Below are 56904 nucleotides of genomic sequence, written 5' to 3'. Positions count from 1 at the left end.
AATGATTCTAACGCAGAAATTAATGACTTAACCATTTCTACCAATGAACCATTAGTTAAACAACAGATCATTCTTTTAGCCAAACTTTGCGAAAGTACTCCATTAAATACATCGCTTATATCTTCTGGCGGCAAAATTGTTATAGAGTTCTGGTAATTAAAGCCCTTTCCTCAACTATACAACCTATAACCGTTTAAATTAAAGCTTTTGAATTGTTGTTCAATTAGCTCCAAGCCTAAACAAAACTTCTCTCAAACGTTTAGGTTAGGAGCTATTTTAGTTTACGCCATGTAAATTTGAAAATCATCTTATACTTAAGACTAAATTGGGAATTATAATAGCATAAAAAAAGTCTGCTTAAAAGCAGACTTTTTTTTGGTGGGCGCGAAGGGATTCGAACCCCTGACCCCTTGGGTGTAAACCAAGTGCTCTGAACCAACTGAGCTACGCGCCCTAATGTTATACAATCGTTATGTGTGATTGCGGGTGCAAATATAACCTAGTTTTTAATTCTGCAAAAACTTTTTTAAAAAAATTTTAAATTATTTCTGCAACTACAAAAGTACTACCGCCTATAAAAACAAAATCGTTTACCGATGAATTATCTAAAGCGGCTTTATAGGCTTCATTTACAGAATTGTATACATCCCCTTTTAAATTATGCCCCTCAAAATAGGCTTTTAGCGCCTCGGCAGGTAATGCTCTAGAAATTTTTGCATTACAGAAATAATAAACTGCCTTTTTTGGAAATAAGTCTATTATTGAGTCCAAATCTTTGTCGTTAACTACTCCCAAAACTATATGTAGATTGTCAAAACCTTCTTTTAATAACTGCTCCATAACATAAGTTAAGCCTTCTTTGTTATGTCCAGTATCACAAACCACCTTTGGATGTTGTCTCAAAATCTGCCAACGTCCTAAAAGCCCAGTATTATTAACAACATGTAATAATCCTTTTTCAACATTGCTATCAGAAATCTTAAAGCCTTTAAGTTTTAATTCTTCAATTGCCTGAAGCGCAGTTTTTATATTTTTAAATTGATAACCTCCTTTTAAATCGCTTTGCAAGCCTGTTTCAACAACTTTATCGGCAAATACAATCTTAGAATCATTCTGTTTTGCAAGATGTCTAAAAACCTTTTCCGTTTCTTTTTGAGTCTCTCCAATGACCACAGGAATTCTGGGCTTAATAATACCTCCTTTTTCTCCAGCAATTTTTTCTAAAGTATTCCCTAAAAACTTGGTATGATCTAATCCTATGTTGGTAATTACAGATACTTCTGGTGTTATTACGTTGGTTGAATCTAATCTACCTCCCAAACCAACTTCAATCACTGCAATATCCACCTTTTTCTTTGAAAAGTACTCAAACGCCATACCTACAGTCATTTCAAAAAAGGACAGCTGGTTCTCCTCAAAGAAAAGTTTATTTCGCTTTATAAAACCTATAACAAACTGTTTACTGACTACCTTTCCGTTAATTTTAATGCGTTCTCTAAAATCCTTTAGGTGTGGTGAGGTATAGAGCCCTACTTTGTAACCAGCTTCTTGTAAAACAGAAGCTAACATATGGCTGGTAGAACCTTTACCATTAGTTCCAGCAACATGTAAAGATTTAAAATCTCTATGCGGATTTTTTAAATGCTCCACCAATAAATGCGTATTACTTAAATCTGCTTTGTAGGCAGATTTACCTTCACGCTGGTACATTGGGAGTTGTTTAAACATCCAATTAACAGTATCTAAATAAGTCATTATTATTGCCCTAATTTGAAGTTTACCTTAACAAAACCAATCTGTTTTGCAGGGGCTTTAGAATCTGGTCTCCATTTATGAGATAATGCTATCTTTTTTGCAGGCTCTAACAAACATTGAGCATTGTTGGTCGTTCCTTTAACCCCAGGAACCGCTTCTATTACATTACCACTCCTATTTACAACAATTCTAACGATAACCATTCCTGATTCATTACAATCTTGTTTCATGGTTCTATATGACGCTTTCCCTCGCCCGTTTAATCCGTAGCCAACGCCTCCGCTTCCAGACCCAGGAGCTCCAAAATAGCTAGGCGCATACGGATCTCCGTTTAACTGCCCTTTATCTCCAGACCTATCGTCGTTGCCCTCTCCTCCTGTTTCTTTACCATCCGATTTACTAACACCACCAATTAAAGCATCTAGCTTCCTCTTTTTCTCTTCTTTTTCTCTCTTTTCTTTAGCTATTCTTTCTGCTTCGGCCTTTGCTTTGGCTTCTGCAATTGCTTTTGCCTTGGCCTCGGCTTCTTTTTGCTTTCTGATAGCTATGGCCTCTTCACTCTCTTGTGTTAATACTTCTTCTTTTACCTCCGAAGCTTTTGTAGGCTCAGGTTCCGAAACATCTGGTTGAGATGGCCTATCTATTTTATTTGGTTCTGATTTTACAGGTTCTTTGGGTTGCACATTACCTCTACCGTAGTTAGATGTTCCAAAGTTAACGGCAACACCGTATTCCTCTGGCTGTTTATCTTCGCATCCCTTTACAACAAACATAAGCAACAGCAAAATTATCGTAATAAGCGTTGTAATTTTCGCCGAATTAATCTCATGTTTTGTTTTAAAGTACCTCACTACAATATATCTTAATGAAACTGATCATCTAACTATTTGCTAGACTTAACCGCCAACGTAGATTTTATTCTATTTCTATTCGCAATATCCATAATGTAAACCACATGTTTCATTTCAACGTCTTGATCTGACCTTATTGTGATTGAAGATGTACTACTTCCTTCCATAGCCTTTAGAATAGCCGACTCTAACTGGCTCTTGGCTACCATTTTCATATCTACAAAGTATTGGTGCTTCTTATTTACACTTACCGAAACATTCTTTACCTGAGTGGTTTTACTTGAAGATTTTGGAAGTAATAGGTCTATGGCTTCAGCCGAAACTAAGGTTGAAGCTATCATGAAAAAGATTAACAACAAGAATACAATATCTGTCATAGAAGACATATTGAATTCTGGTGTAACTTTATTTCTACCTCTAAAGTTCATATTAGATAGGCTCGTTTAAGTGATCCAAGAACTCTAACGAATTAGCTTCCATTTGATAAACTACTTTATCTGTTTTAACTACCAAATGATTATAAGCTATATACCCTACAATACCAACAATTAAACCAGCTACTGTGGTAGTCATTGCTGTATATAAACCACCCGCTAAAACATCCATTTGTATTGAACCACCAGCATTGGCAAGTTCAAAAATTGCTAAGATCATACCAACAACAGTTCCTAAGAATCCTATCATTGGTGCAGCTCCAGAAATAGTTGCTAAAATACTAACGTTTTTTTCAAGACCGTAAATCTCTAAACGTCCAGCATTTTCTATAGCTGTATTTATATCTGCCAAAGGCTTTCCTATTCGTGTAATACCTTTTGCAATTAATCTAGAAACTGGAGAATTAACTTGAGCACAAAGCATTTGAGCAGAATCAATTTTACCATTACTTACATGATCCTTAATTTGATTCATAAAATTAGCATCTATTTTTGATGCGGCTTTTATTGCAAATAATCTTTCAAAATAGATATAAGTGGCCGCAACTAAAAGTATAAATAGAATACCAATAATAATTTGACCTGCAGTACCTCCGCTTGTAATTAATTCTATAATTGAAAGGCTCTTTTCTACGGCTTCGCCATCTGCCAAACCTTCGGCAGTTTCTTGGGTGTTGTTTTGTAAAATAAGTAAATTAAATAGCATAAATAATTGATTTATTGCAACTGTATAACGTTCTTTTTTTTGTTAAAGTATAACAAAAAAAGAATTTGATAAAATCTAACAAACAATTATTAGACCATATTAAATAAATCTTAAAAAAAATGTATTTAAACGACAGATCTAACTACCATAAACGCTATAGATCCTACAACAAAACCAACTAAGGCCAACCAAGATATTTTACGTAAGTACCAGAAAAAGTCAATTTTCTCCATACCCATAGCTACAACACCAGCGGCAGAACCAATAATTAACATACTTCCTCCTGTACCAGCAGAAAATGCTATAAAGTGCCATAATTGGTGATCTAAAGGCTCAGAGAACATACCTAAACTAGCAGCTACTAAAGGCACGTTATCAATAACAGCAGAACCTATTCCTAAGAACATCACGACTAAATCGGAAACTCCGCCTTCAACCAATTCCGTACCTAATTGTGGAGTTTCAGCTCTTAACCAATCTGCAGCCCCAAACAAAATACCTAAAGATTCCATAGCTGCAACGGCCATTAATATTCCTAAGAAGAATAATATACTTGGTAATTCAATTTTAGATAATGAATGGTGTACTGGACTATGGTGCGCATGGGCATCACTTTCAGCAGAATCTACTTCAGTCATACTGAATTTAGAGTTACTATAAATTTCAGCAAAAGTAGCCACAATCCCTAAAGATAACATCATACCTACATAAGGTGGTAAATGCGTTGCAGTCTTAAAAATTGGCACAAACACTATAGCTCCTAAACCTAAATAAAGCATAGTAGAACTAAACTTAGATTTTTTCTTTTCTTCTGTATCTTCAATATCTAAATCGCCTTTAAATGCAGGTAAGAATGTCGCAATGAAAGACGGTACTGCCATACATAGGAATGACGGTATTAATAGATACATAATTAGTTTTCCTGTAGACACCTTATTTCCAATCCAAAGCATTGTAGTTGTAACATCACCAATAGGAGACCAAGCACCACCTGCATTTGCAGCAATGATAATTAAACCAGCAAACCAGATTCTTGTATTTCTATCTTTAACTATTTTTTGAAGTATTGATATTAAAACAATTGTTGCTGTTAAGTTATCTATTATTGCAGATAGAATAAATGCTAAAATTGAAAATATCCATAGGATTTTGGTTTTCTTTTTAGTCTTTATAAATCCTTTAATTGTGGAGAACCCATCAAAGTAGTCTATGATTTCTACTATGGTCATTGCTCCAAGAAGGAATACAAGAATTTCTGAAGTTTTTCCTAGGTGATGCAATAATGTTTCTTCCATTAAATGCATCTTTTCCTCATGTTCTAGCAGACCAAAATTATCTAAAAGTGCATGTTTACCAGAATCAAACCACTGTGAAAAACTATCTATACCCAGCGCTATACATGCCCAACATATAGCCATCATTACCAGAGCAGGAATTAATTTATCTATTTTTATACTGTGTTCTAAAGTAATGGCTAAATAGCCCATAATAAATACTAAAATAATTGCTGCTTCCATAATTAGTCTGTGTCTATGTTTAAATTAATTGTTGTAAAGCAATCTCAAAAGCAGTAGCACTTAAACCTGTTTTAGATTTATTTTTTGCATGTACTTTCTCTATTGCTTCTCTTATTATATTAGATGTATCGTTAAAAATTGATTCATCGGTCATTTTAACCTTTCTTTCCATGAAGTAAGCAAACACTCTTGCCATACCACAGTTAGAAATAAAATCTGGAATTAAACTAACCTTAGAATCTGTATGTTCCATTATTGATCCAAAGAAAATTTCTTTATCAGCAAAAGGCACATTAGCCCCACAAGATATGACTTCTAAACCACTATCAATCATTTCATCAATCTGCCCCTGAGTAATTAATCTTGAAGCTGCACATGGTGCAAAAATCTCAGTTTTAATGCCCCAAATACGTTTATTAGCCTCTTCAAAAGAAATTAAATTATCAGCTGCTAATGTATTACCCTTTTTATTTAGAAAAAAATGACTTATCTCATCAAAAGAAAATCCATTTTCATTAATTACTGCTCCTGCAATATCAATAATACCTACAACCTTAGCTCCCATTTGAGATAAATAAAAAGCTGCCGCTGCGCCAACATTTCCAAATCCTTGAACTACTGCTTTTTTCCCTTCAACATTACCTCCATACACGTCATAATAATGCTTAACTGCTTCCGCAACACCAAAACCAGTAATCATGTCTGCAACAGTATATTTTTTTGAGATATTGGGAGAATACTTCGAATTTTCCAGAACTTTAATTACCCCATGCCTTAATTGGCCTATTCTATTTATTTTATCGGCTTCAGTGGGTTTAAAATGGCCATTGAAAACGCCTTCTTGCGGATGCCATACACCACTTTCTTCTGTGATTGGTATAACTTCATGGGTTTCATCTACATTTAAATCTCCCCCAGTACCATAATAACTTTTTAACAGAGGAGACACAGCCGCATACCAACGTTCTAACACGCCTTTTTTATCTGGACTATTAGGATCGAAGTTTATTCCTGATTTGGCACCTCCAATAGCAGGTCCAGAAACTGTAAACTTAATTTCCATGGTTTTTGCTAAAGATAATACCTCATTCATGTCTAACCCCTTTCTCATTCGGGTTCCTCCACCAGCTGCTCCTCCCCTTAAAGAGTTTATCACCACCCATCCTTCTGCATCTGTTTTGGAATCTTTCCAATTAAAAACTATTTCTGGTTTCTTGTTTTCGTATCGTTTTAATAATTCTTTCATTTTTATTTTGATTAATCCAACTAAAGCCTAAATAACTAATATTCAATAATGTAACATTAATAGCAGCTAAAGTTGAGTCATCTTATAAAAACGTTTTTTGAATTATAAACGTAACAAATATAAAAAACTTAGCAGCTTTAATATTAATTTAGAGTTATTTTTAAGCGTGAAAAATTTTACCTGAGCTATGATTCCTGCTCGCTCCAGTAACACTTTGTAAGCAGTTATTTTCGTTTCGAAGTCTTAAAATTCCTAAAAAACAAAAAATAAGGGCCTCTTTAAATTCCACCAACTCGTCTAATGGAATTACAATTTTATTTTGGGTAAGTTCTTTGATTCTTTTTATTAAGAAACTGTTGTAGGCACCTCCTCCTGTAATTAAAACGGAGCCTTTAGGTTTGTCTCCTAAACTTCTAAACACCTGAATTGCAACATGCTCTACAAAAGTTCTAAGCACATCTTTAACCTCCAGTGCTTTAGAGTCTATAAGAGGGAACACATGTGAATTCACCCATTCTAAACCTAAAGATTTTGGTGGTTTCTCATTATAAAAATCTAAAGCATTTAAGCTTTGGAGCAGTTCATAATTAACGTCACCTTTAGATGCAAGTTTCCCTTCATCATCATATTCTAAACCAAGTGTTTTTACATAATGATTCATTACAATATTTACTGGACATATGTCATATGCAATTCTTTGATTATTTATGTGCGTAGAAATATTGGCAAATCCGCCAAAATTAATACAAAAATCAAATTCTGAGAACAACAATTCGTCTCCTATGGGCACCAAAGGTGCGCCCTGTCCTCCTAATTCAACATCCTGAACCCTAAAATCACAAACAACCCTTTGCTTTAATAATTTAGACAGCGCTTCTCTATTTCCTATTTGATAGGTGAGCCCTTTGTCTGGTTGATGCAAAGCGGTATGACCATGAGAACAAACGGCGTCGATATCTTGAATATGATTAGCATTGATAAAATCTTTAATAACGGAAGCCAAATATGTTGTATAAGATTTATCAATTTTCTTTATTTCTTCAAAAGAAAGCGACACCAAACTTTTCAAAGTGGTTTTCCAAACATTAGAATAAGGTATTGTTTCGGCTTTTATTATATTAAAACTCCAAGTATTATTTAATTCAAAAGACGCATAAATTAGGTCTATTCCATCCAACGAGGTGCCAGACATCACCCCGATAACCTTATAATTGTTTTTTATCATATTAGCAAAAATAGAGATATTTATTAAAAATATCACACCAAAAATACTATATTTGTCAATATTCAATAATAAAAATATATACTCAAGCTATGGATTTTAACCTTTCTGAAGAACATTTAATGATTAGAGATGCGGCTAGAGAATTCGCTCAGACCGAATTATTGCCTGAAGTTATTGAAAGAGATAACAAGCAAGAGTTTCCGCAAGAGCTTGTTAAAAAGATGGGTGATTTAGGATTTATGGGTATCATGGTTGATCCTAAATATGGTGGAAGTGGTATGGACGCTGTTTCCTATGTTCTTATTATGGAAGAACTTTCTAAAATTGACGCTTCTGCTTCGGTTATGGTTTCTGTAAACAACTCTTTAGTGTGTTATGGTTTAGAAGCCTTTGGTACTGAAGAGCAAAAGCAAAAATATTTAACAAAATTGGCCACTGGCGAAAGTATTGGCGCTTTTTGTTTAAGTGAGCCTGAAGCTGGTAGTGATGCTACATCACAAAAAACTACGGCTATAGACCAAGGGGACCATTACCTACTAAATGGTACTAAAAATTGGATTACTAATGGAGGCCGATCGGACTTTTACTTAGTAATTGCTCAAACCGATAAAGAAAAAGGGCACCGAGGTATCAATGCTTTTATTATTGAAAAGGGTATGGAAGGTTTCCATATTGGTCCTAAAGAGGATAAACTTGGAATTAGAGGAAGTGATACACACACCCTTCAGTTTAATGACGTTAAAGTACCTAAGGAAAATAGAATTGGAGATGACGGATTTGGATTTAAATTTGCCATGAAGACCTTATCTGGAGGTAGAATAGGTATCGCAGCTCAGGCCTTAGGCATAGCATCAGGAGCCTACGAATTAGCCTTAAAATACAGTAAAGAACGTAAGGCTTTCGGAACCGAAATAGCCAATCATCAAGCTATTGCATTTAAACTCGCGGATATGTATACCGATATTGAAGCAGCAAGAATGCTTGTTATGAAGGCTGCTTGGGATAAAGATCAAGGTAACAACTACGACATGTCCTCTGCTATGGCAAAGTTAAAAGCCTCTGATGTAGCCATGAAGCACACTGTTGAAGCTGTTCAAATTCATGGCGGTAATGGTTTTGTTAAAGAATATCATGTAGAACGTTTAATGCGAGACGCTAAAATTACACAGATTTACGAAGGCACATCTGAGATTCAAAAAATAGTTATCTCAAGAGGTGTATTAAGAGACTAAATTTTATTTTTTATATTCAGAAAATCACTTTTTGGCAGTCAATTGAATTGGTTGCCATTTTTTTATTTAAAAATCTTTTAGATTACTGTTAAGTGCGTTTCTTTTTATCGACTTAACATAGTATATTTTTATATTTATCAAAAAATATATCACATGCAGAAAACATATTACGATCCAGCGGACTTAAGAAAATTTGGTAAGATTACAGAATGGAGTGAAGAATTGGGAAACAAATTCTTTGAGTACTACGGAAAAGTTTTTGAAGAAGGTGCGCTTTCAGCTCGAGAAAAAGCTTTAATAGCTCTTGCTGTTTCTCATACTGAGCAATGCCCTTATTGTATTGACGCCTATACTAAAGATACTTTACAAAGAGGCATTACAAAAGAAGAGATGATGGAAGCTATCCATGTTGGTGCCGCAATTAAAAGTGGAGCTACTTTGGTTCATGGTGTACAAATGATGAATAAAGTTAATAAACTAGAAATGTAAAAAATACTGTCCTCCTAATCTCTCCTAAGGGAGGGCAGCTAATTCAAACTCCAAAAAAGAATGTTCCGAAGGAATGTTCTGGGATTGATTCGATTTTTTTGGTTCATTTTGTATCGTTACAACATGAACAGTAAATAAAAAGTATTTTATAGCGTACTATGACAAAAATAAAAACACAATCTTTACATAAACGCGAAAGCCAATTAGCTAATAGCAAACGGCAATTAGAAATTTTGTCTAATGGTATTTTTCAAAATGGAGAGCTACCTACGTTTAAAGATAAAATAGCTGAAACTAATCAGTTTCCACTTAAGGCTAAAAAACTTGAAATTCTTCAGATAAACGTTGGCTACATGTGTAACCAAGTTTGTGAGCATTGCCACGTAGATGCTGGTCCAGACAGACAAGAAATAATGACTAAAGAGACCATGCAACAATGTCTGGAGGTAATTAAAAATACTGGTGCACATACCTTAGATTTAACAGGAGGCGCTCCTGAAATGAATCCTAATTTTAGATGGTTTGTAGAAGAGGCTGCTAAGGCAGGCATTAAAGATTTCATTGTACGTTCGAATCTTACCATTATTAGAGCCAATAAAAAATACCATGACTTACCAGAATTTTTCAAAAAGCACAATGTACATGTAGTAAGTTCTATGCCGCACTGGACACGCGGTAAAACAGATAAACAACGTGGTGATGGTGTTTTTGATAAATCAATTCAAGCTTTAAAAGATTTGAATGCGGTTGGCTATGGTAAAGATGGAAGTGATTTAAGATTGGATCTAGTTTATAATCCGTCTGGCGCATTCTTACCAGGAGACCAAGCGTCTATGGAAAAAGACTTTAAAAAAGCATTACTAGAAGATTTTGGTATTCATTTTCATAATTTATTCGCAATTACAAATCTTCCTATAAGTAGATTTTTAGACTATTTAATTGCTTCAGAAAACTATGAGGATTACATGTACGCTTTAGTTGAAGCTTATAATCCTTCGGCAGTAGCCCATGTGATGTGTACCAATACTATTTCTGTTAGTTGGGATGGTTATTTATATGATTGCGATTTCAATCAAATGCTACAACTTCCCGTTAACAGTAAAGCAAAACATATTTCTGAATACAATGAAGCGCTTTTAGAAGGGCGAAATATTGTAATTTCTCAGCATTGTTATGGATGTACAGCGGGTGCAGGTAGCAGTTGCCAAGGTACTGTAGCATAAAACATAAGCTTATGAAGAAATTAACACTACTAACGCTATTTCTTTTTACTGCTTTTGGCTTTTCTCAGAAAAAGTTAAATAAGCTTCTTAAGGCGCATAATTCTGAAAGCATTCCGTATATTTATGTAAACGACTTAAAATCATACCCCACGAATACTATTCTTTTAGATGCTCGCGAAAAAAGAGAATATGCAACTAGTCATTTAAAAAATGCTATTTGTGTGGGTTATGATTTTTTTAATTTAGATTCAACAACAACTAAAATCCCGAGTAAAGATTCCAAAATTGTAGTGTATTGTTCTTTAGGTATACGGTCTGAGGATATCGCTGAAAAACTAAAAAAGGCAGGCTACAAAAATGTATACAATCTTTACGGCGGTATTTTTGAGTGGAAAAATAACGATAATCCCGTTTATAACTCTGAAGAGAAAGAAACAGAAAATGTTCATACATTTTCTAAAGATTGGAGCAAATGGTTAAAAAAGGGAACTAAAGTATATGAGTAAAGAACTTGTTATTGTTTTTGTTAAAAACATTAAGTTAGGCAAGGTTAAAACTAGACTTGCCAAAACCATTGGAAATGAAGGTGCTTTTTATGTTTACAGTGAATTGGTAAAAATTACAGAACGTGCTCTAAGCAAATTGGATACAGAAAAACGTATCTATTTTTCTGAAGCTGTTGTAGAGACAAAATGGCCTAACCTCAAAAAGGAAGTACAGCAAGGAAGAGATTTAGGTGAACGCATGAAAAACGCCTTCTTAAAGGGGTTTGCAGATGGCTATGAACGTATTGTTCTAATAGGGAGCGATTTACCTGATATTACTGAAACACATCTTAGAGAAGGATTGGACGCCTTAAAAGAAAAAGACATTGTTTTTGGCCCTGCAGAAGACGGCGGCTATTACCTTATTGGCTTATCTAAAATGAACGAAATGGTGTTTAATAACAAACCTTGGAGCCAACCCTCGCTTTTGGAAGAAACGCTTAATGAACTCAATGAAAATAATATTACATTTAGTACCTTAGAGACTTTAAACGACATTGATACATTTGAAGATTTAGAAGCTTCAACCTTTTATAAATCGAATGTAGCATTACAAGAAAAAATAAAACAATTACATGATTAAGTATATTGAAGAAACCGCAGAATATCTTCAAGACAAAGGTTTCGACGCTCCAGAAATTGGTATCATCTTAGGTACAGGTTTAGGACAACTAATAGATGAAATAGAAGTTTTAAAACAGGTTAGTTATAACCATATTCCTAACTTTCCCACTGCAACAGTAGAATTTCATAAAGGCAAATTAATTTATGGTAATCTAGCTGGTAAAAAGGTTGTGGTAATGCAAGGACGTTTTCATTTGTATGAAGGCTACACGCTTCAAGACATTACCTTCCCTGTTCGCATTATGGAAAAACTAGGTATTAAAACCTTACTGGTCTCTAATGCTGCTGGTGCCATTAATTTAGATTACAAAAAAGGGGAATTAATGCTTATTGATGATCATATTAACCTTCAAGGTAGCTCTCCCTTAGCTTTTAAAGGTGTAGAACAGTTAGGAGAACGTTTTACAGACATGAGCGCGCCTTACGATAAAAACATCAATGAGCGTTTTGAAACTATTGCAAAAGCAAACAACATTAAACTTCATAAAGGTGTTTACGCATCGGTTGTAGGCCCTCAACTAGAAACAAGAGCAGAGTACCGAATGTTAAAGCTTATTGGCGCCGATGCCGTAGGAATGAGCACCGTTCCGGAAATTATAGTTGCAAATCATTTAAAATTAAAAGTGGCTGCGGTGTCAGTTTTAACAGATGAATGCGACCCAGATAATCTAGAACCAATAAACATTGAGGATATCATAGCAAGTGCTGCAAAAGCAGAACCTAATATGATAACTTTATTTAAAGAATTAATAGAACTATTGTAACGTCATTCCGAACGAAGTGAAGGCCGTTTAGTAATGAGTTTACCTCGCCTCCCGATTATAATGGGTTCCTGGCAATGACAAAGAAAACCGAAGACTGAAATATGAGTAACTATTTAGAAACTACCAAAGACGTATATAAAGAAGCTGCATTAACTCCAGATGTTGGCTTATGTTGCACCACTAATCCTATTTGGGAACTCCCGGGATTAAAAATCCCAAAAATAATGCAGGAAATGAATTATGGTTGTGGTTCTACAGTTCATGCACGTGATTTATCCAACAATCCAAAAATGTTATACGTTGGTGTTGGCGGTGGTATGGAGCTACTACAGTTCTCGTATTTTAATCGTGAAAAAGGTGGTGTTGTTGGTGTAGATGTTGTGGATGAAATGCTAGAGGCGTCTCGTAAAAATTTTATAGAAGCCGAAGAACTTAATCCTTGGTTTAAAAGTGAATTTGTCGATTTAAAGAAAGGTGATGCGCTTAACTTACCTGTTGAAGATAATAGTATTGATGTTGCCGCTCAAAACTGCCTATTTAATATTTTTAAAGAAGAAGATTTAAAAAAAGCGATTGCAGAAATGTATCGTGTGTTAAAGCCGCATGGTCGTTTAGTAATGAGTGATCCGACTTGCGAGCAACCAATGAATGATAATTTACGTAATGACGACAGACTACGTGCCCTTTGTTTAAGTGGTAGTCTGCCTATTAAAGATTACGTAAAAATGCTTACCGATGCTGGTTTTGGAACTATTGAAATTAGAGCCAGAAAGCCTTACCGTGTGTTGAGTCCGAAGCATTATGATACAGATGAATTAATTTACATAGAGTCTATTGAAGTTGCCGCCATTAAGGATCCAATGCCAGCAGATGGCCCATGTGTTTTTACAGGAAAAGCGGCTATCTATTTTGGAGATGAAGACTATGTTGATGATAATGCGGGGCATATTTTACTTAAAAATCAACCTTTAGCTGTTTGCGATAAAACTGCTGGTAATTTAGCTGCACTTGGTAGAGATGATATTTTTATTAGCGAATCTACCTTCCATTATGATGGTGGTGGGTGTTGCTAAACATTAATTTACAACCCTTGTATTCTAAATGAAGGAGAATACAAGGGTTTATAATGTTTTTCTGAGCATAACTAATACTAGTAACCCGCCAAACTGATTATTTCAATGGGTTTTAGTGCACTTAATTCTACAACACTCTTACCAGACGTTTTCATAGCTTTTCTAATAAGATAGTTTCCTGCCCTATACCCTATAGAAGTCCTGCCATCAGGATGTTTGCCCATTACCCATTTATTGTAACTTGCATCAAGAGGAAGATCTAAAATTTCTTTCACCCAACTATCAGCTTCATCAGTAAAGGCATTTGCATCACTTATATAACCGGTATATATTTCTGCAAAGACTACCGCCAACCCCTCATTAACCATGGCATTAGGAATTCCATATCCAAATTTATTATCATATATGGCCCAACCACGTGCCAAATGGTGGAATTCATGAAACACCGTACTTCTAATTCCTAATTCAAGAGAATCAACAATACCTCTTCGAAAACTATTGGAAAGCTGAATGGCAATTGTTGGAGGAGAATTCCGCTCAGTTCTTCCAGTTACACCTCCAACACGATCCAAATCCCAATTTACACGCTCAACAATTACTTTTATGCTGTCAGGAAGATTCGGTAAAACATTACGAACTTCTTTCTCTGAAATATGTATCAATTCACTTATGAATATTTTTTGTGGTTCTGAAAACTTAAGGGAGTCTTCCTGAAAGACAACCTCTATTTTTTCCAATTGAGATTTTCCAGAATTACAAGCAACACAGCAAAACATCAGTGCACTTAAAGTAAATACTTTTAGTATTTTCATTTTAACTAACCCTTCCTGATATAAATATTCCCCGAAACGGTTTCCATGGTTAATAGAAGCGTGCCTCCATTAACTTGTTTTGAAATGTGATTGTGTATTTTTTTGTTGTTGTATTTACTAAAATCACTTTTATCAAAATCCATATCAGAATATATTGTTCCCGTTACAGACTTGGCATTAAGCTTTGCCTTATTAACAACTATATCCAAGACACCGCTAATTGTTTTTAATCGTAATTCCCCATTATATTTTTTAATGGTTACATCTCCCGAAATTAAATCAGTTACCAAATCTCCATCGTAAACATTAGTAAACACACTTCCAGAAATACTTTTTATTTTCAGTTTAATATTCCTTGGAACAATAACTATGTAATTAATATCTGTGTTATGGCAGCAGTTACAATTCTCCTTTTTTCCATCTTTATTAGAATAATAGACATTCCTGCTTCTGTTTTTAAAATAATCTCCAAAATCTGAATACAGTTTCAATTGACTTGAACTTTTTTCTGTTTTTATACTATACTTATCATTTCCTTCTCCATCATCAATATTTACAGTTGCTCTAACAATAATTTCGTTAGTATTACCGTGCTGAATTTTAATGTCTTGCGCAAATTTAAAGTTTACAAACACCTCTTGACCTTTAGAGATTGGCGCTTTTATTTCTACTTGTTTTTGGGCATTAAGCGTCATTACGCTTAATAATGCCATGATTATTAAGTGTTTCATTTTAACTATTGTTTGTTGATTGATTATTTCTTTCTGAGGTACACGTTTCCGGTTGAAGATCTAAGTACAATGGCTACCCCACCGCCATTTATTTCTGTCTCAATTTTCCTGTTAGCACCCACCACTTTCATTCCATCTGGAGCTTTCATTTGCAAATCAAAATCTGTATAAATGGTGCCCATGGTAGAGCGCAAATTTAAATCTGCTTTTGTACCAGAAGGTAATGATACATCTATAACTCCCGTTGCACTGTTTAATGTAATTGGGGAAGATTGATTTACACTAACAAAATCAACTTCAATTGTACCCGTTTGTGTATGAGCTGTTACTGGGCCTGTAACTTCTTTTAGTGTAATGTTACCCACATTAGTATTAACCTCTATCTCTGAAGTAAACCCTTTAAAAGTAGCGGCTCCCAATTCACCACAATCAATGTGAATATCTACAGTTTTAGGAAGTTCTATTTTCAACCCTTTTCGCTGCATCCAAGATTTCAAATCCCTAACACGCAATACATTTCCTTCTTTATAAACCGCAAAACCATATCCTGTTTCATCTACACCTCCTGGGTAAACCGCTTTTAAGCCTTTTGCTCTTTCGGTCTTATCTCCATCCGACTTGTATGCTTTAGTATTCTGATTTTCAATTTTCAACTCGTTATTATTACTGGCCACAATGGCAACTTTAGTGCCTGTTTCAATATAGACCTTCGTTATTCCTTGCAAGTTTTTAGTATATCCACTCTCTTGTCCATAACTAAGTACAACACATAATAAGGCTATGAAATTTATGATTATTCCTGTTCGTTTCATGTTTTTTTGATTTTAATGATTCTTAATTAAATAATTTCCGAAAGCCCACTACTCACTTGGTCTTTTACAAAATCTGGTGTATCAGAATGCTCCAATAATTTTTGTAAAGGAGCAATTGCGCGCTTCTCCTGAATTTTAACCAAAAATTGAATGATTGCAATTTGTAGCCCTGGGTCTTTCTGGATTGTTAGTGCCTCAATAAACGCATCTTTAACTATGATTGATTCTGGAAATTCCGATAATGCCTCTGCTGCAGCCAGTCGCACATTGATATTTCCATCATATTGCATACGCTCTATTAAAGCCTCTAATATTTTTGTATCTGGTTTTTCAAAACCTTCGGTATAATTTACTGCTTGAATTCGTTTACTTACAGACTGGTTTTCAATCATGGCCAACACCATTCCTTCTTTTAAACTATAAGTTTCTTTTTGTAATGCTATTATTTGCTCATTAGTATCTTGTTTAACCTTTAAGCTTCCAAAAAGATACCCTGAAAACATTAGTACTAATGACGCTGCCACTTGAAAAGCCCTTTTCCAATGAAACTCGTTTTCTTGTTTAGGAAGCTCCACTACTTTAGTATCTAGTATTTGTTTTTCTTCTTCCAGGAGTTTATAAAAACCTTCCCTTAAACTCTCGTTAGGTATTTGCTCTTCTACCTTATTAAATGCCGCAAACAAGGATACTGTTTCATCATATAATAGTTTACAGTCATCACATGAATTTATATGTTCTTGTACTTGCTTTGCTTCATCTGCATTTAATTTACCGTCAATGTAATCTACAATACGCTGCTCTATATCTATACAATTCATGGTTATATGGTTTTAAAATAAACGGTTTTTAATTTTTTTATAATTCGGTGTATTTTCACCTTTACTGCGCCTTCGCTACTCCCAACTATGTCTGCGATTGTATGGTATTTCATACCTTGAAACCTGTGTAATACAATTAATTCCTTCTCTTTATCATTCAAACTTTTTAAAGCTTCATATAAATGCGCAACATCCTCACTTTTATTAATTATGTTGTCCTCACTTCTATTAGCTAGCAATTCTACATCGGCATTCCTATTCGTCTTCTTTGAATTCTGATAATAGTCTGAAAACTCATTTCTAGCAATCTTAAAAATCCACGATACGAATTGACCTCCTTTATAAGATGCCCTGTAACGTATTACCTTGTAAAATACGGTTTGGGTCATATCTTCGCATACAGATTTATCTCTAACCATTTGAAAATAGAAGTTATACAACCTCTTATTATAGCGTTCAAAGAGATGAGCCATGGCATCTAAATTACCCTGAGACACTTCTAACATTAATTCTTCGTCGGTTAGTTTTTTCAATACTTTTTGTTCTGGTTTGCTTAAAGACCTTCAATTCATAAAAAGGTTACATCAAGAGTTATTTTTTTTTAGCTTTTAGATTTATGTAAGTTATGGTTAAAATTCAAGACTTATATTTAACCTGAAAATCTATTGATATATAAATGAAACGGCTATTACTTATTATTCCTCTTTTTATTTTCTCTTGTTCAGGTTCTAAAAAGGCAGTAGAGCATAATGCAGGTTCTGCCCAGTCTTCCGTTTTAAAAGCTAAAGTAAAACAAGACTCGACTGGTATAAAGACTAAAAACGCAGAAAAAATTAGCGATACTATTATAGAAACCCCTAAAGATACCTTGATAGATTCATTAAAAACTGAAGATTTCAATCAAGTACTAACTAAAAGAACTTTTTATTTACATCAATTATGGGATGACCTTTTACAAAAATATGTTTCGAACGAAGGTTTGGTAAATTATAAGAGTTTAAAAACAGAACAAAAAGATTTATATGGTTATATTCATGTTTTAAACTTAGCATACCAACATAATAGCTTCAGCACCCTTTCTAAAGAAGAAAAATTAGCTTACTGGATAAATGCGTACAATGCTTTTACTGTAGATTTAATCATTAGGAACTACCCTATTAAAAGTATTAAGGACATTAAAAACCCATGGAAACAACGCCATTGGAAATTAGGTGACAAATGGTACAATTTAGATGAAATTGAACATCAAATTTTAAGGAAAATGGATGAACCTAGAATTCATTTTGCCATCAATTGCGCTTCAGTTTCATGCCCTAAACTTCAAAATAGAGCTTTTACTGGTTCGAACCTAGAAATACAACTAGATCAAGCAACAAAAGATTTCATAAATGATAGCTCTCAAAATGTTATTTCAAATGAAGCTATTACAATCTCAAAACTATTTCAATGGTTTGCTAAAGATTTTAAAAAGGAGGGTTCATTGATAGATTTTTTAAATCAATATTCTAAAGTTCAGATTTCAAATCAGGCTAAAAAAAGTTTTATGGACTATAACTGGAATTTGAATGAGTAGCATATCCATCATCATCCCCACGCTTAATGAAGAAGCCTATATAGAAAAGCTTCTCATTCACCTTTTAAAAAATTCTTCTAAAGAAAATATTAAGGACATTATTATCGTTGATGGTGGTAGCACAGACAATACGGAACACCTTGTTAACAAAGTCCAGAATGCATTCTCACAAACCCAAAACACCCAAACCAATATAAAATTCACCTCTTCGGAAAAAGGACGTGCAAAACAAATGAATGCCGGAGCAAAAAATGCTTTAGGTTCCATTCTTTATTTTTTGCATGCAGATTCTTTTCCTCCTAAGAACTTTGATAAGTTAATTATAAATGAAGTTAAAAAAGGTAATGAGGCTGGATGCTTTAAAATGAAATTTAACACCAATCATTTGTGGTTGAAATTAGCGGGTTGGTTAACACAGTTTTCTTGGAAAGTTTCTAGGGGCGGAGACCAAAGTCAGTTTATTACAACCTCGCTTTTTAAAAGTATTGGAGGTTTTGATGAACGTTTTGTTATTTATGAGGATAATGATTTAATCAGTAAGCTTTATGATCGTAATCAATTTGTGGTTATACAGGAATGGCTAACCACATCACCACGATGTTATGCAGTAAATGGGGTTTGGAAATTACAATACCATTATTGGCGTATACATTTAAAAAAATGGTTAGGTGCCGATGCTAAAACCCTAAACAACTACTATTTAAAGCACGTTCTTGTTAAAAAATGATAAAACTGATGTAACAAAATGTTAATTTATCTGTCGTATTTTTGTAAAGCTTTATTTTCACGGCAAAACCAAAAAATATGAGACACGCTATCACCGTATTTGTATGTTTAATCTCTATATCTTTTTCTTTCGCACAAAAATCAATTAGCGCCAAATTAATAGATTCTACAACACAAAAGCCTATTCCTTATGCTAATGTTAGTTTCGGAAAAAAATCTGGAGTAATATCAAATGCTAATGGCGTTTTTCAAATACATTTTAAAAAGAAACTAAAAAAAACAGATTCTTTACTTATAAGCTGTATGGGTTACGAGCCCAAATCTATTTCAGTTCAAAAATTTTCAGATAGCATTTTAATTTTAAAACCACAATCTATAGAATTAGATGAAGTTTTAGTCTCTAATAAAACATATACCGCACTAGAGATTATTGAAAAGGCTGAAGAAAACTTAGCTAAGAACTACGACTTTAACTTCCGTAAAAAAAAGCTCTTTTTTAGAGAGTCTAACTTTAACAATATAAGAAAGAACAGTATTAAGGTAAAGGAGTCCACCATTCCTGAATTTAATCAGGCGTTTATGGACAGTATAATGCGAATAATGCCAAAAAATGCCTCCGACCATGTTGAAATTCTTGGAGAACTCTATACTAAATCTGGTGAAGATGGTTTTAGAAAGTTAGACATTCTCAAAGCTTCTCATTTATATGATAAAAACCTCGAAGTGTCTTTTGAAGGGTTAGAAGAACGTTTTAATACCATATTTAGAAAACATATTAAACGCGATTCTTATTTTAAGATTAAATCTGGCATTTTTGGCACTAAAGAAGCCATAGACTCTACAATGTTTGAAAGTGCTGAAGACAGAAAAGAACATGAAGAAACTAATGCGTTTATTGAAGAGAAAAAAAAGATAGAAGCAGAGCGTAAAAAGAACTTTTCAAAGTATAGAAAGACTAATATTGCAGATTTAGAAAAAGCAAGCTTTACGTTTGAGGATTCTCATCTTAATTTTTTGGAAAAATCCAGAAAATACAAATTTGAAATTCTCGATTACCTGTTTATCGGTGATGCCTTTGCGTATAAAATTAGTTTTACACCTAAACGAAGTGCAGAGTATAAAGGTGTTGTTTATGTGAACACTGATGACTTTGCCATTATACGCGTAGACTACCAAAATGTAAAACTGTTAAAGAACTTTAGGCTTTTGGGTATTTCTTACCAAGAGAAAGTACACAAAGGCACTTTAATCTATTCTAAGAACGATTCTGGGGTTTACTCCTTAAAATATGCAGAAGCTACTAAAACAAATAGTTTTGGGGTAAAACGTCCGCTAAAAATTATTGAAAAAAACAAAAACGTAAAGGGCAGAAGAAAACAAAACGAATTATCTACAGATCTTCATTTTGCCATGTCTAATACGAATAAAAAAGAATTAGTAGTATTTGAAAATCACACCATTTCGGATACTAGTTTTAATGCTTTTAAGGAAAAGCCTAATGTAACACCAACCTACTTACCTGATTACGACCCAAAATTTTGGGAAGGTTATAATGTTATTGAACCTAATCAGGCTATTAAGGATTTTAAGAGTATTGAGTAAAGTAATAAGGTATTCCTTTTAGTTACGTTAAGTCATAAATTTGCTAAAATATCACTTTACTCGCTCTCTCTCGCTCTTCGAAGTTTGCAACTTCGAAGCATAATATGAAAAGAAAAAAATATGACCATTACTAGAATTATTTTATTCATTTTTGTTGATTTTTTAACAAAAAGACACTAATTAAAAGTAAAAAAATAACAGCTACATATTCCATTATTAAACTCTCGTCTAAATAAACAAAAACGGAGTTATCAGAGTTTGTTTTAAGTTTAAGAGTTTTAGTTTTCTTCAGTATATCGCAATACTCCCCTTTAATATTTTTTATATATACTTTTCCGTTATAACTAAATTTAAAGTAAGGTTTTAAATTTTTATTACTTACATCACAAGAGACAGGTATGTTTACTATAACAACTTCAACTTCTTTACCTTTATGAATTGTATTAAACTTTTTATAACTGTTAATTGTTATAGCCAAAGCTATAAAAACTAAAATTAAGGCACTTATCTTAGACATAGTATTATTTTTATGAACATTTTCTTTTAATTTTAAATCACGAATCAGGACATCACCTCCCTCGCTCTTCGAAGTTTACAACTTCGAAGCATAACAAGAAAACGAAAAAATATAACAAAGCCACATTCTGAAAGAAATGTGACTTTGTTATGTTGTATTACGACGCGAAGTTACAAACTTCGCACAGCATAGGCCTGATAAGGATGGTAATCAAAATATCGAACGTAGAAAAATTACGCAAAAACAATATGACAAAATGATGAACATATTAAATAAATTAGACGAAAATGCTACAGCTAAAAAAGAAGAAGATGAAGAATAATATGAACAAATTACTGCTAGTAATCACCATTCTGTTTTTTAATTGTCTCAACTATGAATCTCCAAGCAGGCTGTTGAATGCTTTGAATGATATTGATTACTCAAGTAATGATACTATTGATTTAAAGCAGGTATATTCTTTTGAATGGGATTCCTTATATATATTTAGAGAATTTGTTGAACCAGAAGCCATAAACGAAATTATTGGTTTAGATTGTGAATGTGATATGGTTCCTGATAGTTTGGAGTTATATATTTTTATAAATGATAAAGAAATAGTTAAAAAAGTTATTGTTGAAGCTATGGGCTATGATTTTTATGTTGAAGAATATTTAGATTTTGAAAAATCTATAAAAATTGAATCTATAAGCTCTAAGTTTAAAGTTGTAAATAATAAAAACAATTATATTCTGAAACCGATAATGTAAAACCCAAATGCATGAATAACCCCTGCTAGCGCTCGTTTGTAACGAGTGCCGTAAGGAAAATTAATCTTTCTTTCAACTGAATCTATATAAATGGAAAAAAGACAGAAAATACTAATCAACATTTTAGAACAAGCAAAAACTTATTTAGAAGAAATAGGAGAGTTCGCTCCTTTTGGCGCAATAATTAATTCAGAAGGTCAAGAGGTTCCTTTAGGTTATTATAGTGATGAGAATATAGTAGATTCGTTAATAGCTATCGAAAAATTAAAAGAGCATATTAAGGATAAAATCATTGACAATAACTCAAAAATAGGAGCTATTGGAGTTAACGTTTCAATAAATGTTAATGATGAGCCATCTGACGCACTTTTAGTAGTAATAACAGAGAACGGAAAAGAATGGAGCGAGGATTATTATGCTTATGGATTAGAGTCAAATAATTTAACTTGGCGCTACCCCGCTCTTCGAAGTTTGCAACTTCGAAGCATAACAAGAAAAAAAATATAACAAAGCTATATTTTGAACGAAATGTGACCTTTTGTGCTATATAAAGATGCGAAGTTTCAAACTTCGTATGGTCCCTAGTTTAGTGAATACTAATAAGCCAACATTATTTCTGTTTAGGCATTGGTTTTTTGCTTTTTTCAGGCATTGGGCCTCTCAAATGAATTACGAGACCATTAAGAAAGTTTCTTAAAATTTGATCACCACATTCCATATACTTAGGATGGTCTTCTCTTCTAAAGAAAGCACTCAACTCGCTTTTAGAAACTCTAAAATCTACTAGAGATAATATCTTAATAATATCATCATCACGTAATTGTAATGCAACTCGTAGTTTCTTTAAAACATCGTTATTAGTCATAGTAGTTCGTTGGTTTTACATAGTGTTTATCTTTAAAGTTGATAACACGAAGAATTTTTAGTAAATGTAAACAAAGTTACATTTAAAATGATACGCTTTTGTTTGAGTTTATTAGCCCTTAAGTGAACAAGCAAAGTATCTTAGAAATGGCTTTTAGTAGTAAAACCAATCAGTTAAGCATTAGTTAACAACTACTTATTCCTTCCTTTTTCATTCGGATAAAGGCTCGGTAAATTATCACTTTGCCAAAAGGTTTTAGTATCAATATTCATAGCAGTTATCTTGCCTTTAAAGGCAGCTCCAGTATCAATATTCCAAACATTAGCTGCCTGCATGGGAATATCAGAACTAAAATTAGTTGTGGGTGTGTGCCCAATGTAAATTTCGTTATAATGTTTTAAGCGTTTTGGGTATAACTCTGAATGCTTTTCAATACGCTTATCCATAGTTAATGCCATTTCCCAAAGGGTTCTATCAAAATATAGGGTTTGTTGAAACACTTCCTTTTCAACACCGTGCATTGAGGTAAATCCAGCATGTAAAAACAAGCGATTTTCGGCATCAATATGGTACATTTTGGTGTTTTCAAAAAAGTTTAAATGCTTTGCTTTGTCTTCATCAGAAAAACCATTGTAACTTTCCATGGTTTCCTTTCCTCCATGCATATACCAAGTTGGGTGCACATCGCCGCTTCTTAACCATTCTTCTGCCCAAACATCATGATTTCCTTTTATAAAAACACAATCTATAGTTTCAGAAAGCTCTATTAAAAACTGAATAACCTGAGCTGCTTCGCTCCAGCCATCAACATAGTCACCCATAAAAATGAGTGTATCTTCGTCCTTTATTTCAACTTTATTTAATACCTGAATTAAGGCTTTTAAACCACCATGTATATCACCTATTGCTATAGTTCTTCCCATCTATATCTAATTTTCGGTAAAACTATAGTAGAAAATTGTAAAACAATAGTGTTTTGAAGTTAAGTTTTGATTAAAAGTATTGTCCGATACCAAACACCAATCCTTTGGAGGCATTTTTAGTTAAACCAAAACCGTAATCAATTCTGAAAATAGCGTTGAATATTTTTTTATGAATAACTCGTAGACCTAATCCAGAAAAGACCTGAATATTATCACTATCTGTAAAATCACTTAAAGAACCTCCAGGAACACGCCATGTACCACTATCTATAAACACATTACTTTGCAATACAATATTCTTTTTATCAAATACGGTATGCCGATATTCTGTATTTATCACAATAGACCCAGTACCTCTATCTATAGTGTTACCTACACCTCTAATATTAACATTATTATCTAGAGAAAATGGCGCAAAAGGTGTTTCATCATTTTTGGATAATCCCATACGGATTCTACTTGCCCAATTCCCTTTTTCTCCAACGCGTTTAAAATAATGAAGATCATTCCACCAAATATAAAAATCGGGTAACATATCATTGGTAGATGTCACATACTGAAAATTGAAAATGTTCCTAAAACCAGAAACGTACTGGTAATGATAGTCTAAATTATTATATTCATAAATACTCTTTAATAACCATTTATGGACATTTAATTCGGGCCTGTTATCAACATTTTCACCTTTAAATTTATAATCTTCAGTAAAATAACTTGCACCAAACTCTAACCGGTTATTAAAGTTAAAACGGTATAAACCTAAAAGCTCGTAACTTTTATTATTGTATTTGTATTGGGCGGCGCCAGATGCAAAAAACACTGGCTCTTGTGTGGTTAAATTTTGAATATTAAACGCTAAACCTAATTTTCTTGAGAACAAGAAAGGCGCTCTAAAATTAATGGCGTAAGAATCATAAATATCATGCTGATAAAAAGCTCCTAAACCAATATTTCTTCCAAAAAGATTAAACTCGGTTAACCCAATCCTAAAGGCAAACTCCCCATTATTTGTGGTGTAAATACTTGGCGAAGGAATGAGCGTAAAACTTTCTTCTACATTATAAATAACGTCATAATCTCCAGATACCGTTTTATACACATTGTAATAAGCATGAGATACAGAAGGTAAGCGTTTTAAAAACTCCATATCCTGATCTAACAACAATGAGTCTAGTTCAGCACCTTGTTTTACAGCTGTAATTTTTTTTACAAAAGACGCTTTTAGCCTTTTATTTCCCTGAATTTTAACATCGGACACACGATTAACTTGTGCAGTTATAATCCCGGTAATTAAAAAAATACAAATCTGAAGAAGTCTTCTCATTATTCGGCGGTAAACGACGTCATAATAACTTTATTTACCCAATTATCCAAACTTACATCCATGACAATAAAGTTATATGTGTCTCCTAAAATTAAATCAGGAGGCGTTCCTTTGGTTACATTCAAAACTACGTTATTTAATTTATAATATTGAAAATTATTTTCATGTGTGTAGGTTCCGGATAAAAATTCGGAATTACTTGTAGTTACTACCTCAAAGAAAATAGCGTTGTTTTCTTCAGATTCAATATCCCAACTAAACTTAGGCATTCCAGAGGTTTCCTGATTAATAGTAACATTAGCATCATATAGTGTTGGTTGTGAAAATACTTTAGATCGAATTGGTGTAGAAATATGTATTGTATTCTCAATTTTATAAACCACAACAAACCATTTAAGTTCGGATCTGGTTACAAATTGTCTCATGGTACCATCTAAAAATGACTGGGAACCAGATTCTACCAATCCGTATTTCGAAAAATCATTACCATTTTCTGCTCCAGACACATATAATTTAAAATTCCCAGCACCTTCCTCTGGATAAAAATATACATTTATTAAATCTGGTATTTTATCATTACTGGCTGCACAAGCAATTACATTATCTTTTATATATGTTTTATTTTCAAGAAAATTTGATAAGATTAATTCTTCATCAACAACCAGACCTGGCGCATCATTATCCACACATGATACAAATAGTAATAGTATTAAAAGCCGATATAGTTTCATTAATTTAAGTTGTAATAGTTTCTAATTATGTCTTCAACTGGTTTATTTTGAGGTGTAAACATAAAATTATCCTTCCCGCCAACAAGCTCATGGTTATGAAACCACTTCCATACAAAACCACCAGCAAACCAGTCTTCTTTCCAAAATGTTTCAAAAAGGGCTTTAGTTGTATTCACCTGTGCTTGCAGATTTACCGAGTTCATGCTTCGTTCGCTTTTCCAAGGTTCCTTACCCGAAAAATCTACGCTTCGATACCCAAATTCGGTAAACAAAATTGGTTTATTAAACCGTTCTTGCTTTTCTTTAATTACAGACACATGTGCTTTCCACCCCTTTAGACATTCCTCTACATTTGGCGTTTTACTATCGCTTACAGGGAAATAAGCATCTACACCAATAAAATCTAACTCGCCCCAAAAAGGAGTACGTTTAAACTCATCCCAATTGGCAGCATAAGTTAGTTTCCCATTATAAATTGTTTTTATTTCTTTTATTAACTCGAACCAATACTCTGGTCTGTTTTCAACAAAATATTCTAACTCCGTTCCTATGCAAAGCAATTCTAACTTGAGCTCTTGAGCCAGTTTAGCATACTCCAAAATAAACTTTGAATATGAAGCTTCTAGAGCTTTCCAATGGTCTTCTGACGTCATTTTTATGTAGCCCGTAAACTCACCATGCCAAACCCAAATTTGAGGTTTCAGCATTATCTTTATACCGTTTTTTCTTAGTGCTTCGATATACTGTTTAGCCCCTTTTGAAGTTTCTCCAAACCATTGTCTTTCTGTATTAAAAACAATTTTAGGACTTTGTAAATCTTTAACAAACCCGAACGGCATAATTGCGGCGTAATTGGCATTTACTTCAACTACTGGATCTATATGACTTTGGTTTATAGCATCTCTAGAGGCTACAAAGCTTACACCATTTATTTTTTTTGTTTGCCCTTTGCATGAAACTAGCATGGACAAAACAAGAATTAGGAGTCCGTAATTTTTCATTCATAGTCTTTTTACTGACTCCTAAGTTAGTATTATTTAAATCCTGAAACAAGTTCAAGATGACGGTTTCAAACGAAATTCTGAAGAATTGACAGGTTTATTTTCCGATTAAAACAGTGCTCTTAGGCCAATGTTAAATGTCTGACCAAGCCCAGTATCATTCCCTCTAACAAAGTTAGTATATAAAGTTTCCACATTTAAAACATCTGTTAATTGATACTTTACACCACCTCCCAGTGCCGTAAAATTTTGAGAAAAATCATTCCCTAAATCAACTAATTGCGAATGTTGTGCTAAAGCTAAAACAGTAAATTTTGAACTTGGGAAGTAACTTAGAAATACACCAGGCGTTAACCTTAAACTGTTATTTGCAAAACTATCCTCTTTTTTACCAAAGTTATACTCTGTATTAATTTCTGAAAACAACTGCCAATCACCTCCAGCAAAACTATAATCGTAAAAGAAACGGTTTTGTAAAATGAATCCTTTTTGGTCCAAAAAGACACCATCTAAAGCTCCATCATTGTTAAAGTCAAAAACAAAATCGTCGGTTTCATTATCTACTAAAGGAATATGAAATGCCGTTTGAACAGTAAAATTACTAACAGATTTTATTGGGTTAAACTTAATTGCTGGTGCAATAGATGTAAGTCCTGAACGTGCAGTTCCAGATTCACCATCAAATTTAAAAACATCTAAAGCTTTTCTATCACCAATAACATTAGATCTAAATTCTAGTAACACACCAACATTAAAGTTATTGTTTTCAGAAACTCCTGTAAATACATCTAATGTTGATGTAAAATAAGTTTCCCTTAATTTATCAAATTTATTTCCTTCAAATCGAGCTTTAGTTTCAGTATACAAGTTGTTAAACCATTTAATATCCCATTGCCCTTTCTTTAGGAGTTTAGATGGGGTATACGTCTGTATAACACTACCTTGTTTTTCTTTAGTTTCTTCTTGTGAAAAAGCAGTAAGCGCTACTGCCATAAATACTATGGTTATTAGTTTCTTCATTTTATAAGTGTTTATTTTTTTATTTATTGAGCGTTTAATTTCCAGTTATATGGAAAGTATTTTATTTTAAAATTATCAGGAATTTTTTCTGTTCTGTAGGTGTTTATAAAGTCTATTTCAGAAGTACCATTCATGGTAAAATCGCCTTTATACCATTCCATAATTTGAGAGGCCTCTACACGTTTTTTCTTGGTGTTTACCATTAAAAAGTCGCCATTTAGAGCCTTTTTTGTTTGTACATCCATTTGTTTATTTAAAGACGATGGCAAGTAAGCCTCACTAATTAATGGCGGACAGCCAATAGCACCACATACCAATACAAAATGAAAACGAGGATCGTTAAATTGGGCTCTTAATAGCTTGTGTTCAATATCATTTAATGTGATATTTTTTCCACCAATATCATGCTTTGTTTTATCAAAAAATCCTGCATTATCTAATGGAGAATTTGTGGGATAGTTATCAATAATCCCCTTGATAACAGATAAGTTATAAGCATTAATCCAAAAGGCTTGGTATTCTTTGGCGTTATCTTTAGACACCTTAATAGTTTTGGCTAGTGCAAGCACCTCCTTTAAGGCTTTAGAATCTTTATGAAGTTCGGCATAAGCCACCTTTCCATTTTTTACGTAAGTTTTAAAAAAACTATCTGCTTTATTAAAAAAAGCATCGGTGTTTTGAGACACACCTTTAATACTTGTGATAAGTAATATAAGTACAATAAATTTCTTCATTTTAAATTGTTTTTTTGACAAAGTAACACCATGTAGGTCGCACTAAATGTTAGGTAACTTACAAATTACAAAAAAAGATTTTGACGTCTCCATTCCCTCAAACTCCTTACAAACAAAGCATAATTTGAATCCATTCTAAATTCATTCATCAAATTAAGTTCTTATCTTTAGTTACGACCTAACTTGCAATTAACTATAAAAATATGGAACACATTGTTATTATAGGAAATGGTGTTTCTGGCGTTACAGCAGCCAGACATATTAGAAAACTTTCTGGTACTGAATCAAGTTCAGCAGATTCTAAAAAAATCACCATCGTTTCTGCCGAAACAGATTATTTCTTTTCTCGTACTGCATTGATGTATGTGTATATGGGACATATGAAATTTGAGCATACACAACCCTATGAAAATTGGTTTTGGAAGAAAAACCGAATAGACCTAAAAAAAGGCTACGTAAAAACCGTTGAAACTAAATCTAAAACCTTGCATTTTTCTAATGGCGATACCTTAACTTATGACAAGTTAATCATTGCTACAGGAAGCAAACCGAATAAATTTGGATGGCCTGGTCAAGATTTAGACGGTGTTATGGGCATGTACCATAAGCAAGACTTAGAAAACTTAGAGAAATACGCTCCTAATAATAAGGTCTGTAAACGTGCAGTAATTGTTGGAGGTGGCTTAATTGGTATTGAACTTGCAGAAATGTTGCACTCACGTCACATTCCTGTTACGTTTTTAGTTCGTGAAAACAGCTTTTGGAACGGTGTTTTACCAGATGGCGAGTCTGCCATGATTAATAGAGAAATTATTAGTAATGGTATAGATTTACGTTTAGGTGTTAACCTAAAGGAGATTAAAGCAGATGAAAATGGCAAAGCAAAATCCATTGTTATTGCTGAAACAGGTGAAGAGATTGAATGCGATGTAGTAGGTTTAACTGCTGGTGTATCTCCTAATATTGATTTTATAAAAGATTCTGAAATTGAAACAGGCAGAGGTGTTAAAGTAAATCGCTTTTTAGAAACTAGTGTACCCGATGTTTATGCTATTGGTGATTGTGCTGAACAGCATGAAGCTATTGGTAGCCGAAGACCTATTGAGGCCGTTTGGTATACGGGTAGAATGATGGGCGAAACGGTAGCACAAACAATTTGTGGTAACCGTATTGAATACAAACCTGGACATTGGTTTAATTCTGCCAAATTTATAGATATAGAATACCAAACCTATGGTTGGGTATGGTCTAAACCAAAAGAAAATGAGGCTCGCTTTTATTGGGAACATGAAAGTGGTAAAAAATGCATTCATTTAAACTACGATAAAGATTCACACGAATTTATTGGCATCAACACCTTTGGTATTCGCATGCGACATGAGTTCTTTGATAGAGTTTTGACCGAAAAAAGAACTGTGGAATACGTATTAGAACATTTAGCTGACGCTAATTTTGATCCTGAATTTTACAAACTTCATGAAAAGGAGATTGTTGCTCAGTTCAACAAAGAAAACAACACAAACATTCAACTAAAAAAGAAAAGCTGGAAACGCATTTTCGCGTAACATATAAGATTATGAAACTATTAAAACAATTAGGGTTAGTTCTATTCCTTATAGGCTTAAGCATATTTACTGGTAGTATTTTTACGGGTAATTTTAATTTATCGCAATCGCAACTAGATGATTTTATTAGTTCTAAAGGCTATAAAAGTGAGGTAATTGCTTCAGAACTACAAAAAGCTGTAGTTACAGAGGAAGCATTAAATATTATTCAATTTTCTAGTAGGGTAAGAGCTGCTTATGAAGCATCAAATCAGCATTATAATGAATTGATTGCAAAATATGATGCTGAAAAAAATTGGGATAAAAAAGGGGAACAATATCAATACAAAATATATGGAAAACCGCATACCTTAAGCTATGAATTAGCAAAACAGGCTGGCAACGGCCCTACCAAGAATAGTTCTGGTTTATGGTGGTGGTTAACTTTTGGTATTGCAATTATTGGAGCGCTACTTTTTATACTTCCCAATTTTGTATTATTAGGAAGTGCCGGAATAAAAAACAATGCTATATATTTAGAATCTAGTACAAATAGAGGCTGGATAGCATGGTTAGTTCTGGTTTATCTAGTGGTATTTTATCTGTTACTTTATTTTATGCCAGACTATGTGGTAAACTGGACTTTTATTTTAGATCCTATTAGCACATTCTTAAATGGGGGTGAGGCAAGTCAATGGTTTGTTTACGGTTTCTTGTATTGTGTTATTATGATAGTAATGGCAATACGCATGTACATAAAATACAGACATAATAAATATCAAGTTATAAGAACTACATCTGTACTATTCTTTCAAATAGTATTTGCTTTCTTAATTCCAGAAATTATGACGAGCCTAAACATGCCTGGTTATGATTTTAAAAATGCGTTCCCATTAGATTATGATTTCTTTTTTGAATGGAATTTAGATAGTTTAAGAAATAGCGGAGCTGTTGGTCTATTCATATTAGTTTGGGGTGTTATATTAACTATAGTTATAGTACCTGTAATGGTGTATTTCTTTGGAAAACGCTGGTATTGTTCTTGGGTCTGTGGTTGTGGCGGATTAGCTGAAACTTTAGGAGACCCGTACAGACAACATTCTAACAAAAGTTTAAACGCATGGAAGTTAGAACGCTGGGTGATACATTCGGTCCTTGTATTTTCTTTGGTAATGACGGTAGTTACACTTTATTGTTATTTTTCTGGTGCCGAAGCTTTTCTAGGTATTAAATCGCAATGGATAAAAGACACGTATAGTTTTTTAATAGGCGCTTGGTTTGCAGGTGTTATTGGTACAGGGTTCTATCCTATTTTTGGTAATAGAGTTTGGTGTAGATTTGGTTGTCCATTAGCCGCATATCTTGGTCTGGTACAACGTTTTAAATCTAGATTTAGAATTACAACTAACGGCGGACAATGTATTTCATGCGGAAACTGTTCTACTTACTGTGAACAAGGAATTGACGTTAGAGCCTATGCTCAAAAAGGTGAAAACATAGTTAGAGCCAGTTGTGTTGGTTGTGGTATCTGTTCTGCGGTTTGTCCAAGAGGTGTTCTTAAATTAGAAAACGGACCAGAAAAAGGGCGTATCAATCCAACAGATGTGCTTTTAGGAAATGATGTTGATTTAATGGACCTTGTAAATAACAAATAAATAAGCTTTACAATAATTTAATCGCCTTTTATAAGCGGGTTATTTGAGTAAACCCTTATGTTATTGTACTTTTGCACCATACGATTAGTCTATGCCCAAAATTAATGTCATTATTCCTGCCTACAACGAAGCAGAGTCTATTGGGAACGTTATAAAAGATATTCCAAAACAGGTGGACGAGGTTATTGTTGTTAGTAATAATTCTACAGATGACACAGAACTAAATGCTGAAAAAGCTGGAGCTACCGTTTTACGAGAAGAACGTAAGGGTTATGGTTATGCTTGTTTGAAAGGAATGGATTATGTTGCCGAAAAAAGTGAAAAGCCAGATATTATTGTTTTTCTAGATGGTGATTATTCCGATTATCCTGAACAACTTACTGAAATTGTGCAGCCTATACTAAAAGACAATGTAGATTTTGTAATTGGTGCTCGCGTAAAACGACTTAGAGAAGCAGGATCAATGACCATTCCTCAAATCTTTGGTAATTGGCTAGCTACAATACTTATGAAAATAATGTTCGGAGCTAAATTTTCAGACCTCGGTCCTTTTAGAGCAATTAAATATGATAAGTTGCTGGGACTAAACATGGAAGACAAAACCTATGGCTGGACTGTAGAAATGCAACTAAAGGCCTTAAAACAAAAACTAACCTACACAGAAATCCCTGTAAAGTACAGAAATAGAATAGGCGTATCTAAAGTTTCTGGAACCGTAAAAGGTGCTATATTTGCAGGCGTAAAAATATTAGGTTGGATATTTAAATACAGTTTTAAATAATGATTCTAGAAACCATCATCATTGTTATTTACTCAATAGCCATTTTGCTAATTTTCATGTATGCATTGGCGCAATTAAACCTATTATACAACTACATTTCTTCAAAAAGAAAAGATGAAAGTGCTCCTAAATTCAATTTAGGAAATCCAGAGGAAGTGCCTTTTGTAACTATACAATTGCCAGTTTATAACGAGATGTATGTAATGGAACGCTTACTTGATAATATTGCTAAAATTGATTACCCTCAAGACAAGTTAGAAATACAGGTTTTAGACGATTCTACCGATGAGACGGTTGCTACCACAGCTGCCCATATCGCAGAATTACAAAAAACAGGTTTAGACATTCAACATATTACCAGAACCAATCGTGTTGGCTTTAAAGCCGGCGCTTTAAAGGAAGGGTTAGCAATTGCTAAAGGTGAATTTATTGCCATTTTCGATTCCGATTTTTTACCAACCTCAGACTGGTTAAAACGTACGGTACCATTTTTTAAAGATGATGCAATTGGTGTGGTTCAAACGCGTTGGGGACACATTAATCGTAATTATTCCATTCTAACCAAAATACAGGCTTTTGCTTTAGATGCGCATTTTACTTTAGAGCAAGTTGGCCGAAATAGTAAAGGGCACTTCATTAACTTTAATGGAACTGCAGGTATTTGGCGTAAAACATGCATTATAGATGCAGGAAACTGGGAAGGCGATACGCTTACTGAAGATTTAGACCTAAGCTACCGTGCGCAATTAAACAATTGGAAATTCAAATATTTAGAAGATGTTGAAACTCCAGCAGAACTCCCTGTAGTTATTAGTGCTGCGCGTTCACAACAATTTAGATGGAATAAAGGTGGGGCTGAAAACTTTAGAAAAATGTTATGGCGTGTTATTAAGAGTAAAAACATCTCGCCTAAAACGAAGATTCATGGGTTATTACATTTACTAAACAGTACTATGTTTTTAAACATTCTTATTGTGGCGGTGTTAAGTATCCCAATGCTTTATATAAAGAATGAATATGCGCATTTAAAAGACTACTTTTTAGTAATGAGTTTCTTTGTAATGAGTACGGTTATTTTCTTTATCTGCTACTGGTTTATGTATAAAAACATATATGGTAAAGGCATAAAGAACTTTTTAAGTTACATCGGTATGTTCTTTGTGTTTTTCTCCATAGCTATGGGCTTTTCATTACATAATTCTATTGCTGTTTTAGAAGGACACTTAGGAAAAAAGTCAGCCTTTATACGCACACCAAAATTCAATATTAACAGTTTAAAAGATTCTTGGAAGAACAATAAATACATTAAAAAGAAACTGTCTACAAATGTATTTTTTGAAGGGCTTCTTACTATTTACTTCGGTTTTGGTATGTACAGTGCCTTTGTGGTTGGGGACCAAGGTGGTGATTTTGGATTATTTCCTTTTCACCTAATGCTTTTTGCTGGTTTTGGCTATGTATTCTTTAAATCTTTAGCTTCTAAGGTTTAAATTTATTGGTTTCAACTTTTTTTAATCAAAGGATTGAATTTATGTCTTGTTTACCAATAATAGCCATGATCTCAACAACATTATTATTGTTTATTCTAAAATAAATAGAATCTGAACCGCAAACGCAACGTCTATAACCATGCTTTATATAATCCACTGATTCAAAGGAAAACGGGCGTTCAGCAATTATGTCAAAATATCTGAAAAAGGTGTCGAAATAGGTATCGGCTTGTTCAACCCCAAACTTGGACACACCATAATGATGAATTCTTATTAAATCTTCCTTAGCAAGATTACTTAAACGGTATTTACCCATTAAGTAATGATTTGGACTGTTTTAAAATGTCTTCCTTACTATCCGCAGAAAACCCACTTTCTTCAGCCTTTTCCAGTTTCATCTTAATCCAATCTACCTCAACCTGTTGCTTTCTAGCTTGCCTAATTAAATCATTAACCAACTCACTTTTACTAGAATATTCTTCATTATCAACTTGAGATTTTAACCAGTCGTCGTTTGGTTTTGTAAAAGAAATACTTTGCCTAGCCATAATTTTAATTTGATGTAAATATACACCAAAAACGAACCATTTGCAAATTTAATTTCCCGATGAAATTTACTGCGTTAACTCAATTAATTGTTTTAAATACAAATCTGCTTCGGGCGAGTTTTCTTCTGGTGCCCATTCTGCAAAGCCTTTATCTTGTTTTTTAATATAAGGGCCTGGTTTTACTTCAAAAATTACGGTATCTTCTTCTAAAGCAAAAAAGCTGTGTATTACATTTGGCTCTAAATCTACTCCAAAGGTATCGGAATTAGCATATAAATTGTGATGAGAACTAACATTGCCCGATTCATCAAATGTTAGAAAACATATACCAACGCGTAACACGATTATAGATTCTGCTTTTTGATCGGTTTCATGGCTATGAGGTCTTATATAGCTGCCTGGTTGAATAACGTTAAGCATTCTATGTAAGGTATCTGAAGCCGATTTATGCAAAGGTGAAATTATTCGTTTTCGCGGACTTTCTTTAGATAAGGCAACGGCAGTTTCTACTAACGCGTTTTCTATTAAGGTTACATCGGTTTTAGGCGGATTGGTTGCTAATGGAAAGTTGGACACGGTATAATTAGTATTTAGTTACACAACAAATGTAATGTATTCTAAAAATCTAACTTTCGGATTGTCAATTCGAGTGATTTATGAGGTACGAAGAAATTGTAACGAGAACCACACAAGAAAAATTTCTATACATTCTTCTCTCCAAGGTCTAAAAATACTCGAAGTGACCTTTTTTACTCAGATTAATCTATAATCTTAAGTTCTCCCGACATCATTTTATGGTATTTACAAACGTAGTACAGCACATCTGGTGCATCTTTGGGAACAGAAAACAACAATTCTGCATCATTAGCACCATTATTAGTAACACCTTCATCATAAGTACTTACGGTTCCCGGTGTTTTCTCTGTTTTAATAAAAAAGGGGTGACCAAAAGCTTTTACAATAAACTTATAGGTCTCCCCTCTTTTTAGGGTTAATGTTGGATTCTCTGCTTTGGGAAAATCGGTGGCTTCTATAACGTATTCTTTATTGGTTAGTGCATCAACAGTATAAATAGCAAGTGGTGCTTTAGGTTTTTTATCACCACAACTTAAAATTAAAATAGAAGATAATGTTATGGCTATGGAAAGGACTTTAAAAAGCTGCTTCATATCGATTGGTTTTCAACAAATTAATCATTTATTTACTAGCAATCAATTTGGTTATTGCTTTTTCCTAAGTTGATTTTTTTGGATAGTTGATTTTATGAAAAGCTTAATTTTTGGGGTGGATTTTGAGGAAAATGGTGGGTGCAAAAATTTGAAAAGTTCTTTTCTGTCATTGAACTTCAACAAATTCTATCAAATTATTTACATCAAATTTTCGTTTAAGTTTATTGAATCCAAAAATTATTTCAGGAATATCTCGTCTTTCACGTAACTTGCGTTTAACCAAAAACAATGTTTAGTATATTCAGTTAATCCAGTATATTTATCGGCAATAGGCAATTTATAAGTGTCCGATGCATTTCTAGCATGAGGCCTAACATGACTTATTCTATTTTCTTTTTTTTTAGGGAAATAAGTTTTACGCTTTCCTTGCTGAGTTACTTCCTTTATTATTTCTCCTTTAGAAACTGTTTTAACCATTTTATCCCAAACCAATTTGGCTTCAAGAATATCAGATTGAGACATATTCCAAAACTTTACTTTTCTTAAAATCAAACTTTGCTCTTTAAACTGATAAAACACAAAGAAAAACTTACTTTCTAAAATACTCTTAAAATCAGCGTCTTCCCAATCAGTTTTAACCAATTCTTCATATTTAAAAGTCGGAAATGAAATGTCTTCTTTTGGTAAATTATTTTCTTTAAGGCGAATAGTTTTTACTTGAATATCAGCTTTTTCAAATTCTTTTATTTTTTGCCCAAGTTTGAGTCCAAGAATAGCATTTGTAAGGTTCGCAAAATAACTTTTGGCAGTTGGATTTAATTCTAAGTCTAATTCATGTTCAATTTGTTCCGAAGATTTTCCGTAAAAAGGTCGAAATTTGGAAACAACAACTTCTTCAATTGACGGAACCAAATCTAGAATTTCAGGTTGTTCAATTATTTTTCCATAATTGGCATTTTCTTCTTGAGCTATATTTGCTATTATATGATTAACGTAACCTTGTTTAAGTGAATATGCTCTTTGTTTAGCCTTTTCTTTACTAAAAGGCTGTTCACGATAAGATTTTAAAGCAGTTGAACCTTTTGTACAAGCACCAAGGTAAAAAGTATCGCCTTCTGATAATTCGTGGGCCTTTCCATTTTTTATTTTTTGATTAATTATTTCCCAATCATGCTTGATTATTTTTAAATCTTCATTTGGATATTGCCAACTACCAACTAGTTTTATTAAATAATCCAACAAACTTGAATCTTTATCGTGAAGATAAAATACTAAAAGTAAATGAGCATTTTTCTTCCAGAACGAACTATTTTCAAAATCTTCTTTGTGTACTTCTAAATAATTTATAATGTTTAAAACAAGTCTTTCTTTTGAACGAAAATCTCCATTTTTTAAAACTTTCAAAGGACTTGATTTCAATTCTATTCCAGCTTCTTTAAAGTCAGGTTCAGCATCTGAATTTGGTTCATATCCAAAATAGAACTTTTCTAAAATTTGACCAAAATTACCTTTTCCTTTATAACCGTGGTTTCTTATTTCTTCTCCACAAGCCTGTTTTAAGGATTTCCCTTTTAATTTCTTAGCAAAATCTATTATTGAATCTGCCGATGTAATATCAAGCATATTCTAATTGGTTTATTTGTTTAGAAAGTTCTTTTCCTATTTTTTCAATCACGCCAACAACTAACGCATTCCCCATAAAAAAGGCTCGTTTCGTATCAGTAATTCCCTCAAGTTCAGTATGATTATCCGGAAACATATTTAGTCTTTCCAATTCAATAGGCGTTAACCTTCTTAAACCTCTTTCAGAAGAAACTACGTGTTTAAACCTAGAAGGCGATTTCCCCCCTTCTCCAGTAATGATTGTTCTTGAAGCGTTATCAAGAGCATCAGGATAAATCATTCCTCCTTCACTATAATTATATTCGAATCCATCCTTAGTTTTTCTTTTTTCTTTTTTAGCCCCCTTTAAATATTCCCATTTTGGTTTATCATTTTCCTCAATAAAGAATTCAGGTGTTACTTCTCCATTCTGGAGAATGTCCCCTAAAACAATTCTTTCACCATCATAATTTGCTTCTGTCTTAGTTGTGAAAACTTCTCCATTTATAAGTATACCTGTATTTTGAAAAGGCGAAAGTTTTCCGGCTTTGTTGAAATTATTTGTTATTTCGACTAAATCTCCATTTAATTCAACTTCCTGAATTGAATTTGTTTTCTTAACTGGAAAAGCTTTTGCAATTGTCCCCTCTTCTGTAAGCCAATTAATTTTCTCCGATTTTTGAAGTCTTTTGAATATTTCTGTGGATTTATGATATCCCATAAAAAAAACTCTTCTCCTTCTTTGAGGCATACCATATTCAGCAGCATTAATTACTCGCCATTCTACAGCATATCCAAGTTCGTTTAAACTTTGTAACATAACTGCAAAATCTCGCCCTCTTTGTTTTGCCGGTGATTTTAAAAGTCTATCTACATTTTCCAAAAAAAGATATTTAGGCTTATTCTTCTTTTCTTCTAAAATTCTATGAATAGACCACCATAAAACTCCTTTTTTACCTTTTAACCCTTTTGAATTATGTAATGTGGTTGCAACCGAATAATCTTGACAAGGGAATCCACCACAAAGTAAATCGTGATCCGGAATTTCATTCGTTGGAACTGTCGCTATATCTTCATTTGAATGATTTTCTCTTCCAAATCTTGCTTCGTAAACCATTGATGCGTGCTGCGTTTTGGTTGAAGGCTCCCATTGATTGCTCCAAACAACTTTATAATTACCCTTTTCAAGTCCAAGACGGAAACCTCCAACTCCCGCAAATAATTCAGCAACTTTTAATTTTTTATTTTCCATTTTCTTGAGCTTTGTAATAATTAATTTTTTCTTCTGCCACTTTAAGAATTTCAGAAGTAGATTCTGTGTATTTTAATTCATCAGCAATTTTTTCTGAATACCAATTTATAATTAACTTTTCTTCCGAAAGTTCATAGAAGTTTGCCAGCCTTACAATTTGTTCTTTTGTGGGTTTCCTTTCATTCTTCTCGAACTTACTAATTAGTGATTGGTCAATATCAACTTCAGCAGCAACTTTCCTAAGAATCATTTCTTTTTCTTCCCTTGCCAACCTTAATGTTTCTCCTAACGTTTTCATTGGTCAAAATTATTTTAGACAAATATTGTCCAAATATAAAAAACCTTTTGGTTTCTCAATTATACTTCACAAAAAATAGTTGAGAAAATGTTACAAATCAATTTGACACCCAAAAACAAAAAGCCCTTCCCAATTAAGAAAAGAGCTTTTTAAAATTAAGGTATATATAATTTATCTACATCCCCTTCAACTCTGATACCAAATCAGTTAAGGCTGCTTTTGCATCTCCAAATAGCATTGAAGTTTTTGAGTTATAGAATAATTCGTTTTCAATACCGGCGTAACCTGCTTTCATACTTCGTTTGTTAACGACTATATGTTTGGCATTTTCTACGTCTAAAATTGGCATTCCGTAAATTGGACTAGATGGATCGTTATGCGCTGCAGGATTTACTACGTCATTAGCTCCAACAACCAATACTACATCAGCATTATTGAATTGCGGGTTAATATCGTCCATCTCTACTAACATATCATATTCCACATTAGATTCTGCCAATAGTACATTCATATGTCCAGGCATACGACCAGCAACAGGATGAATAGCATACTTTACATTAACACCTTTATCTGTTAGAATTTCTTCTAACTCATGAATAACATGTTGTGCCTGTGCTACTGCTAATCCATACCCCGGAACAATAATTACGTTAGAGGCATAGTTCATCATAATAGCCGTATCACTAGCTGTAGTGGTTTTGATGGTTCCGAGTGTTTTGTTGGCACCTTCAACACCGCCACCATTAGCTGTAAACGATCCGAAAATAACCGAAGCTAAAGTTCTGTTCATAGCTTTACACATGGCTACTGTTAAAATAATACCGGCAGAACCAACTAAGATACCTCCTACTAGCATTACCATATTATCATAAAGCACACCCGTAATGGCAGCAGCAATACCTGTTAATGAGTTTAACAATGAGATTACAACGGGCATATCTGCACCACCAATAGGCATTACAAATAAAATACCGTAAACTAATCCGCCAATCAACAATGCATATAATAATACTGGCGTATCAATACTTCCAGCGGTCATATAGGCTGCTAATCCAACAACGGCAATAATGAAGATATTGTTAACGATGTTGTATTGCGGAATTTTAATTACGCTCTTTACTTTACCATTTAGTTTTCCCCAAGCCATTAAACTACCAGAGAAGGTGATGGCTCCAATGATAACAGCTGCTAAAATAGTAGCTACCATAGAGGCGCTAGTTGTAGAAATATCTGTATTTCCGAATTCTACAATACCAATTAAGGCTGCACTGGCTCCACCAAAACCGTTAAATAAGGATACGAGCTCTGGCATTTTGGTCATTTCTACCTTAACAGCAATGAGCCAACCTATAATGGCGCCCACTAAAATAGCTATACCAATGAGTATATAAATAATGGTTGGTACTTCTAAATCGTGAATAAAAATTGTTCCTACTATAGCAAGCCCCATACCTGCGGCAGCTATTAAGTTTCCAGATTTAGCTGTATCTGGATGTCCTAGTCTTTTTAAGCCAACAATAAACGTAACTGTGGCTATAAGATATATAATACTTAATGTTACACTCATTATTTCTTCTTTTTAAACATTTCTAACATTCTGTTGGTAACGGCAAAACCTCCAACAACATTTAAAATTCCTAAAACAACCGCTACAAAACCTAGTGCTAAGGCTAGATAGTCTGTAGGGTCTGAGTGTAGCATAACTAATATAGCTCCTACTATTACCACACCACTTAAGGCATTAGCCCCAGACATTAAAGGTGTATGCAATACTGCTGGAATACTTTTAATAAGCTCTACTCCAACAAAAGTTGCTAAAATAATGATGTAAACAATCTGAAGATTGTTGTTTATAAATTCTATAATTTGGTCCATTTTTGGTTAGTTTTTACGTTGAACGCCGTCTTGTACAATTAGGGTTTCATCAGTGATTTCTTCTTCTAAATCCCATTTAAAGTTTAAGTCTTCTGTTAAGTGTGTAATGAAATTGTACATGTTTTTAGCGTACAATTCACTTGCATTGGTAGAGACACTCTCTGGAGATATCTTTGTACCAATAACTTTTACTCCGTTAACAACAACGGTTTCATTGAGTTTACTAACCTCACAATTTCCACCTTGGGCTGCAGCTAAATCTACTATAACTGCACCATTTTTCATTTGCTTTACTTGTTCTTCTGTAATTAAAAGCGGGGCTTTTCTACCTGGAACATTAGCGGTGGTTATGACTAAATCTGCCTTAAATAACGATTCGTTTACGGCTTCTTTTTGTCTTTTCTTATAGTCTTCTGAAGCTTCTGTAGCATATCCGCCTTCAGATGCTTCTCCTGTATTATCTACGGAAATAAATTTGGCTCCTAAAGATTCTGCTTGCTCTTTAGTTTCGGTTCTAATATCTGTAGCTTCTACAACTGCCCCCAAACGCTTTGCGGTTGCAATAGCTTGTAACCCTGCTACACCAACTCCAAAAATAAGCACTCTGGAAGGTGTAATGGTGCCCGCTGCAGTCATCATTAGCGGGAAGATTTTAGTCATTTCATAAGCCCCCAAAATAACAGCTTTATAACCTGCTAAATTGTTTTGCGAACTCAACACATCCATGTCTTGAGCTCTAGAAATACGCGGCATAGCATCCATAGAGAATGCTGTAGCTCCTTTTTCTGAAATGGCTTTGATTAATTCTGGACTAGATTTGTGGTACAGCTGACTCATTAAAATGTGTCTTTTTTGCACCAGGCTGAGATCCTCCTCATCAAACGGATTAATTTTTACCAGTACTTGAGCGGTTTCAAATACTTTCTCTCTTGACGCTATTGAAGCCCCTGCTTCTTTGTAATCTGAATCTGTGTACATAGAGTTAACTCCTGCACGTTCTTCTACAAAAATCTCAAAACCTTTGTCTACCAGTTTTTGAGTAATTAAGGGCGACAATGCGACTCGCCGTTCGCCATTTTGCGACTCTTTGAGTATTCCAATTATCATATTCATTTAGATTATTTAGTTTAAGCCTGTAAAATTAATACGCACCCCTAAAAATCAACGCTTCCATTGTATACAAAAACTAATCTAACACTCAACAAAAACTTAACAGCCCCCTATGCTTTGTTTATATAGGAAACAGTTAAGTTCTTGTTTGGTTTAGTGTAATGGTCTAAACAGCAATTCGCTAAGATTCCTAACTTGGAAATTTAGCCTTAATCTTGTCTAAACATAAGTTATGTATACTCCCTACATGGGTGTGTTGTTTAGATGTATCTGGAACATAACTGCCATCTTGCACCTGCCCTCCTATTTTTTGATAAGCTTCTCTAAAGCTTTGTCCTTCTACAACTAAGGTATTAATATTGTCTACGGTAAATAGATATTTATATTTATCGTCGTTTAAATCAATGTCTTTTACTATTACTTGCTGTATCGAGTAATTGAAAATATCTAGAATATCCTTCAACTCCTCAAATGCAGCAATCATGTTTTCTTTTAACAACTGAAAATCTCTATGGTAACCACTTGGTAAATTATTAGTGATTAAAACCATTTCACTTTGTAGCGCTTGAATCTTATTGCATTTCCCTCTTATTAATTCAAATACATCTGGATTCTTTTTATGCGGCATAATGCTACTTCCTGTTGTTAATTCATCTGGAAAGGTTACAAAACCGAAGTTCTGGCTCATGTATAAGCATACATCCATGGCAAACCTTGAAAGTGTATTAGCTAAACTCCCCAACGCTGCTGCTATTGTGCGTTCGTTTTTACCTCTTCCCATTTGAGCTGCCACAACATTGTATTTTAAGGTAGCAAAGTTCATTTCTTTGGTTGTTAATTCTCTGTCTATGGGAAAAGAACTACCATAACCGGCTGCAGATCCTAACGGATTTTGATCTACCGTTTTTAATGCTGCGTTTAGCAAATACACATCGTCTATCATTAACTCTGCATAAGCTGAAAACCATAATCCGAATGATGATGGCATTGCCACTTGTAAATGCGTATATCCTGGTAATAATTTATCTTTATATGTTTCTGCTAGTTCTAAAAGCGTATCAAAAAGTGATTTTGTTTTAGACTGAATCAACTGCAAGTTGTCTTTGTAGTATAAATGACAAGCCACTAAAACTTGATCGTTTCTTGAACGGGCAGTATGGATTTTTTTTCCAACTTCGCCTAAGGACTTTGTTAGTTCGTATTCTATTTTAGAGTGTACATCTTCAAACTGCTCATCAATAACAAAAGTACCTTCTTCTATTTGAGATGCTAGTACTTCTAGTCCGCCTAATAATTGTTCTAATTCTTCAGCAGATAGAATGCCAATACTTTGCAACATTTTAGCATGTGCTTTTGATGCTATAACATCGTACTTAGCAATGTGAATATCAATTTCACGATCGTTACCTACTGTAAATTGTTCTATTTTATTGTCTATTGATATGCCTTTGTCCCAGAGTTTCATCTTCTAAAATTGTTTGTTTGTTGATGTGTTGATGTGTTTAAATATCGGCGTCATTGCGAACGCAGTGAAGCAATCTATTGCATTAAAGAGATAACTTCGCCATACGTCCTCGTTATGACCTTATGTGATTACCCGATTTAACAATTCAACATATATTTTAATTCCTTCTTCTATTTCGTTTAAATAAATAAATTCATCTGCACTATGTGAGCGTGTACTATCTCCAGGACCTAATTTTAAACTAGGACATGATAATACGGCTTGATCTGATAATGTTGGTGATCCATAGGTTGTTCTTCCCATAGCTATTCCCGCTTTTACCAAATCATGATCTGTTGGTATTGATGATGAATTTAATCTTAAACTACGTGGTGTAATGCTTGTAACAGGGGCTTTGTTTTGTAAAATTTCAGCTATTTCTGCATTACTATAGGCATCATTTACCCTAACATCTATTACCAAACTTAAATCGGCTGGTACGGCATTGTGCTGCTTTCCTGCACTAATCTGACTTACCGTTAGTTTAACATCCCCTAAAGCTTCCGAACCTTTTTCGAACTTAAAATCTTTAAACCACTGCAATGTATCAATGGATTTGTAAATTACATTATCATCGTTTGGGTGCGCTGCATGACTTGGGGTTCCGGTTAAAACGGCATCAAAAACTACTAAGCCTTTTTCGGCAACCGCTAAATTCATCAACGTTGGTTCCCCTACAATAGCCACATCAACTTTTGGAATAATAGATAGCATGCTGTTTAATCCGTTAGGACCACTGCTTTCTTCTTCCGCCGAAGCGACAAGCACTAGATTATATTTTAAGTTGTCATGATTGTAATAATAGGTAAATGTTGCTATTAAACTCACTAAACATCCACCTGCATCGTTACTTCCTAAACCGTATAATTTACCATCTTCTACAATGGCTTTAAATGGATCTTTGGTATATGCGGAATTGGGCTTTACCGTATCATGATGAGAGTTTAATAATAATGTTGGTTTATCTTCATCAAAGTATTTATTAACTGCCCAAACGTTGTTTTGCGTTCTTTTGTAATCTATGTTATTACTTTGAAACCAGGCTTCAATATGAGCTGCCGTTTGGTCTTCTTCCGAAGAAAACGACTGGGTTTCAATAAGCTGTTTTAAAAGCTCAATAGCATTTTGCGTTAATTCTTGAATCATGATTACAATGTTATGGTTGTAAAATTGTCATTTTCTTGGGTGAGCATTGAGGTGTTTCCCATGTGAATATTGCTAACTCCTCCTTTAAGGGCATCAAAACAATTTTCTAGTTTTGGCAACATCCCATCTGCAATAATACCTTTGTCTAACAAGTCTTTATAAATACCAGAGTCTATTTGTTTTACGACAGAGTTCTTATCATTGATATCTTCTAAAACACCGTTTAACTCAAAACAGTAATAGATAGAGGTTTCATATAATGCACTCATACCTACTGCTACTTGAGAGGTAATGGTATCTGCATTGGTGTTTAGTAATTGTCCGTTACCGTCATGCGTAATGGCGCAAAACACTGGTGTAAAATTGGCTTGAATTAATTTATCTATGGCATTCTGCGCTACGCGTTTCACATCGCCTACAAAACCAAAATCTATATCTTTTACTGGTCTTTTATCAGAGGTGATACTATTCACATCTGCACCAGTTAATCCAATAGCATCAATGTTTAGTGCTTGTAGTTTAGCTACTATGTTCTTGTTGACTAATCCGCCGTACACCATAGTTATGACCTCTAAAGTATCGGCATCTGTAATGCGTCTGCCGTTTACCATTTTAGATTCAATACCCAGTTTAGAAGCAACACTTGTAGCACGCTTTCCGCCTCCATGCACTAATATTTTTTTGCCTTCTAATTTTGAAAACAAGGTAAGGAATGCACTAAGAGCATTGGCATCTTCAATGATATTTCCTCCTATTTTTACTATGGATAGTTTTTCTTTCATGTTTTTGTTCCTTGTCATTCTGAACTTGTTTCAGAATCTTAGTCTTTTGAGATGCTGAAATAAATTCAGCATGACATAGACTTTCTTTTATTTACTTTCCAATATTTTCTTCAACACTAATTGTGCTGCATACGTTCTGTTATTTGCTTGCTCTATCACAATAGAACTATCACTATCTAAAACGGCATCTTCTACAACTACATTTCGTCTTACTGGCAAGCAGTGCATAAATTTGGCATCACCTATTTTGTCTTTTGTAATCATCCAGTTTGGGTCTGTATTGACTACTTTTCCGTAGTCTTCATAAGAACTCCAATTTTTGGTATATACAAAATCTGCATCTTTAAAGGCTTCTTCTTGATTGTGATATATTGGTGTATCTCCTGTTATTTCTGGACTTAAGTTATAGCCTTCTGGATTTGCAATCACAAACTCCACATCCATTTTTTGCATGGCCTGTGTAAAACTATTAGCTACGGCATGTGGTAAAGCTTTGATGTGTGGTGCCCAACTTAAAACAACTTTTGGCTTTGTTTTTTTTGCATGTTCTGAAATGGTTAATGCATCTGTTAGGCCTTGTAACGGATGTCCTGTTGCACTCTCCATATTTACAATGGGCACTGATGCATGCTCCATAAAAGCTTTCATGACTTGCTCGCTTTCATCTTTTGCCTTATCTGTTAAGGTTGGAAATGCTCTAACGGCAATTACATCACAATATTGAGATACTACTGCTGCGGCTTCTTTTATGTGTTCTGCAGTATTACCATTCATAACGGTACCATCTTCAAACTCTAAGCCCCAAGCGTCTCCAGAAACATTCATCACAATAGGATTCATTCCTAAATTTAGAGCTGCTTTTTGTGTACTTAGGCGCGTACGTAAACTAGAATTAAAGAATAACAACCCAATGGTTTTATCTTTTCCTAATTCACTGTAATTTAAAGGGTTTTCCTTTAATGCCTTGGCTTCTTCAATCCAAGTTTTTATGTTATCAATGTCGTTTATGGATGTATAATACTTCATATGTCTTTCAATTCCATGTTTTGATGAATAATTCCCGTTTTAAGCGACGGGTATAACGCTCCAGTAGGTTTAAAATTAAACTTACTATAAAAATCTATGGCCGTTTCTCTTGCGCTTAACACAATTTTTGAAATGCCTTTTTCTTTACTATAACGGATTAGCTCCCTTAATAACTGGCTACCCACTCCTTGTTTTTGATACTGAGAACTGATTGCCATTTGAGAAATAATACTTGTATTGACTTCAATATTTAAACGTCCTGTTCCTATAACCTTCTCTTCTTCTAAACACACTAAATGTAACCCGTTAGCCTCATGCGCATCCTCTATTAGTTTTGAGCTATTTTCCATATTCTTAAAAAAAAGTTCCTTTCTAATTGATACCGCTTGTTGGTAAAAAGCTGAATTGGTGTTAATGTATTTAAGTTTAAAGTTGGGCAATTTAATTTCTATTTTATTTTAGTAAAGGGTACTTTATTGTCCATGGCGTTAAGAATAAAATTTTCCTCCAATCCATTTACAATCCACGTTTCTATATTAGCGCCTTTAGTCACTTGAGCTGCTTCTATTTTGCTTTGCATTCCTCCACTTCCGTGAGATGATTTTGAATTCACCACTTCTTCGGCTAACTCTTTAAAATCTGTTACCTCATCAATGGTTTTTGGTGTACCATTTTCCATTGATGCCTTTGTATAAATACCATTGGTATTCGTTGCTATAATGAACAAATCTGCATTTAATAAAGAGGCTGTTAAGGCGCCTAACTTATCGTTATCTCCAAACTTAATTTCATCTGTTGCTACGGTATCATTTTCATTTATAATAGGAATGTAGTTGTTATTTACCAATACATTAATGGTATTGGTAATATTCACTTTGCTTTCTTCCTTTTCGAAATCTGAATATGATAACAAACACTGCGAGGTTAACAACCCATATTCTCTAAAAATCTCTTGATAAATGCGAATTAAATGCGGTTGACCAATAGATGCCAAGGCTTGCTTTACAAATACTTCTTTCTGCTTACTCTCTAGCTTTACAAATTGCTTAGCCACGGCAATAGCTCCAGAACTTACAATAACAAACTCACAAGTATCTTGTAATTGCGCTATTTGATTTGCAATGTCTTCAATCTTTCCTCTGGAAATATTATTGGTTTCCTTAGTCAAGGTGTTAGACCCTATTTTTAGTAATATGCGTTTTTTCTTTTGCATGCTTTTATGTGTACAACATTAATTACTATGAAATTACCCTAGTCTTAAATTTTATTATATATTTTCTTCTATTTGAGTACTACTTCCTGCTATGACTTTCCATTGACTATCCATTAATTTCCAAACCCTAATGACCTTATACATTCCGTCAATGACATAATCAAAATAGCTTCCTTTCATTTCCAGATTCATAGAGACCACAGCAGTATCTTCAATATGTCGGATATCTTGGTTCGAAACCTTAATGTCTCTTATTTTCATATTGCCAGAACTATAGGTTTCTAAATCCATAGCCTTTGTAATGGTCTGTCCGTTGGGAATACTAAAAAGCAAATCGTCATGTAGCAAAATGCTTAATTTGCTAACATCTGCATTTTTCATGGCTTGAAGAATTTCCTCTTCGGCTTTTAATATTTCACTTTTATGTTTTAACTGAACATTACTCATTTTGAAGCTTGACTTTAGATTACGACCTAATACTTTTAGCGTATTTGTCCGTTACCATGAACATACCATTTGTTAGTCACCAAATGCTGCAATCCAATTGGTCCGCGTTGGTGTAATTTATCGGTACTAATGGCTAATTCTCCTCCTAAACCTAATTGTCCGCCATCTGTAAATCTGGTTGACGCATTGTGATATACGGCTGCCGTATCTACATTTTCCATGAAGGTTTTAGCTTCGGTTTCATTGGTTGTAATGATAGACGATGAATGTCCACCGGAATACTTATTAATCATAGCAATCGTATCTTGATTCGATGCTATTTCACCAATTAAAATTTTATAGTCTAGAAACTCTTCGTACCAAATATCATCTGATGAAATACCTTCAAGATTATGTTCTTTTGAAACAGTTTCATCACCCAAAACGTTAATTTTAAAATCTTTTAATTTAGAGATCAAATCTTTTACAAACTCACTTTTATTTGGAAGATTTTGGTCTATTAACACTTTATCTACGGCATTACATGCCGATATTTTAGACTTACCATTTAAAATTACGTCAAAAGCCGTATCAAAATCGGCTTCTTTGTGTACATATACAAAGTTGTTCCCTCGGCCACTAACAATTACCGGACAAGCGGCATGTTGCTTTACAAAAGCAATCAATCTTTCGCCGCCACGAGGTACAATTAAATCTACACGTTGTGTTGGTTTCTCTAAAAATGCTTGGGTTTCTGTTCTATTGAATTGTAAATACTCAACCCAATCAGTAGCAGCATCATTCTCTTTTAAAGCTTGATGCCATAGTTCTACTATTTTTAGATTAGAACGTAGGGATTCTTTTCCTCCTTTAAGTAAAATTTTGTTGCCTGATTTAAACGCAATTCCTGCGGCTTCTACTGTAACATCTGGTCTTGATTCATAAATGATTAAAACCGTACCAAAAGATGCCGTTTTGTTATATACCTGCATGCCGTTATCATGCTTAAAGCTAAAACGCTCCACACCAACAGGATCTTCCTGAGAAGCCAAATGCGTTACTGCTTTAATCATTTCATCTACTTTAGAATCGTCTACTTTTAAACGATCAAACATAGAGATATCATCGCCATCATAAGCATCTAAATCAACTTTATTAATCTCTATTATTGCCTGGCGTTCTTGTTCTAACAATTCTGCCATTCTTAATAAAACGGCATTTCTTGTTTCTATGGATAATAGTGTATTCATTTTTTAAGTTTTCAGTCTCAGTTAACCGCCTCTTTTATTTGAGATTCCTCCTATCGTCGGAATGACACCAGCTCATAAATTGACTGTGCTATGTCTAAAAGAGGTACGATTGAGACATCTCATAATAGTTAAACTTTATGCTTTTATTTCTACTTCTTTTAAAGCTACCTTCAATAGCTCAAAGAATTGATCCAAATGGGCTTTTTCAATATTCAATGGAGGCAAAATCCTTAGCAACTTTTTGTTTGCTGCTCCTCCTGTAAATATCTTGTAATTATAAATTAGTTCTTTGCGTAGGTCTCCAACTTCAAAATCAAATTCCAAACCTAGCATTAAACCTCTTCCTTTTATTTCTTTTATCTGCGGAATTTCCTTTGCTTTCTCCATGAAATAAGCTCCCATTTCATTCACATTAGCTAGTAAATTCTCAGATTCAATAGTGTTTAAAACAGCCAAACCTGCGGCACAAGCTAAATGATTTCCACCAAATGTTGTTCCTAGCATACCGTATTTAGCCTCAATATCTGGATGGATTAATATCCCTCCAATTGGGAAACCATTACCCATTCCTTTTGCTAATGAAATGATATCTGGTGTTACATTGTAATGTTGAAATGCGAAAAATTTACCTGAACGTGCATAACCGCATTGAATTTCATCCGCCACAAACATGGCGTTGTTGGCTTTACATAAAGCGTCTACTTGTTCAAAAAATTCAGCTGTACCTTGGTCTAAACCTCCAATACCTTGAATAAACTCTACTATAACTGCGCAAACATCGCCTTTTTCAAGTTCTCTTTTTACGCCTTCAACATCATTTAGTTCTAAAATAGTAACCTCTTGTTGTGCATTAATTGGCGCAACAATGTTTTGGTTATCAGTTGCCGCAACAGCAGCAGAAGTTCTTCCGTGAAACCCTTTTTTAAAAGCAACTACTCGCTTCTTACCTGTTTTAAAGGATGCTAACTTTAAGGCATTTTCATTGGCTTCTGCACCAGAATTCACCAAAAACAATTGGTAATCTTTACATCCTGAAAGTGCTTCTAATTTGTTTGCTAATTCCTTTTGCAAGGGATTTTGTATGGCATTAGAATAAAATCCTAATGTTTCTACTTGTGTTGTAACGGCCTTTACATAATTTGGATGAGCATGGCCTATAGAAATTACTGCATGCCCACCGTAAAGGTCTAAATACTCAGTGCCTTGGTCATCATACACATGAATTCCTTTTCCTGAAACTGGTGTTACATCATATAATGGATAAACGTCAAATAATGGCATTTTTAACTCTTTTTAATTTGATTAATTTTTTCAAATGAAGCTGTAATTCCTCTAATTAATGCAGAACTTAACCCTTGATGTTCCATTTCATTCAATCCTTCAATGGTACACCCGCTTGGCGTTGTTACTCTGTCTATTTCTTGTTCTGGGTGTCTTCCAGATTCTTTCAATAAACTAGCAGCTCCGTAACAGGTTTGTAATGCTAATTCGTGTGCTTCTTCAGCCTCAAAACCTAATTGTATAGCACCTTGTGTAGTAGCACGCACAAGGCGCATCCAAAATGCAATACCACTGGCACAAATAACTGTTGCCGCTTGTATTTGCTCTTCAGGCATTACCATGGTTGTTCCTAACTGATTGAAAATAGTTTTTGCTAATTCAATTTTTTCTTCTCCCTTTTCATTGGCTGATAAACAGGTCATGGATTTCCCAATTGAAATCGCCGTATTTGGCATTACTCTAATAATATGTTTATCGGCACCTATAACGCTTTCTATCTTAGAAATGGCAAATCCTGCCGCCACAGACATAATTAAATGCTTTTTTGTAATTACATCAGCAACTTCATTAAGCACTTTTTCAACATGTCTTGGTTGCAAAGCAAAAATTACTAAATCAGAATTCATAACCGCTTCTTTATTGTAATTGGTTATGGTCACATATTCTTCATCCTCAAACTGAGATACCGCAGATGTATTCTTGTCACTTAGGTATAATGATGTAAAGGATTTATTTCCAATCAACCCTTTTGCAATAGAGCTTCCTAAATTTCCGGTTCCTATAATTGCTATTTTCATAATATCAAAAAGCCCTCCTAACCTCCCCATAAGGGGAGGAACTGAGAAACTATTATTTTAAATTATTATTCATTAATTCTCTACACTTTGATTTCCCCTCCTTTGGAGAGGTTAGGGAAGGCCATTTTAAAAATACGTAGCTTTTAAGCCTAATCCTGTTGTTTCTTCTAAACCAAACATTAAGTTCATATTCTGAATGGCTTGCCCCGAGGCGCCTTTTAACAGATTATCAATAATACTAGTTACTAATAACTTTCCATTATGTTTATGCAAATGAATTAAACATTTATTAGTGTTAACCACTTGTTTTAAATGCAATTGATCGTCACTAACAAATGTAAAGGCCGCATCTTTATAAAATGTGTTATACATCTCCTTAGCCTCTTCAACAGTTCCTTGAAAGTCTGTATAAATTGTTGCAAAAATTCCTCTTGAAAAGTTCCCTCTATTTGGCATAAATAAAATGTCTGTATCAAAACTACTTTGTAATTGCTTTACTGACTGATTTATTTCTCCTAAATGCTGATGCGTAAACGGTTTGTAATACGAAAAGTTATTATCTCTCCATGTATAATGCGTGGTAGCAGACAGTGATGTTCCTGCTCCAGTAGCACCCGTTACCGCATTGATATGCACATCTTTATTTAATACCCCTGCATCTGCCAATGGTAACAATCCTAATTGAATTGCTGTTGCAAAACATCCAGGGTTGGCAATGTAGTTTGCTGTTTCAATTGCCTCTTTTTGTAGTTCAGGCAATCCGTAAACAAATGTTTTTCCATCAAACACTTTGTCCGCCTCTAGCCTAAAATCATTTCCTAAGTCAATAATCTTAGTAGCATCAGAAAACGCATTTGCTTGTAAAAACTTTACCGAATTACCATGCCCTAAACATAAGAATAACACATCTACATTTGGGTTTACCGTATCTGTAAACACTCTGTTTATAGACCCTACTAAATCTTGGTGTATTTTAGAAATTTGGTTCCCAGCATTACTTGTACTAAACACAAAATCTATCTCAGCTTCAGGATGGTGAATTAATAATCTTATTAACTCTCCAGCTGTATAACCTGCGCCTCCTATTATACCTACTTTTATTTTTTTCATTTCGTTTCCATTCTTTTTCCAGTCCTACCAAGGTTTCAAAAACCTTACAGGTCTAACTCACATTATGAGTTTACTTGTTGATAAATCTTGTTTTGATTACCTATAATTTTGATGAATCCTTTGGCATCATCTGCAGTCCAAGCTCTATTTTCTTCTCCATAACTACCAAACTTAGCACTCATTAAATCGTGTTCAGATTTTATACCATCTAATGAGAAATGATAAGGTTTTAAAGATACAACTACGTCTCCACTTACTTTTTCTTGACTACTTTGTAAAAAAGCTTCCATATCTCTCATTACTGGGTCTAAATACTGACCTTCATGCAAATGCATACCATAGAAGCTAGACAAGTATTCTTTATGTTGTAATTGCCATTTAGTTAGTGTATGTTTTTCTAATAAATGGTGTGCTTTCACAGTGATTAAAGCAGCGGCAGCTTCGAAACCAACTCTACCTTTAATTCCTACAATAGTATCTCCCACATGAATATCTCTACCAATGGCGTAAGCCGATGCTAAATCATTTAATTTTTCAATATTTACTTCGGGCGCATTGGCATTACCATTTAAAGCTACCAATTCTCCTTTTTCAAAAGTTAAGGTTACTTTTTCTTCACCTTCCTTTTCCAATTGAGAAGGATATGCCTCGCTTGGCAATGGCTTTTCTGAAGTTAAAGTTTCGGCACCACCAACACTAGTTCCCCATAACCCTTTGTTTACAGAGTACTGTGCTTTTTCCCAAGACATATCAATGCCATTAGATTTTAAATATTCAATCTCTTCTTGTCTTGATAATTTTTGATCTCTAATTGGTGTAATTATTTTTATACCTGGTGCTAATGTTTGAAAAATCATATCGAACCTTACTTGGTCATTTCCTGCACCAGTACTTCCGTGAGCTATATATTCTGCATCAATACTTTTAGCGTATTCTATAATTTCAATGGCTTGAACAATACGCTCTGCACTTACAGATAAGGGATAGGTATTATTTTTTAATACGTTACCAAAAACTAAATACTTTACTACTTTTTGATAAAAGGTAGCAACCGCATCTATATTCTTATAAGTTGTAACCCCCATTTTATAGGCATTACTTTCTATATGTTGTATCTCTTCATTTGTAAATCCACCTGTATTTACACTTACGGCATGTACTTCATATTCTTTTGATAAACTAACTGCACAATAAGATGTATCTAACCCTCCACTATATGCTATTACTAATTTTTTCATTGGTACTCTTTAAATTTTGCTTTTTAGAATCTTGTTAAACTGATTTATTTTAGATTCGAAATATGGATTAACATAATATTTATATTTATACTCATCTCTAAGTTTTCCTAATTTTTCTAGGGTTTCGATTAGTACGGGAGATAAGTCTTTTAGCGTAATATGCCTCATACCTAACAATTCATTATTATGATGCACTGTCTGGTCTTGAGCTATTGATATAAGGAATTCTTTAGAGAATTTTTTAGTTAAAAAATCCATTAAAAGCAGTCCCAAATTATTATTCCTATACGCTTTTTGCACCCATAGAGATGAACGTTCGTAAACCGAATATTTATCAATAGTATGCCTATGCGCAAAAATATGCCCAACAATTTCGCCATCTTTCATTAGGAGATAACAACCATTCTTTAAACGGTCTAATAACATCCCAACACTGGCATGATACATAGCAGGAAGGTGTTTTGTCCTTTCTGAGATAATCTGCAAATGTGTTTTAGAAATCTCATGAGTAAAAACAACCTCTAAACCTTGTGCTTCGCAATAGGCTTTGGCTTCCTCAACAACAGTATTTTTTTCTATATTCAATATTGAATTCATTTTCAATAATTACCAAACACTTAAGGTTAAATAAAACTCAAGCATTTATTTAAGTCTAAAACTTTAGACTTTGATTTTATTACACTAAAAAATAACGAAAAACGAAAGCAGCGAATGCCTTCTTAAACTATATAGCCCCTAAGGGGCGGCGTGTTTGAGGAAAACGCACAACAGATGCTCTAGTAGATTCTACTAGAACAGAAGAGATAAGAGATATGTTGTTTCCTGTTTTCACTGAATAACCATCTTTACTATTAACTCTAAATCGTCGGCGTGAGCCCCTTTCGTTAATATGAGCGACAAAACTAAATATATTTTTACAAATACAACATGCCTAATTTAGTTTTTAGCAAAAATTATTGAAAATGCTTTTTTTCAGCATTTTTATTTTAAAAAATTCAATCAAATTCTTTTTTACACAAAAAAAGCGCAGTAAAAACCGCGCTTTCAATCTTTTATACGTTTAAAAAGCCCTATTTTACTTAAGTTCCCTTACCCAAATATTTCTATAGCTTACCAAATCTCCATGGTCTTGAAGAAAAATTGGTGCTTTTCCATGAGCTTTATAACTAGGTTTACCTCTATAAACTGTTGGTCCTAGAATTTCAAAATTATCCTGAATTAGCACACCATTGTGCAAAACAGTTACCGTTGCTTTCTTAACAACATTACCCTTTTTATCGAATTCTGGTTCATGATAAATAATATCATAAGTATTCCATTCTCCCGTAGGTACAGAAGCCATCGCTAAAGGTATAGATTGCTTATAAACCGATCCTACTTGTCCGTTAGAATAGGTTTCATTATCATTATTATCTAATACCTGAACCTCGTAACGTCCCTGGATAAACACGCCACTATTACCGCGTTTTTGCCCTTTTTTATTAATAATATCTATTGGCGACTTCCATTCAATATGTAACTGAACACTACCAAATTTTTGTTTTGTTGAAATACCACCGGTTTTAGGTTTTACAGTCATAGACCCATCGGCATTTAAAGTCCATCCAACAGTATCGTTTTTACCTGTCCAACTATCAAAACCTTTGCCATCAAATAAGACCACTGCGTCACTTGGCGCCGAATTGTTATGACCAGGAACTACTTTTTTAACTTTCGGTTCCCAAACTTCAGTAAGTTTCGGGTCTATTTTGTCTTGCGCTAAAGCAACGAAAGACACTAAAAGACACGCACTAAGAACATATATTTTCTTCATACTATATACCTAATATACTTTTTAAATAACCTTCATCAATATCACCACCCGCAAAGTCATCAAAACTTCGCGTTGCCGCTTCAATAATATGTTTTTGAATAAATGGCGCACCTTCTCGAGCACCTTGTTCAGAAGACTTTATACAACACTCCCACTCCATTACAGCCCATAAATCCAACCCATATTTGGTTAGTTTAGAGAAGATAGCACTAAAGTCAACCTGTCCATCTCCTAAACTTCTAAAGCGTCCTGCCCTGTCTTTCCAATCGGCGTAACCTCCATAAACACCTTGTCTTCCTGTTGGGTTAAACTCGGCATCCTTTACATGAAACGCACGTATTCTTTCATGATAAATATCTATAAACTGTAAATAATCTAATTGCTGAAGTACAAAATGGCTAGGATCATACAATAAGTTTGCACGAGAATGATTTCCAGTAGCTTCTAAAAAGCGTTCGTAAGACGTACCATCATGCAAATCTTCACCTGGATGAATTTCATAACATACATCCACGCCATGCTCATCAAAATGATTTAATATTGGAAGCCATCTGTTAGCTAACTCCTTAAATCCCATCTCCACCAATCCAGCAGGACGTTGTGGCCAAGGATACATTGTATGCCACATTAAAGCTCCAGAGAAAGACGCATGTGATTTTAAACCTAATCTTCCACTTGCCGTTCCACATTTTTTTACAAAATCTACCGCCCATTCTGTTCTGGCTTTAGGATTTCCTCTTACATGCTCAGGCGCAAAGCCATCAAACATCGAATCATAAGCAGGATTAACTGCCACTAATTGCCCTTGTAAGTGCGTTGATAGCTCAGTGATTTCTAAGCCATAGGAAGCTACTTTACCCTTTAATTCATCGCAGTATGTTTGACTTTCAGCTGCCTTTTCTATATCAATTAGACTAGATTCCCATGTTGGTATCTGAATACCTTTATATCCTAGGTCCGCTGCCCATTTACACATACCATCCAAACTATTAAATGGCGCTTCACTACCTGCAAATTGCGCTAAGAAAACCGCAGGTCCTTTTATTGTTTTCATCTATATTGTTGTGTTTAGTTTTTAGTCTTTACTTAATCTAACTTAGTCCAAGCTGCATTATTTTTATCGCTTTCTACAGAGGCATAAATAAATTGCATACCACGAACACCATCTTTAGCAGTTGGGTAATCTGGTGTTTCAATAGTTTCCCCGTTTAAAACCGCTAATAAATGCGTTGCAAAGTTTTTATAAATTGTTGCAAAGGCTTCTAAATAACCTTCTGGATGACCAGCTGGTATTCTAGAAACTGCTAATGCCTCTGGGTATAAATCATTTCCATTAGGTGTATAAATCTTAACAGGTGCTTCCAACCAATGT

At 34.0% G+C, this 56904-nt stretch carries 63 protein-coding genes and 1 tRNA gene (2 of these 64 cut by a window edge); 17 read left to right on the top strand and 47 right to left on the bottom strand.

Annotated features, from left to right (window positions below):
- On the top strand, window positions 1–156 hold the 3' portion of the coding sequence (locus FUA24_RS16170) for a hypothetical protein (RefSeq protein ID WP_148544083.1). The gene continues 60 nt to the left of window position 1, outside the view; 156 of the gene's 216 nt are visible here — the last part of the coding sequence; its start codon lies off the left edge, out of view; it ends in the stop codon at window positions 154–156.
- Window positions 157–376: 220 nt separating this feature from the next.
- Here FUA24_RS16170 and FUA24_RS16165 read toward each other — a convergent pair.
- From FUA24_RS16165 to FUA24_RS16130, 8 genes are all read right to left on the bottom strand, one after another.
- Window positions 377–454, bottom strand: a tRNA-Val gene (locus tag FUA24_RS16165).
- A gap of 83 nt (window positions 455–537) precedes the next feature.
- Complete coding sequence (locus tag FUA24_RS16160) at window positions 538–1755, bottom strand: bifunctional folylpolyglutamate synthase/dihydrofolate synthase (RefSeq protein WP_148544082.1); 1218 nt, start codon at window positions 1753–1755, stop codon at window positions 538–540.
- A gap of 2 nt (window positions 1756–1757) precedes the next feature.
- Window positions 1758–2606 carry an energy transducer TonB gene (locus tag FUA24_RS16155; protein ID WP_148544081.1) on the bottom strand — a complete coding sequence of 283 codons (849 nt, stop codon included), beginning with the start codon at window positions 2604–2606 and terminating at the stop codon, window positions 1758–1760.
- A 32-nt stretch (window positions 2607–2638) separates the two neighbouring features.
- Window positions 2639–3034 carry an ExbD/TolR family protein gene (locus FUA24_RS16150; protein ID WP_148544080.1) on the bottom strand — a complete coding sequence of 132 codons (396 nt, stop codon included), beginning with the start codon at window positions 3032–3034 and terminating at the stop codon, window positions 2639–2641.
- A 1-nt stretch (window position 3035) separates the two neighbouring features.
- Entirely contained in the window at window positions 3036–3746 is a 711-nt protein-coding gene (locus FUA24_RS16145) for a MotA/TolQ/ExbB proton channel family protein (RefSeq protein WP_148544079.1), read from the bottom strand.
- Window positions 3747–3871: 125 nt separating this feature from the next.
- Window positions 3872–5263, bottom strand: coding sequence for a sodium:proton antiporter NhaD (nhaD, locus tag FUA24_RS16140; protein ID WP_148544078.1), 1392 nt, complete (start codon window positions 5261–5263; stop codon window positions 3872–3874).
- Between the two features lie 19 nt (window positions 5264–5282).
- On the bottom strand, window positions 5283–6509 hold the full coding sequence (locus FUA24_RS16135; RefSeq protein ID WP_148544077.1) for a Glu/Leu/Phe/Val dehydrogenase dimerization domain-containing protein: 1227 nt from the start codon (window positions 6507–6509) through the stop codon (window positions 5283–5285).
- A 160-nt stretch (window positions 6510–6669) separates the two neighbouring features.
- On the bottom strand, window positions 6670–7770 hold the full coding sequence (locus FUA24_RS16130) for an anhydro-N-acetylmuramic acid kinase (protein WP_317131961.1): 1101 nt from the start codon (window positions 7768–7770) through the stop codon (window positions 6670–6672).
- 53 nt (window positions 7771–7823) lie between these two features.
- Here FUA24_RS16130 and FUA24_RS16125 point away from each other — a divergent pair, with 53 nt between their 5' ends.
- From FUA24_RS16125 to arsM, 7 genes are all read left to right on the top strand, one after another.
- Window positions 7824–8966 carry an acyl-CoA dehydrogenase gene (locus tag FUA24_RS16125; protein WP_148544075.1) on the top strand — a complete coding sequence of 381 codons (1143 nt, stop codon included), beginning with the start codon at window positions 7824–7826 and terminating at the stop codon, window positions 8964–8966.
- Window positions 8967–9119: 153 nt separating this feature from the next.
- Window positions 9120–9455 (top strand): arsenosugar biosynthesis-associated peroxidase-like protein, encoded by a 336-nt coding sequence (locus FUA24_RS16120; protein ID WP_148544074.1) that lies wholly within the window; start codon window positions 9120–9122, stop codon window positions 9453–9455.
- Between the two features lie 167 nt (window positions 9456–9622).
- A complete protein-coding gene (gene arsS / locus FUA24_RS16115; RefSeq protein WP_148544305.1) occupies window positions 9623–10678 on the top strand; it encodes an arsenosugar biosynthesis radical SAM (seleno)protein ArsS in 1056 nt (351 codons plus the stop codon).
- Window positions 10679–10689: 11 nt separating this feature from the next.
- Window positions 10690–11184, top strand: coding sequence for a rhodanese-like domain-containing protein (locus FUA24_RS16110; RefSeq protein ID WP_148544073.1), 495 nt, complete (start codon window positions 10690–10692; stop codon window positions 11182–11184).
- Window positions 11177–11806, top strand: coding sequence for a TIGR04282 family arsenosugar biosynthesis glycosyltransferase (locus FUA24_RS16105; protein ID WP_148544072.1), 630 nt, complete (start codon window positions 11177–11179; stop codon window positions 11804–11806). The genes FUA24_RS16110 and FUA24_RS16105 overlap by 8 nt, the downstream gene beginning before the upstream one ends.
- Window positions 11799–12611, top strand: a complete 813-nt coding sequence (locus FUA24_RS16100) for a purine-nucleoside phosphorylase (protein ID WP_148544071.1) — start codon at window positions 11799–11801, stop codon at window positions 12609–12611. The genes FUA24_RS16105 and FUA24_RS16100 overlap by 8 nt, the downstream gene beginning before the upstream one ends.
- Before the next feature lie 101 nt (window positions 12612–12712).
- Window positions 12713–13684: an arsenosugar biosynthesis arsenite methyltransferase ArsM gene (arsM, locus tag FUA24_RS16095; RefSeq protein ID WP_148544070.1), complete on the top strand. Its 972-nt coding sequence runs from the start codon at window positions 12713–12715 to the stop codon at window positions 13682–13684.
- A 77-nt stretch (window positions 13685–13761) separates the two neighbouring features.
- On the opposite strand, the gene FUA24_RS16090 is transcribed toward arsM, so the two are convergent.
- Genes FUA24_RS16090 through FUA24_RS16070 form a run of 5 tightly spaced genes read right to left on the bottom strand, consistent with a single transcriptional unit; the run spans window position 13762 to window position 17390 of the window.
- Window positions 13762–14496 (bottom strand): DUF2268 domain-containing putative Zn-dependent protease, encoded by a 735-nt coding sequence (locus FUA24_RS16090; RefSeq protein ID WP_148544069.1) that lies wholly within the window; start codon window positions 14494–14496, stop codon window positions 13762–13764.
- A gap of 5 nt (window positions 14497–14501) precedes the next feature.
- Complete coding sequence (locus FUA24_RS16085; protein ID WP_148544068.1) at window positions 14502–15227, bottom strand: DUF4097 family beta strand repeat-containing protein; 726 nt, start codon at window positions 15225–15227, stop codon at window positions 14502–14504.
- 23 nt (window positions 15228–15250) lie between these two features.
- Window positions 15251–16039: a DUF4097 family beta strand repeat-containing protein gene (locus FUA24_RS16080; protein ID WP_148544067.1), complete on the bottom strand. Its 789-nt coding sequence runs from the start codon at window positions 16037–16039 to the stop codon at window positions 15251–15253.
- Between the two features lie 26 nt (window positions 16040–16065).
- Complete coding sequence (locus FUA24_RS16075; RefSeq protein ID WP_148544304.1) at window positions 16066–16857, bottom strand: HEAT repeat domain-containing protein; 792 nt, start codon at window positions 16855–16857, stop codon at window positions 16066–16068.
- Window positions 16858–16859: 2 nt separating this feature from the next.
- Window positions 16860–17390, bottom strand: a complete 531-nt coding sequence (locus FUA24_RS16070) for an RNA polymerase sigma factor (protein WP_148544066.1) — start codon at window positions 17388–17390, stop codon at window positions 16860–16862.
- 143 nt (window positions 17391–17533) lie between these two features.
- On the opposite strand from FUA24_RS16070, the gene FUA24_RS16065 reads away from it, so the two are divergent.
- From FUA24_RS16065 to FUA24_RS16055, 3 genes are all read left to right on the top strand, one after another.
- The gene (locus FUA24_RS16065; RefSeq protein ID WP_148544065.1) at window positions 17534–18430 is read left to right on the top strand and encodes a DUF547 domain-containing protein; all 897 of its coding nucleotides are present in this window, start codon (window positions 17534–17536) and stop codon (window positions 18428–18430) included.
- Window positions 18423–19157 carry a TIGR04283 family arsenosugar biosynthesis glycosyltransferase gene (locus FUA24_RS16060; RefSeq protein ID WP_148544064.1) on the top strand — a complete coding sequence of 245 codons (735 nt, stop codon included), beginning with the start codon at window positions 18423–18425 and terminating at the stop codon, window positions 19155–19157. The genes FUA24_RS16065 and FUA24_RS16060 overlap by 8 nt, the downstream gene beginning before the upstream one ends.
- A 77-nt stretch (window positions 19158–19234) precedes the next feature.
- On the top strand, window positions 19235–20758 hold the full coding sequence (locus FUA24_RS16055; protein ID WP_148544063.1) for a carboxypeptidase-like regulatory domain-containing protein: 1524 nt from the start codon (window positions 19235–19237) through the stop codon (window positions 20756–20758).
- Window positions 20759–20903: 145 nt separating this feature from the next.
- On the opposite strand, the gene FUA24_RS16050 is transcribed toward FUA24_RS16055, so the two are convergent.
- On the bottom strand, window positions 20904–21275 hold the full coding sequence (locus tag FUA24_RS16050) for a hypothetical protein (RefSeq protein WP_148544062.1): 372 nt from the start codon (window positions 21273–21275) through the stop codon (window positions 20904–20906).
- 287 nt (window positions 21276–21562) lie between these two features.
- Between FUA24_RS16050 and FUA24_RS16045 the strand changes: the two genes are divergently transcribed.
- Together FUA24_RS16045 and FUA24_RS16040 are read left to right on the top strand one after the other, a co-directional pair.
- Complete coding sequence (locus FUA24_RS16045) at window positions 21563–22024, top strand: hypothetical protein (RefSeq protein ID WP_148544061.1); 462 nt, start codon at window positions 21563–21565, stop codon at window positions 22022–22024.
- Window positions 22025–22114: 90 nt separating this feature from the next.
- Complete coding sequence (locus FUA24_RS16040) at window positions 22115–22531, top strand: hypothetical protein (protein ID WP_148544060.1); 417 nt, start codon at window positions 22115–22117, stop codon at window positions 22529–22531.
- Window positions 22532–22634: 103 nt separating this feature from the next.
- On the opposite strand, the gene FUA24_RS16035 is transcribed toward FUA24_RS16040, so the two are convergent.
- The 7 genes from FUA24_RS16035 to FUA24_RS16005 all read right to left on the bottom strand — a co-directional run bounded on the left by FUA24_RS16035 (window position 22635) and on the right by FUA24_RS16005 (window position 28622).
- Window positions 22635–22889 carry a DUF1456 family protein gene (locus FUA24_RS16035; RefSeq protein ID WP_148544059.1) on the bottom strand — a complete coding sequence of 85 codons (255 nt, stop codon included), beginning with the start codon at window positions 22887–22889 and terminating at the stop codon, window positions 22635–22637.
- Window positions 22890–23080: 191 nt separating this feature from the next.
- Window positions 23081–23812 (bottom strand): metallophosphoesterase family protein, encoded by a 732-nt coding sequence (locus FUA24_RS16030; RefSeq protein WP_148544058.1) that lies wholly within the window; start codon window positions 23810–23812, stop codon window positions 23081–23083.
- Between the two features lie 70 nt (window positions 23813–23882).
- Window positions 23883–25136 (bottom strand): POTRA domain-containing protein, encoded by a 1254-nt coding sequence (locus FUA24_RS16025; RefSeq protein ID WP_148544057.1) that lies wholly within the window; start codon window positions 25134–25136, stop codon window positions 23883–23885.
- A complete protein-coding gene (locus tag FUA24_RS16020; RefSeq protein ID WP_148544056.1) occupies window positions 25136–25867 on the bottom strand; it encodes a hypothetical protein in 732 nt (243 codons plus the stop codon). Before FUA24_RS16020 ends, FUA24_RS16025 begins: the two co-directional genes overlap by 1 nt.
- The gene (locus tag FUA24_RS16015; protein WP_148544055.1) at window positions 25867–26868 is read right to left on the bottom strand and encodes a glycoside hydrolase family 113; all 1002 of its coding nucleotides are present in this window, start codon (window positions 26866–26868) and stop codon (window positions 25867–25869) included. Before FUA24_RS16015 ends, FUA24_RS16020 begins: the two co-directional genes overlap by 1 nt.
- Window positions 26869–26976: 108 nt before the next feature.
- Window positions 26977–27888 carry a hypothetical protein gene (locus FUA24_RS16010; protein WP_148544054.1) on the bottom strand — a complete coding sequence of 304 codons (912 nt, stop codon included), beginning with the start codon at window positions 27886–27888 and terminating at the stop codon, window positions 26977–26979.
- A gap of 23 nt (window positions 27889–27911) precedes the next feature.
- Window positions 27912–28622: a DUF547 domain-containing protein gene (locus FUA24_RS16005; protein WP_148544053.1), complete on the bottom strand. Its 711-nt coding sequence runs from the start codon at window positions 28620–28622 to the stop codon at window positions 27912–27914.
- 203 nt (window positions 28623–28825) lie between these two features.
- On the opposite strand from FUA24_RS16005, the gene FUA24_RS16000 reads away from it, so the two are divergent.
- From FUA24_RS16000 to FUA24_RS15985, 4 genes are all read left to right on the top strand, one after another.
- Complete coding sequence (locus FUA24_RS16000) at window positions 28826–30187, top strand: NAD(P)/FAD-dependent oxidoreductase (RefSeq protein WP_148544052.1); 1362 nt, start codon at window positions 28826–28828, stop codon at window positions 30185–30187.
- An 11-nt stretch (window positions 30188–30198) separates the two neighbouring features.
- Window positions 30199–31821, top strand: coding sequence for a 4Fe-4S binding protein (locus FUA24_RS15995; RefSeq protein ID WP_148544051.1), 1623 nt, complete (start codon window positions 30199–30201; stop codon window positions 31819–31821).
- Between the two features lie 91 nt (window positions 31822–31912).
- Window positions 31913–32602: a glycosyltransferase family 2 protein gene (locus tag FUA24_RS15990; protein WP_148544050.1), complete on the top strand. Its 690-nt coding sequence runs from the start codon at window positions 31913–31915 to the stop codon at window positions 32600–32602.
- Window positions 32602–34092: a cellulose synthase family protein gene (locus tag FUA24_RS15985; protein ID WP_148544049.1), complete on the top strand. Its 1491-nt coding sequence runs from the start codon at window positions 32602–32604 to the stop codon at window positions 34090–34092. The genes FUA24_RS15990 and FUA24_RS15985 overlap by 1 nt, the downstream gene beginning before the upstream one ends.
- A gap of 25 nt (window positions 34093–34117) precedes the next feature.
- Here the strand turns inward: FUA24_RS15985 and FUA24_RS15980 are convergent, their stop codons facing one another.
- From FUA24_RS15980 to FUA24_RS15855, 26 genes are all read right to left on the bottom strand, one after another.
- On the bottom strand, window positions 34118–34408 hold the full coding sequence (locus FUA24_RS15980; RefSeq protein WP_148544048.1) for a type II toxin-antitoxin system RelE/ParE family toxin: 291 nt from the start codon (window positions 34406–34408) through the stop codon (window positions 34118–34120).
- The gene (locus FUA24_RS15975) at window positions 34401–34640 is read right to left on the bottom strand and encodes a ribbon-helix-helix domain-containing protein (RefSeq protein ID WP_148544047.1); all 240 of its coding nucleotides are present in this window, start codon (window positions 34638–34640) and stop codon (window positions 34401–34403) included. The genes FUA24_RS15980 and FUA24_RS15975 overlap by 8 nt, the downstream gene beginning before the upstream one ends.
- A 66-nt stretch (window positions 34641–34706) precedes the next feature.
- Complete coding sequence (locus FUA24_RS15970) at window positions 34707–35216, bottom strand: WbuC family cupin fold metalloprotein (protein WP_148544046.1); 510 nt, start codon at window positions 35214–35216, stop codon at window positions 34707–34709.
- Between the two features lie 182 nt (window positions 35217–35398).
- A complete protein-coding gene (locus tag FUA24_RS15965; protein ID WP_148544045.1) occupies window positions 35399–35809 on the bottom strand; it encodes a hypothetical protein in 411 nt (136 codons plus the stop codon).
- 237 nt (window positions 35810–36046) lie between these two features.
- Complete coding sequence (locus FUA24_RS15960) at window positions 36047–37432, bottom strand: Sau3AI family type II restriction endonuclease (RefSeq protein ID WP_148544044.1); 1386 nt, start codon at window positions 37430–37432, stop codon at window positions 36047–36049.
- On the bottom strand, window positions 37425–38663 hold the full coding sequence (gene dcm / locus FUA24_RS15955; protein WP_148544043.1) for a DNA (cytosine-5-)-methyltransferase: 1239 nt from the start codon (window positions 38661–38663) through the stop codon (window positions 37425–37427). The genes FUA24_RS15960 and dcm overlap by 8 nt, the downstream gene beginning before the upstream one ends.
- The gene (locus FUA24_RS15950; protein WP_148544042.1) at window positions 38653–38961 is read right to left on the bottom strand and encodes a helix-turn-helix domain-containing protein; all 309 of its coding nucleotides are present in this window, start codon (window positions 38959–38961) and stop codon (window positions 38653–38655) included. Before FUA24_RS15950 ends, dcm begins: the two co-directional genes overlap by 11 nt.
- 175 nt (window positions 38962–39136) lie before the next feature.
- Window positions 39137–40528 carry an NAD(P)(+) transhydrogenase (Re/Si-specific) subunit beta gene (locus FUA24_RS15945; RefSeq protein WP_148544041.1) on the bottom strand — a complete coding sequence of 464 codons (1392 nt, stop codon included), beginning with the start codon at window positions 40526–40528 and terminating at the stop codon, window positions 39137–39139.
- Entirely contained in the window at window positions 40528–40836 is a 309-nt protein-coding gene (locus FUA24_RS15940; protein ID WP_148544040.1) for an NAD(P) transhydrogenase subunit alpha, read from the bottom strand. Before FUA24_RS15940 ends, FUA24_RS15945 begins: the two co-directional genes overlap by 1 nt.
- A 6-nt stretch (window positions 40837–40842) precedes the next feature.
- Window positions 40843–41949 (bottom strand): NAD(P) transhydrogenase subunit alpha, encoded by a 1107-nt coding sequence (locus FUA24_RS15935; RefSeq protein ID WP_246147064.1) that lies wholly within the window; start codon window positions 41947–41949, stop codon window positions 40843–40845.
- Window positions 41950–42136: 187 nt separating this feature from the next.
- On the bottom strand, window positions 42137–43411 hold the full coding sequence (gene argH, locus FUA24_RS15930) for an argininosuccinate lyase (protein WP_148544038.1): 1275 nt from the start codon (window positions 43409–43411) through the stop codon (window positions 42137–42139).
- Between the two features lie 120 nt (window positions 43412–43531).
- Window positions 43532–44596 carry a M20 family metallo-hydrolase gene (locus tag FUA24_RS15925; protein WP_187388302.1) on the bottom strand — a complete coding sequence of 355 codons (1065 nt, stop codon included), beginning with the start codon at window positions 44594–44596 and terminating at the stop codon, window positions 43532–43534.
- 2 nt (window positions 44597–44598) lie between these two features.
- Complete coding sequence (argB, locus tag FUA24_RS15920) at window positions 44599–45378, bottom strand: acetylglutamate kinase (protein ID WP_148544303.1); 780 nt, start codon at window positions 45376–45378, stop codon at window positions 44599–44601.
- A gap of 87 nt (window positions 45379–45465) precedes the next feature.
- On the bottom strand, window positions 45466–46404 hold the full coding sequence (locus tag FUA24_RS15915; protein WP_148544036.1) for an N-acetylornithine carbamoyltransferase: 939 nt from the start codon (window positions 46402–46404) through the stop codon (window positions 45466–45468).
- On the bottom strand, window positions 46401–46844 hold the full coding sequence (locus FUA24_RS15910) for a GNAT family N-acetyltransferase (RefSeq protein WP_187388301.1): 444 nt from the start codon (window positions 46842–46844) through the stop codon (window positions 46401–46403). The genes FUA24_RS15915 and FUA24_RS15910 overlap by 4 nt, the downstream gene beginning before the upstream one ends.
- An 8-nt stretch (window positions 46845–46852) precedes the next feature.
- Complete coding sequence (gene proB / locus FUA24_RS15905; RefSeq protein ID WP_148544034.1) at window positions 46853–47617, bottom strand: glutamate 5-kinase; 765 nt, start codon at window positions 47615–47617, stop codon at window positions 46853–46855.
- Between the two features lie 54 nt (window positions 47618–47671).
- Window positions 47672–48064: a nuclear transport factor 2 family protein gene (locus FUA24_RS15900; protein ID WP_148544033.1), complete on the bottom strand. Its 393-nt coding sequence runs from the start codon at window positions 48062–48064 to the stop codon at window positions 47672–47674.
- A 35-nt stretch (window positions 48065–48099) separates the two neighbouring features.
- Window positions 48100–49293 carry a glutamate-5-semialdehyde dehydrogenase gene (locus FUA24_RS15895; RefSeq protein ID WP_148544032.1) on the bottom strand — a complete coding sequence of 398 codons (1194 nt, stop codon included), beginning with the start codon at window positions 49291–49293 and terminating at the stop codon, window positions 48100–48102.
- A gap of 135 nt (window positions 49294–49428) precedes the next feature.
- Window positions 49429–50574 carry an aspartate aminotransferase family protein gene (locus FUA24_RS15890; protein WP_148544031.1) on the bottom strand — a complete coding sequence of 382 codons (1146 nt, stop codon included), beginning with the start codon at window positions 50572–50574 and terminating at the stop codon, window positions 49429–49431.
- Between the two features lie 2 nt (window positions 50575–50576).
- A complete protein-coding gene (proC, locus tag FUA24_RS15885) occupies window positions 50577–51371 on the bottom strand; it encodes a pyrroline-5-carboxylate reductase (RefSeq protein WP_148544030.1) in 795 nt (264 codons plus the stop codon).
- A gap of 126 nt (window positions 51372–51497) precedes the next feature.
- The gene (argC, locus tag FUA24_RS15880; protein WP_148544029.1) at window positions 51498–52481 is read right to left on the bottom strand and encodes an N-acetyl-gamma-glutamyl-phosphate reductase; all 984 of its coding nucleotides are present in this window, start codon (window positions 52479–52481) and stop codon (window positions 51498–51500) included.
- Window positions 52482–52543: 62 nt separating this feature from the next.
- Entirely contained in the window at window positions 52544–53719 is a 1176-nt protein-coding gene (locus tag FUA24_RS15875) for an argininosuccinate synthase (RefSeq protein WP_148544028.1), read from the bottom strand.
- A 9-nt stretch (window positions 53720–53728) separates the two neighbouring features.
- Window positions 53729–54304: a GNAT family N-acetyltransferase gene (locus FUA24_RS15870; protein ID WP_187388300.1), complete on the bottom strand. Its 576-nt coding sequence runs from the start codon at window positions 54302–54304 to the stop codon at window positions 53729–53731.
- 490 nt (window positions 54305–54794) lie between these two features.
- Window positions 54795–55532 carry a 3-keto-disaccharide hydrolase gene (locus FUA24_RS15865; RefSeq protein ID WP_148544026.1) on the bottom strand — a complete coding sequence of 246 codons (738 nt, stop codon included), beginning with the start codon at window positions 55530–55532 and terminating at the stop codon, window positions 54795–54797.
- Between the two features lies 1 nt (window position 55533).
- Window positions 55534–56586 (bottom strand): sugar phosphate isomerase/epimerase family protein, encoded by a 1053-nt coding sequence (locus FUA24_RS15860; protein ID WP_148544025.1) that lies wholly within the window; start codon window positions 56584–56586, stop codon window positions 55534–55536.
- 32 nt (window positions 56587–56618) lie between these two features.
- Window positions 56619–56904: the 3' portion of a Gfo/Idh/MocA family protein gene (locus FUA24_RS15855; RefSeq protein ID WP_246147062.1), read on the bottom strand. 863 nt of this gene lie beyond the right edge of the window; 286 of the gene's 1149 nt are visible here — the last part of the coding sequence; the start codon falls outside the window, past its right edge — the gene reads right to left on this strand; it ends in the stop codon at window positions 56619–56621.

The sequence above is a fragment of the Seonamhaeicola marinus genome, assembly GCF_008085455.1.
The sequence above is the reverse complement of the archived record's forward strand: the minus strand, read 5'-3'. Positions and strand labels throughout refer to the sequence as shown.

What these genes read in the sequence shown, in the direction of transcription:
- FUA24_RS16065 (WP_148544065.1), top strand. Translation starts at nt 17,534, where the DNA reads ATGAAACGGCTATTACTTATTATTCCTCTTTTTATTTTCTCTTGTTCA.
- FUA24_RS15975 (WP_148544047.1), bottom strand. Translation starts at nt 34,640, where the DNA reads ATGGCTAGGCAAAGTATTTCTTTTACAAAACCAAACGACGACTGGTTA.
- argB (WP_148544303.1), bottom strand. Translation starts at nt 45,378, where the DNA reads ATGAAAGAAAAACTATCCATAGTAAAAATAGGAGGAAATATCATTGAA.
- FUA24_RS16125 (WP_148544075.1), top strand. Translation starts at nt 7,824, where the DNA reads ATGGATTTTAACCTTTCTGAAGAACATTTAATGATTAGAGATGCGGCT.
- proC (WP_148544030.1), bottom strand. Translation starts at nt 51,371, where the DNA reads ATGAAAATAGCAATTATAGGAACCGGAAATTTAGGAAGCTCTATTGCA.
- FUA24_RS16055 (WP_148544063.1), top strand. Translation starts at nt 19,235, where the DNA reads ATGAGACACGCTATCACCGTATTTGTATGTTTAATCTCTATATCTTTT.
- FUA24_RS16030 (WP_148544058.1), bottom strand. Translation starts at nt 23,812, where the DNA reads ATGGGAAGAACTATAGCAATAGGTGATATACATGGTGGTTTAAAAGCC.
- FUA24_RS15990 (WP_148544050.1), top strand. Translation starts at nt 31,913, where the DNA reads ATGCCCAAAATTAATGTCATTATTCCTGCCTACAACGAAGCAGAGTCT.
- FUA24_RS16045 (WP_148544061.1), top strand. Translation starts at nt 21,563, where the DNA reads ATGCTACAGCTAAAAAAGAAGAAGATGAAGAATAATATGAACAAATTA.
- FUA24_RS15890 (WP_148544031.1), bottom strand. Translation starts at nt 50,574, where the DNA reads ATGCCATTATTTGACGTTTATCCATTATATGATGTAACACCAGTTTCA.
- FUA24_RS15960 (WP_148544044.1), bottom strand. Translation starts at nt 37,432, where the DNA reads ATGCTTGATATTACATCGGCAGATTCAATAATAGATTTTGCTAAGAAA.
- FUA24_RS16110 (WP_148544073.1), top strand. Translation starts at nt 10,690, where the DNA reads ATGAAGAAATTAACACTACTAACGCTATTTCTTTTTACTGCTTTTGGC.
- FUA24_RS16135 (WP_148544077.1), bottom strand. Translation starts at nt 6,509, where the DNA reads ATGAAAGAATTATTAAAACGATACGAAAACAAGAAACCAGAAATAGTT.
- dcm (WP_148544043.1), bottom strand. Translation starts at nt 38,663, where the DNA reads ATGGAAAATAAAAAATTAAAAGTTGCTGAATTATTTGCGGGAGTTGGA.
- FUA24_RS16000 (WP_148544052.1), top strand. Translation starts at nt 28,826, where the DNA reads ATGGAACACATTGTTATTATAGGAAATGGTGTTTCTGGCGTTACAGCA.
- FUA24_RS15875 (WP_148544028.1), bottom strand. Translation starts at nt 53,719, where the DNA reads ATGAAAAAATTAGTAATAGCATATAGTGGAGGGTTAGATACATCTTAT.
- FUA24_RS15965 (WP_148544045.1), bottom strand. Translation starts at nt 35,809, where the DNA reads ATGAAGCAGCTTTTTAAAGTCCTTTCCATAGCCATAACATTATCTTCT.
- FUA24_RS16035 (WP_148544059.1), bottom strand. Translation starts at nt 22,889, where the DNA reads ATGACTAATAACGATGTTTTAAAGAAACTACGAGTTGCATTACAATTA.
- FUA24_RS16075 (WP_148544304.1), bottom strand. Translation starts at nt 16,857, where the DNA reads ATGAATTGTATAGATATAGAGCAGCGTATTGTAGATTACATTGACGGT.
- FUA24_RS15945 (WP_148544041.1), bottom strand. Translation starts at nt 40,528, where the DNA reads ATGAGTGTAACATTAAGTATTATATATCTTATAGCCACAGTTACGTTT.
- argH (WP_148544038.1), bottom strand. Translation starts at nt 43,411, where the DNA reads ATGAAACTCTGGGACAAAGGCATATCAATAGACAATAAAATAGAACAA.
- arsM (WP_148544070.1), top strand. Translation starts at nt 12,713, where the DNA reads ATGAGTAACTATTTAGAAACTACCAAAGACGTATATAAAGAAGCTGCA.
- FUA24_RS15985 (WP_148544049.1), top strand. Translation starts at nt 32,602, where the DNA reads ATGATTCTAGAAACCATCATCATTGTTATTTACTCAATAGCCATTTTG.
- FUA24_RS16120 (WP_148544074.1), top strand. Translation starts at nt 9,120, where the DNA reads ATGCAGAAAACATATTACGATCCAGCGGACTTAAGAAAATTTGGTAAG.
- FUA24_RS16080 (WP_148544067.1), bottom strand. Translation starts at nt 16,039, where the DNA reads ATGAAACGAACAGGAATAATCATAAATTTCATAGCCTTATTATGTGTT.
- FUA24_RS15935 (WP_246147064.1), bottom strand. Translation starts at nt 41,949, where the DNA reads ATGAATATGATAATTGGAATACTCAAAGAGTCGCAAAATGGCGAACGG.
- FUA24_RS16145 (WP_148544079.1), bottom strand. Translation starts at nt 3,746, where the DNA reads ATGCTATTTAATTTACTTATTTTACAAAACAACACCCAAGAAACTGCC.
- FUA24_RS16005 (WP_148544053.1), bottom strand. Translation starts at nt 28,622, where the DNA reads ATGAAGAAATTTATTGTACTTATATTACTTATCACAAGTATTAAAGGT.
- FUA24_RS16015 (WP_148544055.1), bottom strand. Translation starts at nt 26,868, where the DNA reads ATGAAAAATTACGGACTCCTAATTCTTGTTTTGTCCATGCTAGTTTCA.
- FUA24_RS16025 (WP_148544057.1), bottom strand. Translation starts at nt 25,136, where the DNA reads ATGAGAAGACTTCTTCAGATTTGTATTTTTTTAATTACCGGGATTATA.
- FUA24_RS16010 (WP_148544054.1), bottom strand. Translation starts at nt 27,888, where the DNA reads ATGAAGAAACTAATAACCATAGTATTTATGGCAGTAGCGCTTACTGCT.
- FUA24_RS15900 (WP_148544033.1), bottom strand. Translation starts at nt 48,064, where the DNA reads ATGAGTAATGTTCAGTTAAAACATAAAAGTGAAATATTAAAAGCCGAA.
- nhaD (WP_148544078.1), bottom strand. Translation starts at nt 5,263, where the DNA reads ATGGAAGCAGCAATTATTTTAGTATTTATTATGGGCTATTTAGCCATT.
- proB (WP_148544034.1), bottom strand. Translation starts at nt 47,617, where the DNA reads ATGCAAAAGAAAAAACGCATATTACTAAAAATAGGGTCTAACACCTTG.
- FUA24_RS16100 (WP_148544071.1), top strand. Translation starts at nt 11,799, where the DNA reads ATGATTAAGTATATTGAAGAAACCGCAGAATATCTTCAAGACAAAGGT.
- FUA24_RS16020 (WP_148544056.1), bottom strand. Translation starts at nt 25,867, where the DNA reads ATGAAACTATATCGGCTTTTAATACTATTACTATTTGTATCATGTGTG.
- FUA24_RS15915 (WP_148544036.1), bottom strand. Translation starts at nt 46,404, where the DNA reads ATGAAGTATTATACATCCATAAACGACATTGATAACATAAAAACTTGG.
- FUA24_RS15865 (WP_148544026.1), bottom strand. Translation starts at nt 55,532, where the DNA reads ATGAAGAAAATATATGTTCTTAGTGCGTGTCTTTTAGTGTCTTTCGTT.
- FUA24_RS15995 (WP_148544051.1), top strand. Translation starts at nt 30,199, where the DNA reads ATGAAACTATTAAAACAATTAGGGTTAGTTCTATTCCTTATAGGCTTA.
- FUA24_RS16050 (WP_148544062.1), bottom strand. Translation starts at nt 21,275, where the DNA reads ATGTCTAAGATAAGTGCCTTAATTTTAGTTTTTATAGCTTTGGCTATA.
- FUA24_RS16105 (WP_148544072.1), top strand. Translation starts at nt 11,177, where the DNA reads ATGAGTAAAGAACTTGTTATTGTTTTTGTTAAAAACATTAAGTTAGGC.
- FUA24_RS15860 (WP_148544025.1), bottom strand. Translation starts at nt 56,586, where the DNA reads ATGAAAACAATAAAAGGACCTGCGGTTTTCTTAGCGCAATTTGCAGGT.
- FUA24_RS15980 (WP_148544048.1), bottom strand. Translation starts at nt 34,408, where the DNA reads ATGGGTAAATACCGTTTAAGTAATCTTGCTAAGGAAGATTTAATAAGA.
- FUA24_RS16040 (WP_148544060.1), top strand. Translation starts at nt 22,115, where the DNA reads ATGGAAAAAAGACAGAAAATACTAATCAACATTTTAGAACAAGCAAAA.
- FUA24_RS16060 (WP_148544064.1), top strand. Translation starts at nt 18,423, where the DNA reads ATGAGTAGCATATCCATCATCATCCCCACGCTTAATGAAGAAGCCTAT.
- argC (WP_148544029.1), bottom strand. Translation starts at nt 52,481, where the DNA reads ATGAAAAAAATAAAAGTAGGTATAATAGGAGGCGCAGGTTATACAGCT.
- FUA24_RS16150 (WP_148544080.1), bottom strand. Translation starts at nt 3,034, where the DNA reads ATGAACTTTAGAGGTAGAAATAAAGTTACACCAGAATTCAATATGTCT.
- FUA24_RS15895 (WP_148544032.1), bottom strand. Translation starts at nt 49,293, where the DNA reads ATGAATACACTATTATCCATAGAAACAAGAAATGCCGTTTTATTAAGA.
- FUA24_RS15940 (WP_148544040.1), bottom strand. Translation starts at nt 40,836, where the DNA reads ATGGACCAAATTATAGAATTTATAAACAACAATCTTCAGATTGTTTAC.
- FUA24_RS16160 (WP_148544082.1), bottom strand. Translation starts at nt 1,755, where the DNA reads ATGACTTATTTAGATACTGTTAATTGGATGTTTAAACAACTCCCAATG.
- FUA24_RS15925 (WP_187388302.1), bottom strand. Translation starts at nt 44,596, where the DNA reads ATGATTCAAGAATTAACGCAAAATGCTATTGAGCTTTTAAAACAGCTT.
- FUA24_RS15950 (WP_148544042.1), bottom strand. Translation starts at nt 38,961, where the DNA reads ATGAAAACGTTAGGAGAAACATTAAGGTTGGCAAGGGAAGAAAAAGAA.
- FUA24_RS16090 (WP_148544069.1), bottom strand. Translation starts at nt 14,496, where the DNA reads ATGAAAATACTAAAAGTATTTACTTTAAGTGCACTGATGTTTTGCTGT.
- FUA24_RS16085 (WP_148544068.1), bottom strand. Translation starts at nt 15,227, where the DNA reads ATGAAACACTTAATAATCATGGCATTATTAAGCGTAATGACGCTTAAT.